The following is a 53,641-nucleotide window of genomic DNA, read 5'->3' on the forward strand; positions in this document are numbered from 1 at the left end:
GTCCAGCCGCCAGCCGCGCACGGCCAGCGCGGCGCCGGCGCAGGCGACGGCGGCGATCAGCAGCGCCGGGGCGATGCCGAAGCGCGCGCCCGCCCAGCCCCAGAGCACGGATCCCACCGTCAGCGCGCCGAAGAAGCACAGCTGGTAGATGCCGATCGCCCGCGCCCGCACCCAGGCCGGTGTCGCGAATTGCGCCGCGGCCTGCAGCGTGCTCGCCGCCCCGATCCAGCCGGCGCCGAACAGCAGCATGGCGAGCGCGGCCGGCGCCCAATGCCCGGAGACGCCAAGCAGCGCCAGCGCCGCGGCCGAGACCAGCGAGAAGACCGTCACCATCCCGCCCCGCGTCGGCAGCCGCACGCGCAGCGCCGGCAGGGCGAAGCCGGTCGCGACCGCGCCCACGCCCATCACGCCGAGCATGGTGCCGAAGGCTTCCGGCCCCAGCCCCAGCCCCTGCCGCACCACCAGCGGCAGCAGCCCCCAGATCGCGGCGGTGAAGAAGAAGAAGGTGCAGGCGCGCAGGATCGCCGCGCGCATCGCCGGGCTCGCCGCGACGAAGCGCAGGCCGGCGCGCATCGCGCCCAGGAAGTGCTCGGACGGCAGCGCGCTGCGCGGCGCTTCCCGCTTCCAGGCCAGCAGCGCGAGCAGCAGCACCAGGAAGCAGACCGCGTTCAGCGCGAAGGCGGCCTCGGTGCCCGCCAGCCCGATCGCGAAGCCGCCGATCGCCGGACCCACGGCGCGGGAGAGGTTGAAGCCGATCCCGTTCAGCGCGATGGCCTGGACCAGGTCCTCCCGCGGCACGAGTTCCGGCGTCGTCGCCGCCCAGGCGGGGAAGTTCAGCGCGTTGCCGATGCCGATCGCGAAGGTGAAGGCGAGCAGCCCCCAGGGCCCGAGCCAGCCCGCATAGGTCAGCACGGCCAGCAGCGCGGCCACGGTCAGCACCCAGGCCTGCGCGCCGATCAGGTAGGCGCGGCGGTCCACGATGTCGGCCAGCGCGCCGGACGGCAGGGCCAGCAGGAAGACCGGCAGCATCGAGGCCGCCTGCACCAGGCTGACCATCACCGGGGAGGGATCGAGCGAGGTCATCATCCACCCCGCCCCGGTGTTCTGCACCCACAGGCCGATATTGGCGGCGAGGTTGGCGAACCAGAGCAGGCGGAAGGCCGGGTGGCGGAACGGCGCGAAGGCGGCGGGCATCACCCGATCCTGGCAGGCTCCGCCGCGCCGGGGGAAGAAATCCGCGCGACACGCGACTCATGCAGCGCGAAGACCAGCGCGTAGGAGATGATCATCAGCAGGAACCAGGCGCCGAACTTGGTCAGCGGCACCGGCGCCCAGCCGCCGCGCTGGTGCGGATAGAGCCAGGCGCCGGCGAAGGTGCCGAGGTTCTCCGCGAACCAGATGAACAGCGCGACCAGCGCGAAGCCGAGCAGCAGCGGCATCCGCCGCCAGCGCCGCCAGCGCCGCCAGGGGCGGAAATGGACCCAGGTGCGGCCGAACAGCAGCGCCGTCGTCGCGAACAGCGCCCAGCGCAGGTCCCAGGTGAAATGATGCGCGAAGAAATTCGCGTAGATCGCCGCGGCCAGCAGCAGCAGCGCCCAGGCCGGCGGGTGGTGCGTGAAACGGAACTCGAACAGCCGCCACACGCGCGCGAGGTAGGAGCCGACGGCGGCATACATGAAGCCGGTGAACAGCGGCACGCCGCCGATCCGCGCCCAGGACGGTTCGGGATAGGTCCAGGAGCCCATCGCCGTCTTGAACACCTCCATCGCCGTGCCGACGGCATGGAACAGCAGGATGACGCGCGCTTCCTCCCAGGTCTCCATCCGCGTCGCGAGCAGCACGCCCTGCAGCGCGAGGCAGGCGACCAGCAGGAAGTCGTAGCGCGGCAGCCAGGCGTCGCGCGGGTAGAACAGGTGCGTCGCGACCAGCAGCGCGAGCAGCACGCCGCCGAACAGGCACGCCCAGCCCTGCTTCACCCCGAAGCGGAGGAATTCGTACACCCCCGCCGCGACCGGCCCGGCCTTGAGGGCACGCGCGCCGAGGCGTCGCTCGGCGGCGATGAAGCGGGCGATGGGCGGCCAGGCGCCCGCGGCGCTGGCGACGGGCGCGGTCATTCCGGGCGGAGCATGCCCGCCCGAATGCGGCGCCGCCGTGGCGGGTCAGTCCAGCGTCGTCGCGGGGCCGGACGGACGCGCGTTGCGGTTCCACACGTCGCGGATGCGCTCGCTGACCGTGACCGGGTCGGCCACGCCGCGCAGCACGTGCTGTTCCTCGGTGCGGCCTTCCATCGACTTCACCACCACGTCGCCGATGCCGATGATGCGCTGGTAGAGGCTCTGCTTCACCACCACGTCGCGCACGCGGAAGATCTCGATGTCGTCGCGCACCTTGGTCCAGAAGCCCTGGACGATGGTGATGCGCTCGTTCGTCAGCGTGATGCGCTGGCGGCCGAGGAACGGCAGGCCGAGCATGAGGACGGACAGGACCAGCCAGAGCGGCCCGTAGGAGCGCTTCGTCTCGCGCGCTTCGAGGATGATGGTCTCGGACATGCGGCCTTCCTTGCGTGCCCGGCTGGATTAGGGCCCCGGCCGCGCGCGGGCAACGGGGAAGCGGCGTGCCGCGCGCGACGGCGGCCGGAGCATCCGCGCATCCCAACAAGGCCATTGATGAAAGAAAAATCTTTCTTCCGCGCGCTCCTTGCAGCCCTAAAGAAAAAAACCTTCTCTCCGCCATCGAATGCGGCTCGGAGCACGCCATGACCCGGATCCATATCATCCACGAGAACGACGCCTGGATGCCCCCGCTGCGGGACGCCTTCGCGGCGATCGGGGCCGAGCACAGCGAATGGTTCCTCGACCGCGGCCTGCTCGACCTGACGCGCCCGCCGCCGGAGGGCGTGTTCTACAACCGCATGTCCGCCTCCTCCCACACCCGCGGGCACACCTTCGCGCCGGAATATGCGGGGGCGGTGATCGAATGGCTGGAACGGCACGGGCGGCTCGTGGTGAACGGGCGGCGCGCGATCCAGCTCGAACTGTCCAAGGTCGCGCAGTACGAGGCGCTGGCCGCCTTCGGCATCCCCACGCCGCCGACCGTCGCCGTGGTGGGGGAGGAGAACATCCCCGCCGCGGCCGAGCGCATCGGCTTCCCGCTCATCCTCAAGCACAACCGCGCGGGCAAGGGCCTGGGCGTGCAGCTGGTGCGCAGCGAGGCGGCGTTGAAGGAAGCGGTCGCGCGCATCCTGGCCGATGAGGACCCGCATGCCCGCCCGCGCGACGGCATCTGGCTGGTGCAGCGCTACATCGCCACGCCCGAGCCCTTCATCACCCGCGCGGAATTCGTCGGCGGGCGGTTCCTCTACGCCGTGCGCGTCGACACCTCCGAGGGCTTCGAGCTCTGCCCCGCCGATGCCTGCGCCATCCCCGAGGGCGCCGCCTGCCCCGCCGTGGCGCCGGGCGAGAAGTTCCGCATCATCGAGGGCTTCCAGCACGCGATGATCCCGCGCATGGAGCGCTTCCTGGTGGCCAACGGCGTCGGCGTGGGCGCCATCGAGTTCGCGACGGACGCGGAGGGCGGCATCCACGCCTACGACGTGAACACGAACACCAACTACAACGCGGAGGCCGAACGGCGGGCCGGCGTCTCGGCGCCGCTCGCGGTGGCGCGGCACCTCGCGGCGCTGCTGCCGCGGGCGGCGCGCGCCGCCTAGGCTAGGCGAGCAGCCATTCGGCCAGCGCCGCCGTCGCCGCCTCCGGCGTCTCCATCGTCGGCAGGTGCCCCGCGCCGGGGAAGTGCACCAGCCGCGCGCCGGGGATGCCGGCGGCGATCTCGGCGGCGAGGTCGGGCGGCGTCAGCGCGTCCTCCGCCCCCACGCCGACCAGCACCGGCACGCCGATGCCGGGCAGGTCGGGGCGCGAATCGGCGCGGTGCATGATCGCCTCCTGCTGGCGCAGGAAGGCCTCCTTCCCCACCCGGTCGGCCATCTCCATCACCTCCCCCGCGAGCGGGCCGTCGAGGCGGGAGGGGTGGATCAGCTGCGGCAGCAGGCGCGGCGTCACACCCCGGAACTGGCCCGAGCGCGAGAGGGAGATGAGGCCCCGGCGCCGGCGCGTCTGTTCCTCGGTATCCGGCCGGGCGGAGGTATCCAGGAAGGCGGCGCGCGTCACCCGTCCCGGCGCGCGGCGCAGGATCTCGAAGGCGACGTAGCCGCCCATGGACAGGCCGGCGACGGCGAAGGGCCCCTCCACCTCGGCGATGGCGCGGTCCGCCATCGCCCCGATCCGGTCGTCCCGCGTCAGGTCCGCGATCACGATGCGCGCCCGGTCGGCCAGCGCGGCAGCCTGGTCGCGCCACAGCCGCGCATCGCAGAGCAGGCCGGGAAGCAGGAGAAGGGTGGGCCGATCGGTCATGCGCGGGGCTGTAGCCGCCCACGGGCGGGTCGTCCATGCGCGGCACGCGGGCCGACAGGCGCGGAAATCCTTGATCTTCCCGGCGAAGCGGCGCATATGCGGGGCGCTCGTGGATTGGCGGGCCGGACCGCCGGCCCCGCATGCGCGCCCTGACGGGGCTCGGCCAGCCACCGCACCACCCGATGACGGCCCGCCTGGGCGGGCCCCTTGGAAAAGAGCGACTTTGAACGAAAACACCGTTGCGGCCGCCGAGGCGGCCGATGCCCCGGCGCAGCCGGCCCCTGCCCCCGAAGCGGCGATCGCCGCGCCCGGGCCAGACCTGTCGCCGCCGGCCGATGCGCCCGCGGCCGCCGCGCCGGCCGAGGAGGAACTCCGCGCCGAGGACGTGGCCCCCGACGACGACGCGGCACCCGGCGACGACGAGGACCTGCACGAATACACCGAGGAGGACGAGCCCGAGCCGGCGCGGACCACCTTCGCCGATATCGGCCTGTCCGAGGAACTGCTGCGCGCCGTCTCCGAATCCGGCTACGTCTACCCGACGCCGATCCAGGAAAAGGCGATCCCCTGGGTGATGATGGGCCGCGACGTGCTGGGCTGCGCCCAGACCGGCACGGGCAAGACCGCGTCCTTCGTGCTGCCGATGCTCGACATCCTCACCGGCTCGCGCGCCAAGGCGCGCATGCCGCGCAGCCTGATCCTCGAGCCGACGCGCGAGCTCGCGCTGCAGGTCGCCGAGAATTTCGAGAAGTACGGCAAGTACCTCAAGCTCAACCACGCCCTGCTGATCGGGGGCGAGAGCATGAACGACCAGCGCGACGTGCTCGAGAAGGGCGTGGACGTGCTGATCGCGACGCCGGGCCGGCTGCTCGACCTGTTCGACCGCGGCCGCATCCTGATGGCCGACTGCAAGCTGCTCGTGATCGACGAGGCGGACCGCATGCTGGACATGGGGTTCATCCCCGATGTCGAGCGCATCGTGTCCATGCTGCCGAAGATCCGCCAGACGCTGTTCTTCAGCGCCACCATGGCGCCGGAGATCCGCCGGCTGGCCGACGCCTTCCTGTCGAACCCGAAGGAGATCTCGGTCTCCGCCCCGGCCTCCGTCGCCACGACGATCGTCGCCGGCCTGGTCTATGTGCAGCCGCACGACAAGCGCGAGGCGCTGCGCCGGCTGATCCGGCAGGAGAATGTCGGCAACGCGCTGATCTTCTGCAACAAGAAGATCGAGGTCGACATCCTCTACAAGTCGCTGAAGAAGCATCGCTTCAGCGTCGGCGCGCTGCATGGCGACATGGACCAGTCGACCCGCTTCGCGACGCTGAACGCATTCAAGGCGGGCGAGCTGCAGCTGCTGGTGTGCAGCGACGTCGCCGCGCGCGGCATCGACATCGGCGGCCTGTCGCACGTCTTCAACTTCGACGTGCCCTTCCGCGACGAGGACTACGTCCACCGCATCGGCCGCACCGGCCGCGCGGGCCGCGAGGGCCATGCCTACACCATCGCGACCGCCGACGACGCGAAGAACGTCGCCGCGATCGAGAAGCTGACCGGCAAGCCCATCCCGCGCATGGCGGTGGAAGGCCTCGACATCGTGCCGGAGAGCGAGATCGAGGAAGCGCGCAACGCGCCCAAGGGCCGTGGCCGCGGCCGTTCCTCCTCCGCCCCCGCCCGGGGCCGTGGCGGCGAACGCCGCGACGGCGGCCGCCGCGACGGCGCGCCGCGGGAACGCGCGCCGCGCGAACGCGAGCCCGACGAGGCCCGCCCGCGCCGCGAGGCCGAGGATGCGCGCCCGCGCCGCGACCGCGACGACACTAGTTCGCGTCGCGACCGCGACGACGCCAGCCCGCGCCGCGAGCGCGAGGGCGCCGAGGAAGCCCGCCCACGCCGCGAGCGCAGCCGCGACCGCGACCGCGACGCGCGGATCGAGCGCGAGACCTCCGAACCCGCGCGCGAGACCGCCCGCGAGCCGCGCCGCGAGCGCGACGGCGGACGCGACCGCGACGCGCCGCGCGACCGCGACGCCGGGCGCGAACGCCGCTACCGGCAGGAAGACCTCGGCCCGGCCGTGAAGGGCTTCGGCGATGCCGTGCCGGCCTTCATGCTGATCCCGCTGCCGCGCCCGCGGCCCGAGAAGCCGGCCCCCGCGGAGGCCGCGCCCGCCGCGGCCCCCGAGACGGAAGCCGCCTGACCACCGGCCGGGCAGCGATGCCCGGCCTTCCCGATTGCCCGAGCGCCGGCGGCACCCCATCCTGCCGGCGAGACGCCGGAGGACACCGCCATGAACGTCGTCAGCAAGCCCGCCGCCAGCCGCGCGCAGTTCGTCTGGGAAGACCCGCTGCTGCTCGAGGATGCGCTCACGGAAGATGAGCGCATGATCCGCGATTCCGCGCGCGAGTTCTGCCAGGAAAAGCTGATGCCGCGGATCCTGATGGCGAACCGCAACGGCACCTTCGACCGCGAGATCATGAACGAGTTCGGGGCGATGGGCTTCCTCGGCGCCACGCTCGAAGGCTATGGCTGCGCGGGCGTCTCCTACGTCGCCTACGGGCTGATGGCGCGCGAGGTGGAGCGCGTCGATTCCGGCTACCGCTCCGCCTTCTCCGTGCAGTCCAGCCTCGTGATGTTCCCCATCCACGCCTACGGGTCCGAGGAACAGCGCCAGAAGTTCCTGCCCAAGCTGCGCACCGGCGAATGGGTCGGCTGCTTCGGCCTGACCGAGCCCGATGCCGGGTCCGACCCGTCCTCGATGCGGACGCGCGCGCGCAAGGTCGATGGCGGCTACATCCTCAGCGGCTCGAAGACCTGGATCACCAATTCGCCGATCGCCGACGTCGCCGTGGTCTGGGCCAAGGACGACGACGGCGTGCTGCGCGGCTTCATCCTCGAGCGCGGGATGAAGGGCCTCACCTTCCCCAAGATCGAGGGCAAGTTCTCGCTGCGCGCCTCCGTCACCGGCATGATCATGATGGAGGACGTCTTCGTGCCGGAGGAGAACCGGCTGCCGGGCGTGAAGTCGCTCGCGGGCCCCTTCTCCTGCCTCAACCGCGCGCGCTACGGCATCGCCTGGGGCGCGCTGGGCGCGGCCGAGTTCTGCTGGCACGCCGCGCGCGACTACACGCTGAACCGGATGATGTTCGGCAAGCCGCTCGCCGCGACGCAGCTGGTGCAGAAGAAGCTCGCCGACATGCAGACCGAGATCACGCTCGGCCTGCACGCGGTGCTGCGCGTGGGCCGGCTGATGGACGAGGGCCGCGCGGCGCCGGAGATGATCTCCCTGGTCAAGCGCAACAATTGCGGCAAGTCGCTCGACGTCGCCCGCGTCGCGCGCGACATGCACGGCGGCAACGGGATCGTGGACGAGTACCACGTGATCCGCCACGTCATGAACCTCGAGACGGTCAACACCTATGAAGGCACGCACGACGTGCACGCGCTGATCCTCGGCCGGGCGCAGACCGGGCTGAACGCCTTCGGCTGAACCGGGGGCGCGGACCGCGCCATGGACATCGTGATCGAACGCATGGGGGCCGGCGGCGACGGGATCGCCGCCGGCCCCATCTACGTGCCGCGCGCCCTGCCGGGCGAACGCGTGCGCGTGCACCCGGGGGCCAGGCGCGGCGACGGCCAGGCGGCCGCGCTGGAGGCGGTGCTCGAGCCAAGCCCCGACCGCGTCCCGCCCCCCTGCCCCCATTTCGACCAGGGCTGCGGCGGCTGCGCCGTGCAGCACTGGGCGCCCGCCGCCCAGGCCGGCTGGAAGCGCGCGCGGCTGGCCGAGGCGCTGTCCCGCGCCGGCTTCCCCGACGCGCCGGTCGCGCCGACCATCGCCACCGAGCCGGGCCATCGCCGCCGCGCCGACCTCGCGCTGCGGCGCACGCCGCGCGGCGCGATCGCCGGGCTGCATGTGGCGGGCAGCGCGGAGGTGCTCGACCTCGCGACCTGCGCCGTGCTCGACCCGCGCCTCGTTGCGCTGCTGCCGCCGCTGCGCACCATGCTCGCCAGCCTTTCGGCGCTGAAGCGCGAGGGATCGGCGGTGGTGAACCTGCTCGACACCGGGCCCGACCTGCTGCTGCGCACCGACGCGCCGCTGCAGGCCGGGGACCGCATGCTGCTCGCCCGCTTCGCCGAGCGCGAGGGCCTCGCGCGCATCGCCTGGGCGCGCGGGGCTGGCACGCCGGAGATCGCGGCCCAGCACGCCGCGCCCACCATCGCCCTGTCGGGCGTCGCCATAACCCCCCCGCCCGGCGCCTTCCTGCAGGCGAGCCCGCAGGGCGAGGCCGCTATCATCGCCGCCGTGCTCGCCGCGCTGCCGGCGAAGCTGAAGGGGCGCGGGCGGATCGCCGACCTGCATGCGGGGCTCGGCACGCTGTCCATCCCGCTCGCCGCGCGCGGGCGCGTCGCGGCCTTCGAATCCGATGCGGGCGCGGTCGCCGCGCTGGCCGCCGCGGCGGGACGCGCCGGCGTGCCGGTGACGGCGACGCGGCGGGACCTCGACCGCCAGCCGCTGGAGCCGTCGGAGCTGACCGGCTTTGCCGCGGTGGTGCTGGACCCGCCGCATGGCGGCGCGCCGGCGCAGGTGCCGCTGCTGGCGCGCAGCGCGGTGCCGCTCGTCGTGTATGTGTCGTGCAACCCGGCGGCGCTGTCGCGCGACGGGCGCGCCTTCGCGCAGGCCGGCTGGCGCGTCGCGGCGGCGACGCCGATCGACCAGTTCGTCCACTCCGCGCAGATGGAAGCGGTGGTCGCCTTCGCGCGGTGACGCGCCGCTACAGCGGCCGGCGCGCGAGGATCACTTCGCTGTGCGGCAGGCCGGGCAGGTCGGCCATCGCCACGGATGCGCGCCCGCCGGCCTCGATCCGCCAGGCGTGGTTCAGGCCAAGGCCTTCGAGCCAGGTCGCGAAGGCCGCGACATCGGCACGCGCGCGCATCATCGGCACCGACCATTCCATCACCAGCACTAGGTCGGGAGACCGGCGGATCAGCGCCTCCGCCCCGCGCAACGCCAGCGGTTCCGCGCCCTCGCAATCGAGGCGCATCAGCCGCGCCGGGCCGAAGCCCTCGCCCACCGCGTCGTCGATGCGCACGGTCTCGATCTCATGCCGCTGGGTGTAGCCGGGCCCGACGGCGGCGACCTCGAGATGCCCGCTGCCGGCATGGTCCGGATGGACCAGCAGCGCGACCTGCCCCGGCGCATCCGCCGCCGCCCTGGGATGGATGGTGACGCGGTCGTTGAAGCCGTTCAGCGCGACGGAGGCCGACAGCAGCGGCACCAGACGCGGGTTCGGCTCGAAGGCGTGCAGCCGGCCGGCGGCGCCGATCGCGGCCGACATCGCCAGGGTGTGGTAGCCGATATTCGCCCCCACCTCGACCACCGCGGCGCCGGGGGCGAGCAGCGCGAGCACCGCGTCCTCCACCACCCTTTCCCATTCCCCGCGCAGGGCGAGGTGCGGCGTCATGCCGATATCGGTCGCGTCGAGCATCAGCTGGTGGCCGCGATGGGTCAGCGTCACGGCGCGGCCATTGCCGAGATAGGCGTAGCTTTCGCGCCGGCCCGGCGCGGCGGGCGGCGGCGCGGACGACCCCGCGAGCCAGCCGCCGAGCCGCCGCAGGAAGGAAGGCACGCCGTCCATCAGCGCGGTTCCACCATGGACAGGTAGAGCGTCGCGACGCGCCGCGCCTCGATCAGCTCGGCCGCCGTGCAGGCCTTGGCGCGCGAATCCCCGTCGATGAAGCGCAGCGGCCAGCGCGCGCCGAGGGCGCCGAGCAGCGCCGCCGGTTCCTCCGTCCGCCCGGCGTCGAATTCCAGCAGGATCCGGATGCCCGGGTTGCGCACCGCCAGCGCCTCGCAGCCGGGGAGGAGGTCGATCGCGCGCGGCATGAAGCCGATGCGCAGCAGGTCCACCGGCCCGCCCGCCGCCTCGGGCAGCGACGCCGCCGGCGCGGTGAAGACCTGGCGGCCCTCCTCCTGCGCGAAATGGGATGCGAGGGGGCCATCGGCCGGGCCGGTCATCAGCGCCGGCAGCGTGACGCCGTCCCGCGCGCCGGCGCCCACGGCCAGGCGATGCGCGGCAAGGCGCCCGCCGAGCCCGTTCAGCGTGACGTTGCGCCCGAGCAGCCAGTGCAGCCAGGGATTGGGCTCGAGCGCGACGACGCGCCCTTCCGGCCCCACGAGTTCGGCCAGCAACAGGCTGTAGTAGCCGTAGATGGCGCCGACATCGCAGGCGGTCTCCCCGCGCGCGACGTTGCGGCAGAGGAATTCCGTCACCCAGTATTCCCAATAGCCGTCGAGCAGCAGGTGCGGCGCGATGCCGCCATCGGTCGCGTCCACGAACAGCTTGAAGCGGCCGAGCACGCGGCACAGCGCGCTGCCGTCCGGCAGCGGCACGGTCTGGGTGCGGTCGCGGATCAGCGCCTCGACCTGCCGGCGGTTGCCGGCGCGCAGCAATTCCTCGAGCGTCGCGATGTCGCGGCGGCCGACCTCGGCGTGCATCGCCTCGATCTCGGCGCGCAGGACGGCGAGTTCGCCGCGGATGCGGAAGAGTTCCTCCTGCACCGCGGCGGCCTGCTCGGCATCGTTGCGCCCGGTGCCGAGCAGCCAGCCGAGGAAGCGCGAGACGCCCCCGGGCCGGTCGGGCGCCCTCGTCGCGGGCAAGAGATGCGTCTCGTCCTTCGGCACGTATGGTCCCTGCCCGCACGGAAACGGTCGTATCGTTCCAGGAACATCATTCCCATCGGCGGGCGCAACTGGCAACCCGGGCCACACGGGGGGTTGATCCCGGCCGGTTTCCCCCCACCCTCTGCGTTAAGGAATTCCAAGGGACCCGCGCAATGACCGACCGCCGCACCGCCCTGGCCCTGGCCGGGGCCAGCCTCATTGCCGTGCCCGCGCTGCTGCGCGCCCGGCCCGCCCTGGCCCAGGCCGCCGAAGCGCCCGCCCAGGCGCCCGGCTTCTACCGCTTCCGCGTGGGCGGCTTCACCGTGACGACGGTGCATGACGGCTTCTTCGCCCGCCCGCTGGAAGGCTTCGTGCGCAACGCGCCGATCGCCGAGGTTCAGGAGGCGGCGCGGGCCGCCTTCCTGCCGACCGACCGCACCGTCATCCCCTTCACCATCACCTTCGTGCAGCGCGGCGACACGCTCGCGGTGTTCGACGCCGGCAACGGCGTGACGCCGGCCGGCGCCACGGCGGGCCGCATGATCGCGAACATGGCCGCCGCGGGCATCGATCCGGCGCGCGTGACGCATGTGATCCACAGCCACTTCCACGGCGACCACATCAACGGCCTGCTGAACGCGGAAGGCGGCGCCGCCTTCCCGAACGCCGCCGTGCACGTGCCCGCCACCGAATGGGCCTGGTGGACCGGGGACGGCAACCAGACGCGCACGCCGGAAGGCCAGCGCCCGACCTTCGCCAATGTCACACGCCGCTTCACGCCGTACCGCGAACGGGTGCAGCAGTTCCAGGCGGGGGCCGAGGTGCTGCCCGGCATCACCGCCGTCGCCGCCTACGGCCACACGCCGGGGCATACCGTCTTCCGCATCGCCGACGGGGCGGAGCAAATGATGTTCCTGGCCGACCTGACCAACCGGCCCGAGATCATGATGGCGCGGCCGGACTGGCAGATCGTGTTCGACATGGATGGCGACGCGGCCTCGGCCACGCGCCGCCGCGTGCTCGACATGGTCGCGACCGACCGCATACGCGTCACGGGCTACCACTACCCCTTCCCGGCGAACGGCTTCGTTGCCCGGAACGGCAACGGGTACCGCTTCGTGCCGGCGGACTGGTCCAGCGCCGTGTGACCTTGTCGCTTGAGTGACGCTTGGGCGGGGGATGTCCTGCCGCCCCACAGGACCCAGGGAGGCCATGAGATGAAGATGAACCGACGCGCCGTGCTCGGCGCCAGCACCCTTCTCGCCGCGACGCCGCTGCTGGCCGCGCGCGACGCCGCCGCCCAGGGCGCGCCGCCCGCGCCGTCCGGCCCGGCCTTCCACCGCTTCCAGGTGGGTGCGCTGCGCGTGACCGTCGTGACCGACGGGACGAATGTCCGCCAGGACGTGCGCCAGGGCCTGGTGGTCAACGCGAATGCCGAGCAGGTGTCAGGCGCGCTGCAGGCCGCCGGCATCCAGGGCGTCGCCATGCGCAACCCGTTCAACGTGACCTTCGTGGAAGGCCCGGGCGGCATCGTCGCGATCGATGTCGGCACCGGCGGCGCCGGCGGGCCGGAGACGGGCGCACTGCACGCGAACATGCGGGCGGCGGGTCTCGACCCCGCGCGCGTGACGCGCATCGTCCACACGCATTTCCACGGCGACCATATCGGCGGCCTGACCAATGCCGAGGGCGCGGCGGTCTATCCCAACGCGACGGTCGCGGTGCCGGAACGCGAATGGGCCTTCTGGATGGACGAAGGGGAAGCGTCGCGCGCGACCGAGGCGCGCCGCCCGGCCTTCGCGAATGCCCGCCGCCGCTTCGGGCCCTATGCCCAGAAGGTCGAGCGCTTCGCCGCCGACGCGCAGGTCGCCCCCGGCATCCGCGCGGTCGCGACCAACGGGCACAGCCCGGGGCACACCTCCTTCCTCATCCATGACGGCAACCAGCAGGCGCTGGTGATCGGGGATGCCATCACGACGCCGGCCTTCTTCATGGCGAACCCCGAATGGTACCCGGTGTTCGACATGGACCCGACCATGGCGGTGGACACGCGCAAGCGGCTGCTCGACCGCGCGGCGACGGAGCGGATGCAGGTGATCGGCTATCACTTCGACATGCCGGCGACCGGGCGCGTCGAGCGCGCCGGGACGGGCTACCGGCTGGTGCCGTCGAACGCGTGATGCGTGCGCGGCGGATCCTTCACACGTGGAAGGATTCGCCGCAGCCGCAACGGCCCTTCTCGTTGGGATTGGTGAAGGTGAAGCCGGCGGTCATCGCCTTCACCTCGTAGTCCATCACCGTGCCGATCAGGAACAGCGTGGCCTTGCGGTCGATCAGCACGGTCACGCCGCGGTCGGTGATGACCTCGTCCGACGGCGCGGCGGCATCGGTCCAGGACAGGTCGTAGGACAGGCCCGAACAGCCCTTCGTCTTGACCCCGATGCGCAGCAGCCGGCCGTGCTCGCCCTTGGCGTAGAGCGCGCGCAGGCGTTCGGCCGCGCCTTCGGTCAGCGACATCAGCGGCGGCAGCGCGCGGGCCTTGCGCGGGGCTTCGGTGGTGGTGCTCATCGGTGCCCCCTTCAGAACATGTTCAGGGCGAGGCGCGCATCCTCGCTCATGCGCGTCTGGTCCCAGGGCGGGTCCCAGACCACTTCGACGAGGACATCCGTCACGCCATCGACGCCGCGCACCGCGTCCTCCACCTGGCTCGGCAATTCCTGGGCCGAGGGGCAGGCGGGGGTGGTGAGCGTCATCTCGACCTTCACCTTGCCGTCATCCTCGATCTCGACCGCGTAGATCAGGCCGAGCTGGTAGATGTCGACCGGGATCTCCGGGTCGTAGACGGTGGAGATGGCGGCGATGACGGCATCCTCGCTCACCTTCGGCGCGGGGGGCTTCACCTCGCCCTCCGGCGTCCAGGCCGCGCGGGTCTCGGTCACGTCCTCACTCACTGCTCGCCTCCTTCGTCCCGTCGAGCGCGGCGTTGAGCGCGTGCCAGGCCAGCGTCGCGCACTTCACCCGGGATGGGAACTCATGCACGCCGGACAGCGGCGCGAGGCGTTCCATCTCGTCCGCCAGCGAAGCGTCGCAGTCCGGGCAGGCACCGGTCATGGCGAGCTCGCGGAAGGTCGCGCCGAGCGCCCTGGCATCGGCATCGCTCTTGCCCTTCACCACCTCGGTCATGATGGATGCCGAGGCGGTGGAGATGGCGCAGCCGCGCCCCTGGAAGGCGACATCGGCGATGGTGCCGTCCGGCGCGTGCTTCACGAACAATTCGATGCGGTCGCCGCACATCGGGTTGTCCCCGCGCGCGGTCGCGTCCGCATCCTCGAGCCGGCGGAAGTTCCGCGGCTTGCGGCCGTGGTCGAGGATCACTTCCTGGTAGAGGTCGCGGAGGTCGTCGAACAACCCGCTCATTTGAAGAACTCCCGCGCCTCGGTGAGCGCCTGCGCCAGCAGGTCCACCTCCTCCTTCGTCGTATAGAGGCCGAAGGAGGCGCGCGTGGTGCCGTTCTCCATCCCGAAGCGGGCGTGCAGCGGCTCGGCGCAGTGGCGGCCCGCGCGCACGCAGATCCCCGCGCGGTCGAGCAGCGTGGCGAGGTCGTGCGGATGCGCCGCATCCAGGGCGAAGGCGAAGACCCCGCCGCGATCCTGCGCACGGCCGAGCAGCGTCAGGCCCGGGACTTCGGCCAGCGCGCCCATGGCGTGGTCGACCAGGGCGCGCTCATGCGCCTCGATCGCGGCCATGCCGATGGCCGTCACGTAGTCGATCGCGGCGTGCAGGCCGACGGCTTCGATGATCGGCGGCGTGCCGGCCTCAAACTTCGCCGGCGGCGGCGCCCATTCGGACTTCTCGAAGGTGACGAGGCTGATCATGTCGCCGCCGCCGAGGAAGGGCGGCATGCGGTCCAGATGCTCGAGCCGCGCCCAGAGCACGCCGATGCCCGTGGGCCCGTACAGCTTGTGCCCGGTGAAGCAGTAGAAGTCGCAGCCGATCGCCTGCACGTCCACGCGCCGGTGCACCGCGGCCTGCGACCCGTCCAGCAGCACCTTCGCGCCATGCGCATGCGCCAGCGCCACGATGCGGTCCACCGGTGCCACGGTGCCGAGCACGTTCGACATATGCGCCATGGCGACCAGGCCGACCTTCCCGTCGGCGAGCTTCGCCTCCAGGTCGGCCATGTCGATCTCGCCCGCCTCGGTCACGCGGCAGACGCGCAGTTCGTTGCCGCGGTCGTCGCGCAGCATCTGCCAGGGGACGATGTTGGCGTGGTGCTCAAGCTCGCTGATCAGCACCGCCTGGCCGGGCTGCAGCACGCCGCGGCCCCAGCCATGGGCGACGAGGTTCATCGCCTCGGTGCTGTTCTTGGTGAACACGATCTCCCGCGCATCGGCCGCGTTCAGGAAGCGGGCAGTCGCCGCGCGCGCGGCCTCGTAGGAATCGGTCGCGAGTTCGCTCAGCCGATAGGCGCCGCGATGGACATTGGCGTAGGCCGTTTCCATGCAGCGGACCATGGCGTCGATCACCGCGCGCGGCTTCTGCGCGGATGCCCCGGAATCGAGGAAGACGAGGGGCCGACCCCGCGCCTGCGGCTGCGACAGGATCGGGAAATCCTGCCGGATGCGCTGGACGTCGAAGCCGGTTGCCGTCGTCCCGTCCATCACGCGGCTGCCCCCTGGCGTGCCCACCAGGCGTCGAGCGCGCGGGTCAGCGCGCCCTTCAGGGTCTCGTCCGTCACGGTCTCCACCGCCTCGTGCAGGAAGGCCTCGACCAGCATGGCCTTGGCCTGCGCCTCGGGGATGCCGCGGGAGCGGAGGTAGAACAGGCTGTCCGCGTCCAGCGCGCCGACCGTCGCGCCATGGCTGCACTTCACGTCGTCGGCGTAGATCTCGAGCTGCGGCTTGCTGTCGATCTCGGCCTCCTCGCTCAGCAGCAGCGCCTGGTTCATCTGGTAGCCGTCGGTGCGCTGGGCGACGCGATGGACATGGATGCGGCCCTGGAAGACGCCGCGCGACCGGCCGGCCAGCACCGTCTTGTAGGTCTGGCGGCTGGCGCAATCGGGTGCTGCGTGGTCGAGCGCCGTGGTCGTGTCCACATGCTGGCCCTCGCCGGCCATCTGCGCGCCGTTCATGTGGCAGGCGGCCTTGGGGCCGACCAGCGCCGCATGGATCTCGTTGCGCGTCAGCCGCGGGCCGGCGGCAACCGTGAAGTTGTCGTAGGTGCCCTCGGCCGCGATGCGGGCATAGATGGTCGAGAGGTGGAAGACCGTCGCCGCTTCCTGGAGCATGCGGCCATGGGTCAGGCTCGCGCCCTCAGCCACCTCGATCTCGAAGACCGGGTTGTGCAGGCAATGGCCGCCGCCGGCCGCGGTCTCGATCAGCGTCAGCCTTGCCCGCGCGCCGAGGCGGATCAGGTGCCGCGGATGGAAGGCGAAGGGCCGCCCCGGATCGACGGCGACGGAGACGAGTTCCAGCAGCCCGCCATCCACGCCTTCCGGCAGGTCGAGGAACAGCCCGTCCTCGAACAGCATGGTGTTGAGCGCGGCGAGCGGTTCGCTCTCCGGCTTGGCGAGCGCGCCGAGATGCGGCTCGGCCTCGGCGAGGTCGTTCGCCAGGCCGAGGGCGCGGAAGGGCAGCCCCTCGAGCGAGGAGAGGTCGGGCCGGAAGCGCCCATCGACGAAGACCGCGCGATGCGGCGCGAGCGGCGCGGGCAGGCGCACCGTGCCGTCCACGCTCGTCAGCGGCTCGGCGAAAGCGGCCTGCGCGACGGGGGCGAGGTCGGTGTACTTCCACTGCTCCACGCGGCGCGTGGGGAAGCCGCGCGCGGCGAAATGCACCGCCGCGTCGGCGCGCAGCTGGTTCAGCCAGGGCTTGCGCGCGCCGGGGAGGTGGTCCTTGAGCCCTTCGTAGCGCGCGAGGAAGCCGGCCGCGCCGGTCTGCGCCGCCGTCATGCCGCGGCCTGGACGGCGCCGTAGCCCTGCGCCTCCAGCTCCTTCGCGAGTTCCGGCCCGCCGGACTTCACGATGCGCCCGCCCATCAGCACATGCACGCGGTCCGGCACGATGTAGTCGAGCAGCCGCTGGTAGTGCGTGATCACCAGCGCCGAGAAGTCGGGCCCGCGCATCGCGTTCACGCCGTCGGCCACGATCTTCAGCGCATCGATGTCGAGGCCGGAATCGGTCTCGTCCAGGATGGCGAGGCCCGGCTTGAGCAGCGCCATCTGCAGGATCTCGTTGCGCTTCTTCTCGCCGCCCGAGAAGCCGACATTCACGCCGCGCTTGAGCATCTCGTCGGACATGGACAGCGCCTTCATCCGCTCACGCGCGAGCTTGAGGAACTGCATCGCGTCGAGCTCGGCTTCCCCCCGCGCCTTGCGCTGCGCGTTGAGCGCGGTGCGCAGGAAGGTGGCGTTGCCCACGCCGGGCAGCTCGACCGGGTACTGGAAGGCGAGGAAGAGCCCGGCCGCCGCGCGCTCCTCGGGTTCCATGGCCAGGATGTCGTGGCCGTTGAAGCTGGCAGTGCCACCCGTGACCTCGTAGCCGTCGCGCCCCGACAGGACGTAGGACAGAGTGCTCTTGCCCGAGCCGTTCGGGCCCATGATGGCGTGCACCTCGCCCTTCGGCACCTCGAGGTCGATCCCCTTGAGGATCGCCTTGCCATCGATTTCGGCGGTCAGCCCTTCGATCTTGAGCATGGTCAGCCAACACTTCCTTCGAGAGAAATCTGCAACAACTTCTGCGCTTCCACCGCGAATTCCATCGGCAGCTCCTTCAGCACCTCGCGGCAGAAGCCGTTGACGATGAGCCCGACCGCTTCCTCCTGCGTCAGCCCGCGCTGGCGGCAGTAGAACAGCTGGTCCTCGGCGATGCGGCTCGTCGTCGCCTCGTGCTCGACCTTGGCGGAGACGCAGCGGTTCTCGATGTAGGGCACGGTGTGCGCGCCGCAGAGGTCGCCGATCAGCAGGCTGTCGCACTGGGTGAAGTTGCGCGCGCCATGCGCCTTCGCGCCGATCCGCACCAGGCCGCGATAGGTGTTCTGGCCGTGCCCGGCGCTGATGCCCTTCGAGACGATGGTCGATCGCGTGCGCGGGCCGATGTGGAACATCTTCGTGCCGGTATCGGCCTGCTGGTAGTTGTTGGTGATGGCGACGGAGTAGAACTCGCCCACCGAATCCTCGCCCTGCAGGATGCAGGAGGGATACTTCCAGGTGATGGCCGACCCCGTCTCCACCTGCGTCCAGCTGATCTTGCTGCGGGCCCCGCGGCAGGCGCCGCGCTTGGTGACGAAGTTGTAGATGCCGCCCTTGCCCTCGGCGTCGCCGGGGTACCAGTTCTGCACCGTGGAATACTTGATGGTCGCGTCGTCGAGCGCGACGAGTTCGACCACCGCGGCGTGCAGCTGGTTCTCGTCGCGCATCGGCGCGGTGCAGCCTTCGAGGTAGGAGACGTGCGAGCCTTCGTCGGCGACGATCAGCGTCCGCTCGAACTGCCCGGTGCTCTTCGCGTTGATGCGGAAATAGGTGGACAGCTCCATCGGGCAGCGCACGCCCTTGGGGATGTAGACGAAGCTGCCATCGGTGAAGACCGCGCTGTTCAGCGCGGCAAAGAAATTGTCGCCCTGCGGCACCACCGTGCCGAGATACTTGCGCACCAGCTCGGGATGCGTCTGCACCGCCTCGCTGATCGAGCAGAAGATGATGCCCTCCTTGCCCAGCCTCTCCTTGTAGGAGGTGGCGACGGAGACGCTGTCGAACACCGCGTCGACCGCGATCGGCATGCGCCCTTCGGCGGGGACGGACCCCGCGCCCTCGACGCCGGCAAGGATCTCCTGCTCGCGCAGCGGGATGCCGAGCTTGGCGTAGGTCTTGAGCAGCTCGGGATCGACCTCGTCCAGCGACTTCGGCCCGACCTTCTGCTTCGGCGCGGCGTAGTAGTAGCTGTCCTGGTAGTCGATCGGCGCGTACTTCACCGCGGCCCAGCGCGGCTCCTCCATCGTCTTCCAGGCGGCGAAGGCGCGCAGGCGCCATTCGAGCAGCCATTCGGGCTCGTTCTTCTTCGCGCTGATGAAGCGGACGATGTCCTCGTTCAGCCCCTTGGGGGCGAACTCCATCTCGATGTCCGTCTCGAAGCCCCACTTGTAGCCGGACTCGGTGGCCTGCTGGACGGTCTCGATGGTTTCGGTGACGGCAGGCATCTTCTTTACTCCGCGGCGGCGGCCTCGGGGTGCGGCACGATGGCCGGCACGCGCGCGAGGTCGGCGATGGAAATGCCGGACAGGGCCCGGCGGATGGCGTCGTTCACGGGGTCCCAGCGGCCACGCACGGGACAGGTGGCTTCCGCGTCGCAGAAGCCGGCCGCGTTGTCCACGCAGGCCGTCAGCGCGATGGGGCCGTCTATCGCGGTGATGACATCGGTCAATGGCATCGCCGCGAGCGGCCGGGTCAGGCGATAGCCGCCCGAAGCACCACGACGGCCCTCGACCAGCCCCGCATGGGACAGGATTTTCAGCACCTTCGACACCGTGGGCTCGCCGAGGCCGGTGGCGGCGGCAAGGCCGGGCGCCGTCAGCACCCCGCCTTCCTCGGCCTCCTCCAGCCTGGTGAGCACCACCACGGCGTAGTCGGTCAGCTTGGACAGCCGCAGCAAATCCGCCTGCCTCCGGCAATCAGGACCCGATTGGTCCGGATTGCAGATGCGCCCGCCCCCGGCCGCTGTCAAGGCGCCTGGACCGGCCCTTCGTGCGCGGCCATCCTGCGCACGCTCCAGGAAAGGGAAAGCGCGTATGCCGACGATCAGGACCGATGACGGCGTGGACCTGCACTATGAGGAAGCCGGCAGCGGCATCCCCATGGTCTTCGTGCACGAATTCGCCGGCGACCATCGTTCCTGGGAACCGCAGATGCGGTTCTTCTCCCGCCGCTATCGCTGCATCGCCTATGCCGCGCGCGGCTATCCGCCTTCCGCCGTGCCGTCCGACCCCAAGGCCTATTCGCAGGACCGCGCGACGGACGACATCGCCGCGGTGATCAAGGGGCTGGAGCTGGGCAAGGCGCATGTCGTCGGGCTTTCCATGGGTGCCTTCGCGACGCTGCATCTGGGGCTGCGCCATCCCGCCCTCGCCCGCAGCCTGACCGCGGCCGGCGTCGGCTATGGCGCCGCGCCGGGCAAGCGCGAGCAGTTCCGCGCCGAGGTGGAGGCGACCGCGACGCGCATCCGCGCCGAGGGGATGGAGACGATGGGCGCCGTCTATGCCCGCGGCCCGACGCGCCTGGTGTTCGAGGAGAAGGACCCGCGCGGCTACGCCGAGTTCCGCGCGCAGCTGATGGAACATTCCGCCGAGGGTTCGGCGAACACCATGATGGGCGTGCAGCGCGAACGCCCCGCGCTGGGCGACCTGGAAGCGCAGTTCCGCCAGCTGACGCTGCCCACCTTCGTCATCGCCGGCGACGAGGACGACCCCACGCTCGAGCCCTCGATGTTCCTCAAGCGCACCATCCCGACCAGCGCGCTGCTGGTGATGCCGAAATGCGGGCACACCATGAACCTCGAGGATCCGGACGCCTTCAACCGCGCGGTGCTGGACTTCGTCACCCAGGTGGATGCCGGCGCGTGGCGCACCCGCATCCCCGAAAGCCTCACCGGCGCGATCATCGCGGCCAAGGGCAGCTAGAAGCCCAGCTTCATGCCCTCGTGGCTCGCCTTGAAGCCGAGCGATTCGTAGAAGCGCAGCGCGTCGGGGCGCGCCTTGTCCGTCGTCAGCTGGACAAGGCCGCAGCCCCGCGCGCGGCATTCCGCGATCGCCCATTCGAACATGCGGCGGCCGAGCCCCGCGCCGCGATGGCTCGCCGCGATTCGCACGCTCTCGATCTGCCCGCGCCACATGCCCAGCCGCGACAAGCCCGGGATGAAGGAGAGCTGCAGGCAGCCGACGATGCGCCCTTCCTCCTCCACCACCGCGAGCAGCTGGTTCGGATCGGCCTCGATCGCCGCGAAGGCGGCGTCATAGGCGGGATCGCCCGGCTTCTCCCGCCCCGCGCCGAGCACGTCGTCGGCCAGCAGCGCGACGATGGCGCCGAGGTCGGCGGCGGTCGCGCGGCGCATCATCGGGCGTAGAGATCCGCCCGCGTCAGCGGCAGGCCGGAGGCACCCCGCGCGCGCTTCGTCGCCAGCGTCTGGAAGATGCCGACCGTGCCGCGCTCGAAGGCCAGCGCGCAGCCGGCCATGTAGGTGATCCAGATGTCGGTCTTGGCCGCGCCGACTTCCTTCACGGCGGCGTCGCGGTTGGCGAACAGCCGTTCCGTCCAGGCGCGGCAGGTGCGGGCATAGTGCTCGCGCAGCGCCTCGACGTCGTGGATCTCGAAGCCGTTGCGCTCCAGCGCGTCATGCTCGGCGCCGAGGTGGTCCAGCTCGCCGCCGGGGAAGATGTAGCGCGTCAGCGCCTCGAATTCCGGGCGCTTCTTGCGGAAGGTCTTCTCGTCCCGCTTCATCGGCCGCGCGATGGCATGGTGCAGGTAGGCGCCGCGCGGGCGCAGCAATTCGCGGATGCGCGCGAAATAGCCCTCCCGGTTGTCGAGGCCGACCGCCTCGTACATGCCGACGCTCGCGACCTTGTCGAAGGGCTCGGCCTTGAGCGTGCGGAAATCGGTCAGCTCGATGGTGACGCGGTCCTCGAGGCCGAGGCGCTTCACCTTCTCGACGGCGAAGGCGTACTGCTCCTCGGCCAGCGTCACGCCATGCGCCTTCACGCCGTAGTTGCGCGCGGCGTGGCAGACCAGCCCGCCCCAGCCGCAGCCGATGTCGAGAAAGCGTTCCCCCGGCTGCAGCCGCAGCTTGCGGCAGACGAGGTCGAGCTTGGCGACCTGCGCTTCCTCGAGCGTCGTCTCCGGCGTCGGGTAGTAGGCGCAGGTGTAGACCATCTCCGGGCAGAGAAAGAGCGCGTAGAAGGCGTTCGACAAATCGTAGTGGAAGTGCATCAGCGCCTTGTCGTCGCGCCCTTCCCCATACTTCGCGGCGTCGCCGGGGCCGGAGAAGGCATGCGAACCCTGCGTCTTGCCCGCACCGAAGGCGAAGGGCAGCAACGCGCGCGCCAGTTCCATCTTGTCGAGCCGCTTGAGCAGCCCGCGCCGGCCATTCTCGGCCCGCGCGGCGAGGTCGAGCAGCGTGCCGCCCTCGATCGCGACGTCGCCGGCGGCCATGGCCTCGATCAGCGTGGTCAGGCGCGGGCGGCGCACCAGCCGCGTGAGCGCGGCCGGGTCGCGGATGGCGACCGCGACATCGCCGCGCGGCGCGGGGCCGAGCGGCACTTCCGACCCATCCCAGAGGCGGAGCGTGAGGTCCGCCTTCAGGTGCTGCGCGACATGCGCCGCGAGGCGGCGGACACGTTCGGCGCCCTTGTCCGCCGCCATCGCGGTCAGATCCGCACGCGGTCCGGCGCGACCCAGCGCAGCGGCTCGGCCCAGACGACGTCGGCGGTCGTCACCGGCCGGTCGAGCCGGTTCATCCCGCGCAGCTGGTCGATGGCGAGCTGGATGTTGCCGACGCTGTCGGGCGTCAGGTTCATCTTGTACTCGACCTTGGTCATCAGCTCGGCCATCAGGCCGCGATCCTGGCGGAGGAAGCGGGCCACCTGCTGCGCCGCCTGGTCGCGGTTCGCGGCGATGAACTCCTGCGCCTGGATCAGCGAGCGCATCAGTCGCTCCGTCGTCGGGCGGTTCTGCTCGGCCCAGGCCTTGTTCATGTAGACGAAGTTGCGGACGATCTGGATCTGCTCGTTGTTGACCAGGATATGGGTGTTGGGAATGGCGCGCTGGGCGCGGGTCGGCCAGGGCTCCCACACCGCGAAGGCGTCGATGTTGCCGCGCTCCAGCGCGGCGACCATCTCGGGCGCTTCCACGTTCACGATGGTATAGTCGGCCGGGTTCAGGTTCAGCTTGGCGACGACCGACAGCCAGAAAGTCTCGCTGCCCGTGCCGCGCGCGACGCCGACGCGCTTGCCCTTCAGCTCGTCCATGGTGCGGATGTTGCGGCCGAGCACGCTGATCCAGCGCAGCAGCGCCGTGCCCTCGGCCACCGCCACCACGTTCGGGTCGCGCACATGCGCCGACACGCCGGCCTGCTCGGCGCCATAGGCGGAATTGATCTGGTTGCCGATCAGGAAGGCGATCATGGCCGAGCCCGAGGGGCCGGTGTTGACCGTCACGTCCAGCCCGTTGCGCTCGAAGAAGCCGCCTTCCTTGGCGACGTAGTAGGGCGCGAAGGACGGATCGACGCCCGTCGCGATGGTCACGCGCGTGGGCGACTGGCCGGCGGCCGGCAGCACATAGGCGCCGGCCGCGGCGGCGGGCAGCGCGAGGATGGAACGACGATTCATCTTGGTGGTCTCCCTGGGTTCAGACCGTTGCATTGAAGCGGCCCGCGAAGGCGCGGATGAGGAAGCGGAAGGTCCGGTCGGTCGCGAAGCCGAGCAGCCCGAGGGCCACCAGCGCCACGAAGATGTCCTCGATCTGCATGAACAGCCGCGCATCCCACAGCATCTTGCCCAAGCCGTCGTTCGACGCGACGAGTTCCGCCGCGACGATGGTGACGAAGGCGTTGGACATCGCAAGCCGCATGCCGGTCAGGATGTAGGGCACCGTCGCCGGCAGGGCGACGAGCCGGAACACCTGCAGCCGCGTCGCACCCAGGCATTGCGCCGCGCGGATCTTGTCGCGGCCCACCGCGCCCACGCCCGCCGCCGTGCTGATGATGACGACGAAGACGGTGGTGTAGGCGATGAGGAAGACCTTGCTCTCCTCCCCGATCCCGAACCAGATCACCGCGACGGTGATCATCGCGACCGCGGGGATGAAGCGGAAGAATTCCGTCCAGGGTTCCAGCATCCAGCGCACCGGCTTGAAGGAGCCGATGGCGAGGCCGACGGGAATCCCGATCGCCGATCCCAGCAGGAAGCCCTGCCCGATGCGGCGGAGGGAGGCGACGATCTGCTCCTGCAGGATGCCGTCCTCGATCAGCACCCAGGCGCGTTCCAGCACCGGCCCGGGCGGCGGGAACAGGGTGGAGCGCACCAGCGTCGTCGCCGCCAGGTGCCAGACCAGGAACAGCAGCCCGAAGCCGGCGATGTAGCCCGCGACGGTGACGAGGCGTTCAGTGCGCACCGTGGATCTCGTCGTGAATGAGGGCGTGCACGTCGCGGAACACCGACATGAAGGCGTCGGAGGTGCGTTCGCGCGGGAAGGGCAGGTCCACCGGGATCACCGCCTTCAGCGTCCCGCCCGGTCCGCGCTTCATCACGCCGACGCGGGTCGCGAGCGCGCAGGCTTCCTCGATGTCGTGGGTGATGAACAGCACCGTCTTGCGCGTCTCGGCCCAGATGCGGCTGAGCTCGCCCTGCAGCACGGCGCGCGTCATGGCGTCCAGCGCGCCGAAGGGCTCGTCCATCAGCAGGATGCGCGGGTCGTTGGCCAGCGCGCGCGCGATCTGGATGCGCTGCTTCATCCCGCCCGAGAGTTCCGAAGGGTGCTTCGCCCCCTGCCCGGTCAGCCCGACCATCTTCAGGTAGTGCTCGGCCTTCGCGCGGCGCTCGGCCCGGCCCATGCCGCGCAGGCGCAGCCCGAAGCCGATGTTGTCGAGCGCGGTCAGCCAGTCATAGAGGCTGTCATGGCCCTGGAAGACGACGCCGCGGTCGGCGCCGGGCCGGTCCACCGGGCGGCCGTCGAGCAGGATGCGCCCGGCCGTCGGCTGCTCGAACCCCGCGACCATGTTGAGAACGGTCGTCTTGCCGCAGCCCGAGGTGCCGAGCAGGCAGAAGAACTCGCCTTCTGCGAGGTCCAGGCTGAAGTCGCGCACCGCCTCCCACGCCCCCGTGCGGCCGCGATAGGTCTTCCCCACGCCCTCCAGCGTCACCAGCGCCACGTTGAAGCCTCGTTCGTTCCCGTGAGGTTCATTAGGCGCGCCGCCGCGGGCGGGCAACCCGGCTTCACGGCCCGCGGAGCCGGGTCTAGAACCCTTCCAGGCTTAAAACCGAGGAGGGAACGCCGCATGCCGAACATGCTCGAGGGTAAGGTCGCCATCGTCACGGGGGCCGGCAACGGCATCGGGCGCGAGATCGCCATCATGATGGCCGGCCAGGGTGCCAAGGTCATCATCAACGATGTCGGCGCCTCCGTCTCCGGCGAGGGCCAGGACGCCACGCCGGCGCAGCAGACCAAGGCGATCATCGCGCAGAACGGCGGCGTGTCCGAGATCTCCTCCGACAGCGTCGCGACCTGGGCCAGCGCGCAGAAGATCGTGCAGGCGGCGATGGACCATTTCGGCCGCATCGACATCGTCGTGAACAATGCCGGCATCCTGCGCGACCAGATCTTCCACCGCATGACGCCGGAGGAATGGGACTCGGTCATCGCCGTCCACCTCTCGGGGTCCTTCTACGTCTCCCGCGCCGCGGCGACGCATTTCCGCGCCCAGCAGTCGGGCGCCTTCGTACATATGTCCTCGACTTCCGGCCTGATCGGCAATTTCGGCCAGGCGAACTACTCGGCGGCCAAGATCGGCATCGTCGGCCTGTCGAAGTCCATCGCGCTCGACATGGCGCGCTTCAACGTGCGCTCGAACTGCATCGCGCCCTTCGCCTGGAGCCGCATGACCGGCACCATCCCGGCGGAAACGCCCGAGCAGAAGCGCCGCGTCGAGCGCATCATGCAGATGACGCCGGACAAGAACGCGCCGCTCGCGGTCTTCCTCGCCTCCGACGCGGCGAAGGACGTGACGGGGCAGATCTTCTCCCCCCGCATGAATGAGCTGTTCGTCTATTCCCAGATCCGGCCGATCAAGTCGGTGCACCGCCAGGAAGGCTGGACGCCGGAAGCGATCGCCGAATACGCGCTGCCGTCGCTCGCGCAGGGCTTCTCGAAGCTCGAGCGGTCCGGCGACGTCTTCTGCTGGGATCCGATCTGAGTCCCGGCATGCGGCGGATGCTCGTCCTGGCGTTCTGCGCCATCTCGGCATCCGCCGCCGCCGCCGCGCCGCGCCAGGTGCTGGACGCCGTCCAGCGCCTGCCGCCCGCGGCGTCGCTCGACCCCGCGCTGCGGGCCGCACCCTGCGCCTTCGCCCCCGTCGCGCGGCACCTCGACCCGCTGCCCGCCAACATCGCCTGGGCGCAGCCGCGCGCGGCGGTGCTGTTCGCGGACCTGCCCGGCCTGGCCGCCGGCCAGCGCGCCGCGGTCATACGCCCGACGCGCGAACTGATGGCCCGCGCCGCGACGCGCGCCCGCATCGCGGAAGGCGGCATCACGCTGCACGCCATCGACCTTTCCCCCCTGCCGGCCGATGCGGCAGCACCGGCCTTCCTCGCCATCCACATCGCCCCGCCCGCCGCGCCGCCCGAAGGCTGCGTCGCGGCGGGCCCACGCTGATCCGGACCGCACAGCCATGACCGCGCTCGCTTCCGCCCTGCTCAACCCGCGCCGCATCGCCCTGGTCGGCGCCTCGGCGGATGCGACGCGCCTGACGGCGCGCGCGCAGGTCTATCTGCGCAAGCACGGCTTCGACGGGGACCTGTACCCGGTCAACCCGCGCGCCGAGACGGTGCTCGGCGAGAAATCCTACGCGACCATCGCCGACATCCCCGGCCCGGTCGACCTCGCCTACCTGCTGCTCGGCACCGAGCATGTGGAAGGCGTCATCGCCGATGTCGCGGCGAAGGGCATCCCGCTCGCCGCCATCCTCGCCGATGGCTTCGCGGAGGCCGGCGACGAAGGTCGCGCGCGGCAGGAACGCCTGCTGGCGACCGCGCGCGCGGCGGGCGTGCGCATCCTCGGGCCGAACTCGATGGGGCTGATCAACCTCAACGCCCGCACGGCGTGCTCGGTGAACGCTGCGCTGGAAGCCGAAAGCCTGCCCGCCGGGCGGCTCGCCCTCGTCTCCCAGTCGGGCTCGATGCTGGGCGCGATCATGGCGCGCGGGGCGGCGCGCGGGCTCGGCTTCTCCCACCTCATCAGCACGGGCAACGAGGCCGATCTGTCGGCGAGCGAGATCGCCGGCCTGCTGGTGGACGACCCGCAGACGGATGCGATCCTGCTGTTCCTGGAAGCGATCCGCCGCGCGGACCTGCTGGCGGAGGCCGCGCGCCGCGCGCATGACGCGGGCAAGCCGATCATCGCCTTCAAGCTCGGCCGGTCCTCCTTCGGCGCGGAGCTCGCCAACAGCCATACCGGCGCGCTGGCCGGGTCCGACGCGGCCGCGGACGCCTTCTTCCGCGCCAACGGCATCGCGCGCGTGACGATGATCGAGGCGCTGCTCGAAGCCCCCGCTTTGTTCATCGGGCGGCGCCCGATCGCGGCCCCCAAGCGCGCGGTCTCCGTCATGACCACCACCGGCGGCGGCGGGGCCATGGCCGTCGACGCGCTGGGCGTGGCCGGCATCGAGACGCGCGCACCCGACCCCGTCGCGGTCGAGGGGCTGAAGGCCGCCGGCCTGCCGCACCATGGGCGGATGATCGACGTGACGCTGGCGGGCACGCGGGCGGACAAGGTGCAGTCCGCGCTCGCCGCGCTGGCGGCCGACCCGCATACCGACCTGGCGCTGTCGGTCATCGGCTCCTCCGCCCAGTTCCGGCCGCATGACGCGGTGGCGGGCATCCTGGGCGCAGCGAGGGCCGGGCTGGCCAAGCCCATCGCCGCCTTCCTCGTGCCGCAGGCGGACCTGTCGCTGCGCATGCTGGGCGAAGCGGGCATCCCCGCCTTCCGCACGCCGGAATCCTGCGCCGACGTGATCCGCGCCTTCCTCGACTGGCGGGCGCCGCGCGCGCAGCCCAGCGCCGCGGCCGTCGCCCATGCGCTGCCCGCGCGGCCGGACGAGGCCGATGCGCGACATCTGTTCGGCGCGCTGGGCCTCGCGACCCCCTTCGCGGTGATGGCGACGCCGGATGCCGTGCCGGACGGGCTCGCCTATCCGGTGGCGCTGAAGATCCTGTCGCCGGATCTCGCGCACAAGACGGAGGTCGGCGGCGTCGCGCTGAACATCGCGGATGCCGCCGCGCTGCGGCGCGCGGCCACCGAGATGCTGGCCCGCGTGCGCGCCAAGGCGCCGGGGGCAACCATCACCGGCTTCCTCGCCCAGCCCATGGCGAAGGGGCTGGCCGAGGCGATCCTCGGCTTCCGGCGGGACCCCGAAAGCGGCCCCGTCGTGCTGGTCGGCGCCGGCGGCGTCATGGCGGAACTGCACCGCGACACGGCGCTGCGCTGCGCGCCGGTCGGGCTCGAGGAAGCGCACGCCATGATCGAGGAGGTGAAGGGGCTGAAGCCGCTCGCCGGCTGGCGCGGGCTGCCGAAGGGCGACCTCGACGCGCTGGCGCGGGCGATCGTCGCCGTCTCCCGCCTCGCCGCCGTGGCGGAGGTCGCGGAAGCCGAGATCAACCCGCTGATCGTCCATGCCGAGGGCCAGGGCGTGACGGTGGCCGATGCCTGGGTGGTGCGTGGCTGAGGCGCGTGCCACGCTGCCGCCCATGAGCCCCGCCGACCTGATCCGCGCCCGCTACGGGTCGCTTCCCTTCGAGCCGCCGGCCGAGCTGCCGCCCGCCCTCGCCGCGCTGCTCGACCGGCGCGTCACGCGCCGCTACCGCGCCGAGGACGTGCCGGACCCGCTGCTCGACACGGTGCTGGCCGCGGCGCAATCCGCGCCCTCGAAATCCGACCTCCAGCAATACTCGATCATCGTCACGCGCGACGCGGCGAAGATCGGCAAGGTCGCCGACTGGATCGGCACCATGCCCTGGATCAAGGACGCGCCGGTGCTGCTGCTGTTCTGCGGCGACATGCGGCGCGGGCAGATGGCCTGCGCGCGGCACGGGCGGGCGCATGCGAACAACAACATGGACACCTTCCTGAACACGGCGGTGGACGCCGCACTCGCCATGGGCATGGCCATCGCGGCGGCGGATGCGGCGGGGCTCGGCACCTGCCCGATCTCCTACGTGCGCAGCCATATCGAGAAGGTCGGGCCGCTCTTCGGCCTGCCGGAGGGCGTCTATCCGGTCGCGGGGCTAACGCTCGGCTGGCCGGCTTCGCGCAACGAGATCACGCCGCGCCTGCCGCCTTCCGTCGTGGTGCACCGGGAACGATACGACGACGCGGCGCTGCCCGCGGCACTCGACGCCTATGACGCGCTGCGCCCGCGCCAGAAGCCGCGCTATCCGGAGGTGCACGGCCCCGCGCCGGAAGGCTGCACCTGGTCGGAGAACGGCGCGCGGCAGCTTTCCGTGCCGGAACGCTTCGGCTTCCGCGCCTGGCTGCGCCTGCGGGGCTTCGCGCTTGACTGACGCGGCGGCCGACAATCCAGGTGGGGCGGATGCGGAAGGCCATGCGCGCCGCACCGTCCGCCCGCGCGACGCGGCGAGCCTGATCCTCTGGCGCCAGGGGCCCTCGGGGCCGGAGGTGCTGATGGGACGGCGCCACGCCAAGCACCGCTTCATGCCGGACGTGATGGTCTTCCCCGGCGGGCGCGTCGATCCCGACGACCACCGCCAGCCGGCCATCCGCGAACTGCCCCCGGCCACGCGGCGGATGCTGGAACGCCGCGCGCCGGCGGGCCGCGCGCGCGCCATCGGCATCGCCGCCGCGCGCGAATTGTTCGAGGAGACGGGCCTGGTGCTCGGCGAACGGCGCGGCGACGGCGTCGCGGCCGATCTCGGCGCCCTGCACTACATCTGCCGCGCCGTGACGCCCGGTGGGCGGCCGATCCGCTTCAACGCCCGCTTCCTCGCCGCGCCGGCGGAAGCCGTGCATGGCGAGATCGCCGGGTCGGGGGAACTCGAGGACCTCGACTGGTACACGCCCGAGGCGGCGCATCGGCGCCACGTCGCGGACATCACGGGCAAGGTGCTGGTGGAATTCCTCGGCTGGCTGGAGATGACGCCGCGGGCGCGGTCGTCGCGGCCGCTGATCGTCTTCCGCGGCATGGACAACCGGCACGAGGAACGATGACCCGCCGCCGTGACCGGGCCGCAGGGAGCGCGCGAGCGGCGCCCTGACCTTCGAGGGCGCCTGTGCGCTGATCGGCCCGGGCCGGCGCTTCCGGTCGGTCGGCCTCCGCCTCGCCTACTCGCCCCGACCGGAATGCAGGGCGTCGGGACCCTGGCGCCGCGGTTCCAGCATCATCAGCCCCACCAGCATCAGCGCCCCGCCGCCGAGCGCCAGGAGCGCGGCATAGGCGAGCGGCATGCGCCCCGGCGCGGTGGCGTCGCCGAGCAAAAGCAGGATGAGCAGCAGGGTGCCGGCGAGGCCGGTGGTGATCAGCGTGATGGGGATGACAGGCATGGTGGCGCCTCCGTTCATCCAGCAGTTGAACAGCACGCGGAGGCGCCAGCGGGACGCTCCAGCGGCGGTTTTGTGGCGGTGCCTGCATGGACAGCAGGGCAGCCATCTGGAAATGTTGCAGCCGCACACATGACCAGGAGGTTTCCACCATGCGCAGGCTGATCGCCGCCGCCCTCGTTTCCGCCGCCATGGCGGGGCCAGCCCTGGCCCAGGGCCAGCCGCCGCTGCGCTGCGCGGTGGACGGAACCTTCGCCCCGCACGCCTTCCCGAACCTCCAGGGCGGCGTCCAGGGCTTCCAGATCGACCTGTTCCGGGAAGTCGCGCGCCGCATGGGCCGCGAGATCGTGATCGACAGCGCCGCCTTCTCGGGACTCATTCCGGCGCTGAACGCCGGGCGCTACGACTTCCTCTGCGCGCCGACGACCGTGACGCGCGAGCGCGCCGAGGCGCTGCTGTTCACCGAGGGCTACATCTGGACCGAGCTGCAGTTCGGCATCCGCCGCGGCACGGCGCCGATCCGGTCCGAGGAGGACCTGCGCGGCAAGACGATCAGCGTGAACAAGGGCACGCCCTACGAGCAGTGGGTGAACAACAACCGGGAACGGCTGAACCTGACGCTGCTCGCCTTCGACAGCCAGGCGGACGCGGCGCAGGCCGTGATCCAGGGGCGCGCCTACGCGAACCTGTCGGGCAACACGGTCGTGCGCTTCTCGGCCTCCCGCAATCCGCAATACGTGGCTGACTTCGTGCTGCCCGGGTCGCGCCTGCACTGGGGCACGCCCTTCCGTCGCGACTCGGGCGCGATGCGCAACCAGGTCGAGGACATCCTGACCTGCATGAAGCGCGACGGCTTCATCGCCCGCATCTCCGAGCGCTGGTTCGGCGACCGCCCCGGCCCCGACCAGGCGGAGAACATCGAGTTCCCCGGCTATGGCCCGCCGGACATGCCGGGCTACGACCCGACGCCGCAGAACCCGCGCTGCGGCTGATGACAGGATCCGGGCGCGCGCCGATCGTCGAGGCGCGCGCGATCCACAAGCATTTCGGCCACCTTCACGTGCTGAAGGGGGTCGACCTGGCGGTGGCCGAGAAGGAACTGGTGTTCCTGATCGGCCCCTCGGGCTCCGGCAAATCCACGCTGCTGCGCTGCCTGAACCGGCTGGAGGACCCGTCCTCCGGCTCGGTCGTGGTGGACGGCATCGACATGCTCGACCCGCGCACGGACATCAACAAGGCGCGCCAGCGCATCGGCATGGTGTTCCAGTCCTTCAACCTCTATCCGCACATGACCGCGCTGGGGAACGTCGCGCTCGCGCTGCGCAAGGTGCAGGGGATGGGGCGGGCGGAGGCCGAGGCGAAGGCGCGCGCGGCGCTCGACCGCGTGCACCTCGCCGACCGCGCCGATCACTACCCGCTGCAGCTTTCGGGCGGGCAGCAGCAGCGCGTGGCCATCGCGCGCGCCATCGCGCTCGAACCCCGCGTCATGCTGTTCGACGAGCCGACCAGCGCGCTCGACCCGGAACTGGTGGGCGGCGTGCTCGCCGTGATGCGGGAGCTGCGGGAGGACGGCATGACCATGGTCGTGGTCAGCCACGAGATGGGCTTCGCCAAGGCCGCCGCCGACCGCGTCGTGTTCATGTCCGACGGCGCGATCATCGAGGAAGGCATCCCGTCGGAGATCTTCACCAACCCCAGCCATGAACGGACGCGCGCCTTCATCTCCCAGATCGAGCGGCATTGAGGCATGACCGGCTGGGAGCGGTTCACCGACAGTTTCTTCAATGCGCGCGTCATGGCGCAGTACCTGCCGAAGATCGTCGAGGGCTTCTTCCTGACGGTGGAGCTCGCGGCGCTGATCATCGTGGCGGGGCTGGCGCTCGGGCTGCTGCTGGCGCTGGTGCGCGCCTTCGGCATCAGGCCGCTCAACTGGCTGATCATCTTCCTGGTGGACCTGTTCCGCGCCCTGCCGCCGCTGGTCATCATCGTGCTGCTGTTCTTCGGGCTGCCGAATGCGGGCGTCGAACTCTCCGGCTTCGTCGCATCCTGGCTCGCGCTGACGCTCGTGCTGATGGCGTTCTCGGAGGAGATCTTCTGGGCCGGCATCACCTCCGTGCCCAAGGGGCAGTGGGAGGCGGCGCGCTCGACCGGGCTCGGCTTCGTGCAGACGCTGGGCTGGGTGGTACTGCCGCAGGCGCTGCGCATCACCATCCCGCCGCTGACCAACCGCACCATCGCGATCACCAAGGGGACGGCGCTCGCTTCCGTAGTGGCGGTGCCGGACATCCTGGGTGCCGCGAATGCCGGCGTGTCCTTCTCCTTCAACCCGTCGCCGCTGACGCTCGGCGCGATCGCCTACCTGGTGCTGTTCTTCCCTGTCGTCGTGCTCGGCCGGTGGATCGAGACGCGCTTCGCGTGGAAGAGGTAGCGAGCGATGGACCTGTTCCTCGAGACCTTCTTCAGCTGGCAGATCATCAGCGAGGCCTGGCCCATCCTGTGGCAGGGGCTGCAGGCGACGCTGATGCTCTCGGTGCTCGTCGTGCCGCTCGGCGTGGCGGGCGGCATCATCCTCGCCACCCTGTCCACCGTGCGGAACCCCTGGGTGAAGTGGCCGCTGCGCGCCTGGGTGGACACCTTCCGCGCGCTGCCGCCGCTGGTGCTGCTGGTGTTCATCTTCGCCGGGCTGCCCTTCATCGGGCTGGATGTCGGCGCCTGGGGCGCGGTCGCGATCGGCTTCTTCCTGAACACCGGTGCCTATTACGGGGAGATCCTGCGCGCGGGCATCGAGAGCGTGCCGCGCGGGCAGATCGAGGCGGCGCGCTCCACGGGCCTGACGCGCGGGCAGACCATGGCGCATGTCGTGCTGCCGCAGGCGGTGCGGAACGTGCTGCCGGACCTGATCTCGAACACGCTGGAAGTGGTGAAGCTGACCTCCATCGCCTCCGTCGTCGCGCTGCCCGAATTGCTGTTCCAGGCGCGCCAGGCGCAGAGCGTGACCTACAACGCGACGCCGATCATGGCCGCGGCGGTGGCGTATTTCATCCTGCTGTGGCCGCTGGTGCGGCTGCTGTCGCGGCTGGAGAACCGGCAACTGGCCGGGCGCCGGTGAGGGCGGGGGGAGAAGGGAACTTCTCCCCCCGAACCGGGCGCCCATCGGCGTTGCTCCGCAACGTCGATGGGACCCGGACCCCCCTCAACCTTCTTTGTGACCAAAGAACGGAGGGGGTTCGGGGGAGGTTCCCCTCCCCCGACCTTCGTCAGGCCACCGCATACACGTCGTAGGTCGGCCCGCTCGGCGGCCGCTGGCCCACGCCCACCGCGACGATCTTGTTCATCCAGGCCAGCTCCGCCGCCCCCGTCTCGAACCGCACGGCGGTACGGAAATAGTATTCGGACGGATCGACCGCCTGCCCGCCATTGAGCCGCGCCAGGACCTCCGGCGTGCCCGTGCGGATGCCCGTGTAGTGCATGTAGACGATGCCGCCGCCCTCGGCCTTCAGTGTCAGGCGCACATCCATGTGCGCCGTGCCGTCGGCATCGACGCGCAGCCAGTCGGCCGCGGTGCCGGGCAGCACCTCCCCCTTGAAGCGCGGCCCCTCGGCCGTGCCGCCGGTGACGGGCACGATGCGCAGCTCCCCGTTGCGCGTCGCGCCCACGGATTGCGGCGCGCCGACGGACAGCACCACGCGGAACAGGAACTCGGTCTTGAGCGGCAGCGGCGTCATGGCGTTCTCCCCTGGATGACGAGGCGGGGAGGATGCCGCGACGTCAGCGTTGCCGCCAGGGCAGCCCGTCCGCCTTCCAGCCGGCGACGGTGCCGCGATGGCCCTCGCCGTCCACCGGGCCTTCGAAGCCGTCCGCCACGTTGAAGGCGTGCGGGAAGCCCGCCGCCTGCGCCGCCTGGCCCGCGGCGAGGGAGCGCGCACCGGATCGGCAGATGAAGTAGATCCGGTGCAGCGGCGTCAGCCCCGCCTTGTGCAGGTGGTCCGCGAAATGGGAGTTCATCTGCATCGTCGGGTAGAGCTGCCAGGGGATAAGGACCGGCTGCTTGCCCAGGCTCGCCAGGTCCGGGATGCCGACGAAGTTCCACTCGGCGTCGGTGCGCACGTCGACAAGGGCGGCCTGCGGGTCGTCGCGCAGCGCGGCCCAGGTCTCCTCGGGGCTGATGTCCGGCACGCCTGCCACGGTCGACTCCTCGTATTGATCGGGAGGATACATGGTGCAGCGCGGGATCGAGGACAACAACGGTGCTGGCGGCGCCGGCACGGGGCGCCTACATGATGCGCTGACGCGTGACGGAATCCCTCACTCCATGGCTTCGCCCGCACCGGCATCGCAGGAAGATCGCGCCGCCGCCACCCGCCAGAGGATCCTGGAAGTGGCGGAAGGGCTGTTCCGCGCCATCGGCTACCAGAAGACGGCGGTCGCCGACATCGCGCGCGAGCTCGGCATGTCGCCGGCCAATGTCTATCGCTTCTTCCCGTCCAAAAGCGCGATCAACGAGGCGATCACGGCGCGGCTGCTGGAAGGCGTGACCGGCGACCTCGAGACCATCGCGGCCGGCCCCGGCGCGGCGGCGGACCGGCTGCGCGCCATGCTGCGCATGCTGCACGCGCGACACCTGGCGCTGTTCTTCGACCAGAAGCGCATGCACGACATGGTCTCGGCCGCGATGAGCGAGCATTGGGGCGTGATCGCGACCTTCATCGCGCGCATCGAGTCCGCCCTCGCCCGCGTGCTGGAAGATGGCGCGCGGCGCGGCGAGTTCGCACCCGTGGATCCGGCTGAGGGCGCGCGGATGCTCAAGCAGGCGACGCTGTGCTGGACGCATCCCGTGCTGATCGCGGACGCGATGGACAAGCGGCAGGTCGAGGAAGCGCAGATGGCCGGCGAGCTGGACGGGATGCTCGACCTGCTGGTCCGGGGGCTGAGACCTGATTCCTGATCACTGACGATTATTGACTTTCGTCATTCCATATGCGATCTCCCGGCGCAGACCAGGAGACCCGCCATGCGTGCCGCCCTGCCCGCCCTCGCCGCCCTCGCCTTCCTCCCCGCCTGCCGCGACAGCGGCCCCCAGGCCGCAGCACCCGAGCCGCCCCGGCCCGTCCAGGTGGCGGACATCCGCTTCGCCCCGGCCGAGCAGCCCCGCGCCTTCGCGGGCGTGATCCGCGCGCGGCGGGAAGCGGACATCGCCTTCCGCGCCGGCGGGCGCATCGCCGTCCGGCTGGTGGATGTCGGCGCCGCCGTGGTCGCGGGGCAGGAACTCGCGCGGCTCGACCCGGCCGACATCGCGCTTGCCATGCGCGCCGCCGAGGCCGACCTCGCCGCGGCCGAGGCCGAGATGCGCCGCGCGCAGGCCGATGCCGACCGCTCCCGCCGGCTGCTCGCCGCGGGGCATGTCGCGGCCGCCTTCGACGACCAGCGCCAGGCCACCGCGCGCAGCGCGGAGGAACGGACCGCCTCCGCCCGCGCCTCGCTGGCGCTGGCGCGCAACCGGCTGGAACACACCATCCTGCGCGCGCCGACCGATGGCGTGATCACCGCGCTGCTCGCCGAATCGGGGCAGGTGGTGGCGGAAGGCCAGGCGGTGCTGCGCATGGCCGACCCGGCCGAGCGCGAATTGCTGGTGCAGGTGCCCGAAGGCGCCCTGCCCGGCCTGCTCTCCGCGACCGCCGAGGCGGTACTCTGGGCGCGGCCAGGCCAGCCGGTCGCGGCACGGCTGCGGGAAGTCGCGCCCCAGGCCGACCCGATGCTGCGCACCTATGCCGCGCGCTTCGCCCTGCCCGCCGCGCCGGACTGGGCCGCGCTCGGCATGACGGGGACCATCCGGCTGCGCGCGGAAAGCGCGCCGGTCGCGCTGCTGCCGGCCTCCGCGCTGCACGATCGCGGCCAGGGTCCGATGGTGTGGAAGGTGGAAGGCGCGCGGCTTGTCGCCGTGCCGGTGGAGGTCGCGCAGCTCGGCGCGACGCAGGTCGCGCTGCGCGGTGCGCTGGCGGAAGGCGACAAGGTCGTCGCCCTCGGCCCGCAGCTGCTCGATCCCGGCACGCCGGTGCGCATCGTGCAGACGCGCGCCCTCGCGACCCTGCGCTGAGGCGCCGCCGCCATGGGCTTCAACCTCTCCGACTGGGGCGTGCGCAACGGCGCGCTGACGCTGTTCCTCATCCTGATGCTCGGCGCGGCCGGCGCCATGGCCTATCTGCGCCTCGGCCGCGCGGAGGATCCGGGCTTCACCATCAAGGTCATGGTCGTCACCGCGCAATGGCCCGGTGCCACGGCCGACGAGATGCAGCGCCACGTCGCCGACCCGATCGAGAGCCGGCTGCAGGACCTGGCCTTTCTCGACCGGGTGGAAACCTTCACCCGCCCCGGCCAGGCGGTGATGACCGTGGTGCTGCGGGACACGACGCCGCCAGCCCAGGTGCAGGCGCTGTGGTACCAGGTGCGCAAGAAGGTGGGCGACATGCGCCACACCCTGCCCGGCGGCGTGCAGGGCCCCTTCTTCGACGACGAGTATTCCGACGTCTGGTCCGCGATCTACGCCGTGACGGGCGCGGACAACGCGGAACTGGTGCGCCAGGCGGAACGCATCCGCGCGCGCCTGCTGCGCGTGCCCGGCGTGGACAAGGTGCGCATCTTCGGCGAGCAGCCCCAGCGCATCCATGTCGAGGTCGCGCATGCGCGCCTCGCATCGCTCGGCCTGCAGCCGCAGGCGATCCTGGATGCGCTCGCGCGCCACAACCCCGTCGCACCCGCGGGCGTGGTGGAAGGGGATGCGACGCGGCTGCACCTACGCGTCGGCGGCGGCTTCGACGGGCTGGCCGCGATCCGCGACGTGCCGGTCGCGGCGCAGGGCCGCTCCCTGCGGCTGGGCGACATCGCGGAGGTGACGCGCGGCTTCGCCGACCCGCCTTCCAGCGGGATCCGTCAGGGCGGCCAGGATTCGGTGCTGCTCGCGGTGGGCAAGCAGCCCGGCGTGAACGTGGTGACGCTCGGCGCCGACCTCGCCCGCGCCATGGAGGCCGAGCGCCGCGTCATCCCGACCGGCATCGCGGTGACGCAGATCGTCGACCAGGCCGGCGTGGTGCAGGAGAGCGTCTCGGAGTTCCTGCTGAAATTCGCCGCCGCGCTCGGCGTGGTGATGCTCGTCTCCTTCCTCTCGCTCGGGCTGCGGGCAGGGGTGATCGTCGCGCTGTCGGTGCCGCTGACGCTCGCCATCGTCTTCATCGTCATGCTGGCGACGGGGATGGAGCTGGAACGCGTCACGCTCGGCGCGCTGATCCTCTCCCTCGGCCTGCTGGTGGACGATGCGATCATCGCCATCGAGGCGATGGTGGTGAAGCTCGAGGAAGGCTGGACGCGCGCCAAGGCCGCGACCTTCGCCTGGACATCCACGGCCGGGCCGATGCTGTCCGGCACGCTGGTGACCGTCGCGGGCTTCCTGCCGGTCGGCTTCGCGCGCTCGACCGCCGGCGAATATGCCGGCGGCATCTTCTGGGTGGTGGGCTTCGCGCTCATCGCGTCCTGGTTCGTCGCGGTGCTGTTCACGCCCTGGCTCGGGGTGAAGCTGCTGCCCACGCCCAGGCGCGGCGGGCACGGGCATGGCTATGACGGGCCGGGCTACCGCGCCTTCCGCCGCGTCGTCGGCTGGTGCGTGGACCACCGCTTCATCGTCATCGGCGCGACGCTGGTCGTGCTGGTCGCGGGCTTCGCGGCGATGGGCATGGTGCGCAAGCAGTTCTTCCCCACCTCCGCGCGGCTCGAACTGCTGGTCGACGTCACGCTGCGCCAGGGCGCCGGGCATGGTGCCACGCTCGCCGCCGCGCGGCGGATCGAGCAGGCGCTGGAAGGCGACGCCGATGCGCGGCTCGTCACCACCTATGTCGGCCAGGGCAGCCCGCGCTTCTTCCTCGCGCTCAATCCCGACCTGCCGAACGAGGCCTTCGCCAAGCTCGTGGTCCAGGCGCGCGACGTCCCAGCGCGCGAAAGGCTGCGCGAGCGGCTGATGGCGCTGGTGGACCAGGGCCTGGTGCCGGAGGCGCGGGTGCGCGTCTCCCGCCTCGATTTCGGCCCGCCGGTCGGCCACCCCGTGCAGTTCCGCGTGCATGGGGACGACCCGGCCGCGCTGCGCGCGGCGGCGGAGGAGGTGATGGCGGTGATGCGCGCCACCCCCGGCACGCGCGACGTCTCCATGGCCTGGGGCGAACGCGCGCCGACGCTGCGGCTCGAACTCGACCGCGCGCGCGTCGCCGAACTCGGCCTCTCGCCGCAGCAGGTCGCCTCCTCCCTGCAATTGCTGCTCAGCGGCGTGACGGCGACGCAGCATCGCGAGGGCAACCGCCTGGTCGACGTCGTGCTGCGCGCCCCGGCCGCCGAGCGGCTGACCATGGACACGCTCGCCGATGTCTCGCTCGGCACGCCGGCGGGGCCGGTGCCGCTCTCCCAGGTCGCGCGGCTGGTGCCGGAGGCGGAGGAGCCGATCCTGTTCCGCCGCAACCGCGAAGCCTACCTGACCGTGCGCGCGGACATCGCGCCGGGCCTGCAGGCGCCGGATGTCAGCGGGGCGGTCGCCGCGCGGCTCGGCCCCGTCATCGAGCGCCTGCCCGTCGGCCTGCGCATCGAAGCGGGCGGCGCGGCCGAGGAATCCGGCAAGGCCAATGCGGCGCTGTTCGCGATGTTCCCGCTGATGGTCGCGGCGATGCTGCTGCTGCTGATGGCCCAGCTGCGGCATTTCGGGCGGACGGCGCTGGTCTTCGTCACCGCCCCGCTCGGCATACCGGGCGCGGCCTTCGCGCTGCTGGCGATGGATTCGGCCTTCGGCTTCGTCGCGCTGCTCGGCGTCATCGCCCTGGCGGGGATGGTGATGCGCAACACGCAGATCCTGGTCGACCAGGTGCGGCAGGACCTGGAGGCCGGGGTGGCGCTGCGCGCGGCCATCATCGAGAGCACGGTGCGCCGCGCGCGCCCGGTGCTGCTGACGGCGCTCGCCGCCGTGCTCGCCTTCGTGCCGCTGACGCTCTCGGTGTTCTGGGGGCCGATGGCGATCGCGATGATCGGCGGGCTCTCGCTCGCGACCTTCGCCACGCTGCTGGTGGTGCCGGCGCTCTACGCGCTCGCCCTGCCCTGGCGGCGGGCGCGGGCGCTGCCGGCGGGCGCGGCGCTGGCGCCGGCCGAATAGCGTCCCATCTGGCTAGGATGGCCGCCCCCCGCATCCCGGTCCTCGCGGCCGCCTCCTTCGCCACGGCGACGCAATCCTTCGTCTTCGCCGGGCTGCTGGCGGAGATGGCCGCCGACCTGTCCGTTCCGGTCGCGACGGCGGGGCAGCTCGCCACCGTCTATGCGCTCGCCTTCGCCATCGCCGCCCCGCCCGTCGCCGCCCTGCTAGCGGGGCGGGAGAGGCGCGGGGTGATGGTGCTCGCCCTTCTGGTGCTCGCGGCACTCAACCTCGCCATCGTCGCGGTCGCGGCCTTTCCCGCGCTGCTCGCGCTGCGCGTCGCGGCGGGCGTCGCGGCGGCGGCGGTGATTCCGGCGGCGAGCGCGGCGGCCGTGGCGCTCGCCCCACCGGAAAAGCGCGGTCGCGCGCTGGCGCTGGTGGTGGGCGGCACGACGGCGGCCTTCCTGCTTGGCATCCCGGCCGGATCGGTGGTGGGGGATGCCTTCGGCTGGCGCGGCTGCTTCGCCTTCGCCGCCATCATCGCGGTTGCCGCCGCCATCGCGATCCGCGTCTACGTCCCGCGCGTGGCGGGCGATGCGGGCGGTGCCGCGGGCGGCATCGCGGCGCTGCGCATCCCGGGCGTGGTGCCGGCGCTGCTGCTGAACGTCGCGGCCTTCACGGCGGTGTTTTCCATCGCCGCCTATATCGGGCCGGTGACGAACGCGGTCTCCGGCCTTTCGGGCAGCGGCGTCGCGGCGGTGCAGGCGCTGGTGGGCATCGCGTCGCTGGCCGGGTTGCCGATCGGCGCGCGGCTGGCCGATCGCGGTTCGCGTGCCGCGGCGCTGCTGCCCGCCGGCGTGCTGGCGGCGAACCTGCTGCAGGCGGCGCTGCTTGCGGGGTTGCTGGCGGGCAGCGGATTCGCCCTGCCCTTGCAGGCGCTGGCGGTGCTGGCCTCGGCGGGGTGTCTTTTCGCGCTCGGCCCGGCGGTCGGCGCGCGGCTCGCCACGCTGGCGCCGGAAGCGCGCGGCTTCGTCATGGCGTGCAACGCCTCGGCCATCTTCCTGGGCCAGGCGGGGGGTGCCGCGGCGGGCGGGCTCGGCATCGCGGTGTTCGGCATGCCCGGCGCGGGGCTGGCCGGCGCGGCCTTCGCGGTGCCCGCCTTCCTCCTCGCGCGCCGCTGCTTCGCCCCCCGCTGACGGGGCGGGGATTTCGTGTAGCCTCCCGCGACCGGAACGTCGGCGCCCGCATCCCAGGGGCGGAAGGATCGACGCAGGGAGGAACATGATGCTTGGCCTGATGCAGGACTGGCCGCTGCTGATGCACACGGTCATCGACCATGCCGCGATCCAGCACCCGCGGCGCGACGTGGTGACGCGGTCGGTGGAAGGCCCCTTCCACCGCACGGACTACGCCACGATCCGCGGTCGCGCGCTGAAGGTGGCGCAGCGGCTGGCGAAGGACGGCATCCGGCCGGGGGACCGCGTGGCCACGCTCGCCTGGAACACATGGCGGCACATGGAGGCCTGGTACGGCATCACCGGCGCCGGCGCCGTCTACCACACGGTCAATCCGCGGCTGTTCCAGGACCAGATCGCCTGGATCATGAACCACGCCGGCAGCCGCATCTTGATGCTGGACCTGACCTTCGTGCCGCTGGTTCAGTCGCTGGCCGACAGGCTTCCGGCGGTCGAGCGCTTCGTCATCCTGACCGACGCCGCGCACATGCCGCAGACCAGCCTGCGCAACGCCGTGGCCTATGAGGACTGGATCGCCGAGGTCGATGGCGACTTCGCGTGGATGCGCGTGGATGAACAGGCCGCGGCGGGCATCTGCTATACCTCCGGCACCACGGGCGACCCCAAGGGAGTCGTCTATTCGCACCGGTCCAACGTGATCCACGCCATGGTGTGCAACCAGGTGGACGCCTTCGGCCTGGCGGCGGGCGACCGCGTCATGCCGGTCGTGCCGATGTTCCACGCCAACGGATGGTCCCTGCCGCTCTGCGCGCCGATGGTGGGTGCGGCGATGGTCATGCCGGGGGCGAAGCTCGACGGCGCCTCGGTGCACGAGGTGATCGAGCGCGAGCGCGTCACCTTCTCCGCCGCCGTGCCGACCGTCTGGATGATGCTGCTGCAGCACCTGGAGGCGACGGGCGCGCGCGTCGATTCCATGCAGCGCGTCGCGATCGGCGGGTCCGCCTGCCCGCCCGCCATCACCCGCGCCTACCAGGAAAAGTACGGCGTGCGCGTGATCCATGCCTGGGGCATGACGGAACTCTCCCCCGTCGGAACGCTGTTCGCGGTGAAGCCGGAGGTCGCGGGGCTGACGGGCGAGGCGATGCTCTCCCTGCAGGCCAAGCAGGGCACGCCGCCCTATTCGGTCGAGATGAAGATCACCGACGATGCCGGGCGCGAACTGCCCTGGGACGGGATGACTTTCGGCCGGCTCAAGGTGCGCGGCCCCGCCGTCGCGCGGCGCTACTTCCGGCGGGAGGAGGAGGAGATCCTCGACGAGTCCGGCTTCTTCGACACCGGCGACGTCGCGACCATGGACGAGCACGGCTACATGGAGATCACCGACCGGTCCAAGGACGTGATCAAGTCGGGCGGGGAGTGGATTTCCTCCATCGCGCTCGAGAACGCGGCGGTCGGCTATCCGGGGGTCGCGGAGGCCGCCGTCGTCGCGATGGCCGACCCCAAATGGGACGAGCGGCCGCTGCTGATCCTGGTGATGAAGCCGGGCGTGCTCTCCCCCTCGCTGGCCGAGATGCGGGAGTTCCTCGCGGACAAGGTCGCGAAATGGTGGCTGCCCGACGACCTGGTGGTGCTGGACGAGATCCCGCACACGGCGACGGGCAAGATCCTCAAGACGAAACTGCGGGAGATGTTCAAGGACCATCGCCCGCCGGGGTGATGGTCCGCCTGACGCTCAGGTGACCAGCGACCAGAACATCCGGATGCTGGTGGCGAAGAGGAAGACGGCGAAGGCGCGCTTCAGCCACAGCGGCGGGATGGTGTGCGCCAGGTGCACCCCCCAGGGCGTGGCCAGGATCGAGGCCGGCGCGATCAGCGCGACCCCCAGCAGGTTCACGTAGCCCAGGGAAAAGGGCGGCGTCAGCGGATCGTTCCAGCCGCCCCAGACGAAGCCGATGGTCGCCGGGATCGAGATGATCAGCCCGAAGGCCGAGGCGGTCGCGACCGCCTGGCGGATCGGGTAGCCGAACATCGACAGCAAGGGCACGCCGAGCGTCCCGCCGCCGATGCCCATCATGGCGCTGACCGACCCGATGCCGATGCCGAGCGCCTGGCGCGGCGGCCCGTCCGGCACGCTGTCGGTGATTTTGAAGTCGACCCCGGTGAAGCCCATGTTGAGCGCCACCAGCAGCGCCACCATGGCGAAGACCGCGGTCAGCCCTTCCCCGCGCACATGCACGGCGAGGAAGGTGCCGAGCAGCACGCCCGCCAGCATCGCCGGCCAGATGGACCGCAGCAGCGCCATGTCCATCGCGCCCTTCGCATGATGCTTGCGCGCCGACTGGATCGAGGTGGGGATGATGGTGGCGAGCGAGGTCGCGACCGCGACCTTCATCTGGATGCTCTCGGGAATGCCGAAGAAGGGAAACACGTTGAACAGCAGCGGCACGATGACGATGCCGCCGCCGACGCCGAGCAGCCCCGCCAGCGTGCCCGAGACGAGCCCCGTCGCCGCCATGGCGGCGGCGAGCGCGATCAGCCAGGTCGTGTCGTTCAGATGTTCCATCGGCATTCCGGTCCGGGATGGGCGCCACGAAGGGGGCGTGGCATACACAAGCCTCACCGACGCGTCACCCCGCCTTGCCCTTCATCCTCGATCCCTGGTTCTACATACTGGCCATTCCGGCGGTGCTCATCACGGGCATCAGCAAGGGCGGCTTCGCCTCGGGCGCGGGCAACCTGCTCGTGCCGCTGATGGCCCTGACGGTGCCGGCGCCCGTCGCGGCGGGGATCGCGCTGCCGCTGCTGTGCGCGATGGATGTCTCCGGGCTGCGCGCCTGGTGGGGCAAGTGGGACAAGCGGGAGATGCGCGTGCTGGTGCCCGGCGCGCTGGCCGGCATCCTGGTGGGCGCGCTCGCCTTCAGCATGTTCTCCGACCGCGCCATCAAGGGGATGGTCGGCATCACGACGCTGCTGTTCCTCGCGCGCACGCTTTGGCTCGCGCGGCGCGGGCAGGCGCCGGCGGCCGCGCCGCACAACCCCGTCAAGGCGGTGATCTGCGCGGCGGGGTCGGGCTTCACCAGCACCATCGCGCATGCGGGGTCGCCGCCGCTCGCGATCTACCTCTATCCGCGCCGGCTCGACCGCCAGGTGATGGCGGCGACGACGGTCGTCTTCTTCGGCGTGGTGAACTACGTGAAGCTCGTGCCCTACTGGTTCCTGGGCAATCTCTCGCTGGGCAACCTCGCGACGAGCCTCGTGCTGCTGCCGCTCGCGCCGGCGGGCGTGTATCTGGGCATCTGGATGCAGAAGCACGTGTCGGATGCGCTGTTCTACCGGCTGCTCTACGGACTGCTGCTGGTCACGGGCGTGAAGCTGACCTGGGACGGGGTGATGGGATGAGCGAGGCGCGGATGCTCGGCGTGCTGGGCGGCATGGGGCCGCTCGCCGGTGCGACCTTCATGCAGCGGCTGACGCTGCTGACACCCGCGACGCGGGACCAGGACCACATCCCGGCCATCCTCTGGTCCGACCCGCGCGTGCCGGATCGCACCGCGGCGCGGCTTTCGGGCGGCGAGGACCCGCTGCCCTGGCTGCTGCGCGGCCTGCGCGGCCTGGAAGCGGCCGGCTGCGGCGCCGTCGCCATCCCCTGCAACACCGCCCATGGCTGGTTCGCGGCGATGCAGGACGCGACGCGCCTGCCCATCCTGCACATCGTCGAGGCCGCGGCGGACGAGCTGCGCCGGCTTGGCGCGCATGACGGCCGGATCGGGCTGCTCGCCACCAAGGGCACGCTCGCCATGCGGCTCTACCAGGAACGGCTCGAAGGGCGCGGCTACGAGGTCCTGGTGCCGGAGACGGAGGAGATGGACCGCGTCGTCATGCCGGCGATCGACGAGGTGAAGGCGAACCGCGTCGCGGAGGCCTACGCCCCGCTCGCCGAGGCCGCGACGCGCCTCGTCGCGCGCGGCGCGCGGGCCGTGGTGCTGGGCTGCACGGAGATCCCGCTCGGCATCTCCGCGGGCCCCGCCCTGCCCTTCCCCGTGGCGGACACTATCGACGCGCTGGCGCGCGCCGCGATCGGCTGGGCGAAGCCTGCGGGGTAGCGTTCAGGCATCGTCCGGCGCCTCGAGCGCGGCGAGCCCGTCGCGCAGCCGGTCGAGCAGCCGGAACAGCAGTACGCATTCCTCGGTGGTGAAGTCGGCCAGCGCCGCGTCGTAGTAGCGGCGGATGGCGCCCAGCATCTCGCCCCATTGGCGTTCGCCCCGCGGCGTCAGGCGCACATGGCGCAGGCGGCCGTCCTCTCCCGCCGTGCGGATGCGCTCCACCAGGCCCGCTTCCTCCAGCCGGTCGAGCACGGCGGTCAGGTTCTGGCGGCTGACCATCAGGAAGGCGATCAGGTCCTTCACCGTCATGCCCCGCCCGCGCGCCGCGGGGCGGGACAGCGCGCCCAGCACGGCCCATTGCTGCGTGGTCGCGCCGAAGCCGCCGACCGCGCGCGTGCCGGTTTTGTGCATCAGGTTGGACGCCTGGTAGAGCCGCAGGAACAGGCGGTTGGCCACGTCGAACCGCGCCTCGGCGCCGGGCGCGCCCGGGCGTTCCATCAATGCATTGCCAGTTTCCATGGAATGCATCATAGTATTGTCATATCAACAAGACCAGCGGGGAAACGCCATGCGCGGGCTGCGCGACAGGACCGTCATCGTCACCGGCGGCGCCGGCGGCATCGGCAGCGCCACCTGCCGGCGCTTCGCGGCCGAGGGCGCGCGCGTCGCGATCTTCGACATCGACGCGGCCGCCGCCGGGCGGCTGGCGGACGCCATCGCCGCGGAAGGCGGCACCGCCCGACCCTTCGCCTGCGACATCACCGACCATGCCGCCGTGCGCGCCGCCGTCGCGGCGGCCGAGGAGGCGCTCGGGCCCGTCGGCGTGCTCGTGAACAATGCCGGCTGGGACGTCTTCCGCCTGTTCGCCGACAGCACGCCGGAGGAATGGCGGCGGCTGATCGAGGTGAACCTGATCGGCGCGCTCAACATGCATCATGCCGTGCTGCCGGGCATGGTCGCGCGCCGCGCGGGGCGGATCGTCAACATCGCCTCCGACGCGGCGCGCGTCGGCTCCTCGGGGGAGGCGGTCTACGCCGCCTGCAAGGCGGGGCTGCTCGGCTTCTCCAAGACGCTCGCGCGCGAACATGCCCGCCAGGGCATCACGGTGAACGTGGTCTGCCCCGGGCCGACCGCGACCACGCTGTTCGAGGGCTACAAGCAGGGCGCGGGCAATCCCGAGAAGCTCGAGGAAGCCTTCCGCCGCGCCGTGCCCATGGGCCGCATCGGCGCGCCGGAGGACCTGCCCGGCGCGATCCTGTTCTTCGCCTCCGACGACGCCGCCTATGTCACCGGCCAGGTGCTCAGCGTCTCCGGCGGCCTGACCATGGCGGGATGAGGGAGCGGCCCATGACCATGCCTTGCGCCGAGGCTGGCGGCGTCGCGCCCGCCGCCATCGACCGCCCGCAGGCGAGGAAGCCCCGCCGGTGACGACGGCGCTCAGCCCCGAGCAGCGGGAGATCGCCGAGGCCGCGCGCCGCTTCGCCCGCGAGCGCATCGCGCCCGGCTACATGGCGCGGGAGAAGGCCGGCCGCGTCGAGCGCGAGCTGGTGGCCGAGATGGGCGCGCTCGGCCTGATCGGCGCCGACCTGCCCGAGGCGCTCGGCGGGCTCGGCGCGCCCTCCGTCACCGCGGGCCTCGCCATCGAGGCGATCGCCCATGCCGACATCAACGTCGCCTACATCCCGCTGCTCGCCTCGCTCAACGGGCAGATCCTCGCCCGCCATGCGTCGCCGGACCTCGCGCGCGCATGGATCCCGCGCATCGTGGCCGGTCAGGCGCTGGTCGCGATCGGCCTGACCGAGCCGCGCGGCGGGTCGGACGCGGCGAACCTGCAGCTGCAGGCCCGGCGCGACGGCGGGGACTACGTGCTGCACGGGGAGAAGACCTCGATCAGCATGGCCGACCAGGCCGATGCGGCCATCATCTTCGCGCGCACCGGCGCGGCGGATGCGGGGGCGCGCGGCGTCTCGGCCTTCCTCGTGCCGATGGACGCGAAGGGGGTGGCGACGACGCGCTTCGACGACCTCGGCAGCCGGGCGATCGGCCGCGGCTCCATCTTCCTCGACGAGGTGCGAATCTCCGCGGCGAACCGGCTGGCCGAGGAAGGGATGGGCTTCGTGCAGGTGATGCAGGGCTTCGACTATTCGCGCGCGCTGATCGGGCTGCAATGCTGCGCGACGGCGCAGGCCTCGCTCGACGAATCCTGGGCCTATGTGCGCGAACGGGAGGCCTTCGGCGCGCCCATCGCGCAGTACCAGGGCGTGAGCTTCCCGCTGGCCGAGGGCGAGGGGCTGGTCGCGGCCGTGCGGCAGCTTTGCTACCACACGCTGCGGCTGCGCGACGAAGGCGCGCCGCACACGGCCGAGGCCGCGATGTGCAAGTGGCTCGGGCCCAAGACGGCGCGCGACGTGATCCACCAATGCCTGCTGACGCACGGGCACTATGGCTGGTCGAAGGACCTGCCGCACCAGCAGCGGCTGCGGGACGTGATGGGGCTCGAGATCGGCGACGGCACGGCGCAGATCATGAAGCTAATCGTCGCGCGCGAAAGGGCGGGGCGCGACGCGGTGCAATACGCCAGGCGCGGCTAGGTCGCGCCGGCGCCGGTTTCAGTCGCAGCCGCAGCCGTCGGTCGGCCCCGCCTCGGCGCGGACGATGTGGTGGTCGATCCATTCGGCGACGAGGCGACGGGCCTCGTTCACCGAGGATTCCGGGTGGTGGATGCGGTACAGCGCGGTGCAGGCGCCGAAGGCGCTGAAATCCCCGGCACCCTGCTCGCGCAATTCGCGATAGGCCGTGACCACGGCTCGCTCGCAGCGGCGCGCGATGTGGCTGAAATCACGGCCCATGCCGACAACCTCCGGAAGGCTAGTTGCGAATCACTCGCAACGCCCGGCTAGGGTAGCGACGATTCAACCGCCGCTCAAGTGACAGGCCGTTCAGCCGCGGGCGACCGCCTCGGCGATCGCGCGGCCCACATCGACCGTCCCCGCCTGCCCGCCCATGTCCCGCGTGCGCGGGCCGCCCTCGGCGAGCAGCTTCTCGATGGTCGCGACGATGCAGTCCGCGGCGGCCTTTTCCCCCAGATGCTCCAGCATCATCGCCCCCGACCAGATCTGCCCGATCGGGTTGGCGATCCACTTGCCGGCGATGTCGGGCGCGCTGCCGTGCACCGGCTCGAACATCGAGGGGAAGGTCTTCTCGGGGTTGATGTTGGCGGACGCCGCGATGCCGATGGACCCCGCAACCGCCGGGCCCAGGTCCGACAGGATGTCCCCGAACAGGTTCGAGCCCACCACCACGTCGAACCAGTCCGGATGCTGCACGAAATGGGCGCAGAGGATGTCGATGTGGAACTGGTCCGTCGTCACCTGCGGGTAGTGCTTCGCCATCTCGGCGAAGCGCTCGTCCCAATAGGGCATGGTGAAGGTGATGCCGTTCGACTTGGTGGCGCTCGTCACCTTCTTGCGCTTGCGCGTCATGGCGAGCTCGAAGGCGTACTTGATCACGCGGTCGCAGCCGATGCGCGTCATCACCGTCTGCTGGGAGACGAATTCGCGGTCCGTCCCCGGGAACATCCGCCCGCCGATGGACGAATACTCGCCCTCGGTGTTCTCCCGCACCACGTAGAAGTCGATGTCCTCGGGGCCGCGGTTGGCGAGCGGGGACTTCGACCCGGGCAGCAGCTTGCACGGCCGCAGGTTCACATACTGGTCGAACTGCCGGCGGATCGGGATCAGCAGGCCCCAGAGCGAGACATGGTCCGGCACGCCCGGCCAGCCCACCGCGCCGAGGAAGATCGAGTCGCTGTCGCGCAGCCGGTCCATCCCATCATCGGGCATCATCTTGCCGGTCTGGGCGTAGGTCTCGCAGGACCAGTCGTAATGCGTCAGGTCGAGTTCGAAGCCGAAGCGGCGGGCGGCGGCGTCCAGCACGCGCAGCCCCTCGGGCGTCGTCTCCTTGCCGATCCCGTCGCCGGGAATGACGGCGATGCGGTGCTTGCGCGCGGCCATGGCGGTTTCCTTCGAGTCCCTCTTGGGCCGGAGGGTGGCCGCGCGGGCCGCCGCGCACAACCCCGGCCGGCATGTGAACTGGATCAGTGCGGGGCAGCGGCGCCCGGGGCAGGATCGAGATGCCTGCCACCCTCCGCATGACGGGGAGCCACGCCATGACCTTCCGCCTGCTGGCCGCCGCCTGCCTCGGCCTCGCCCTGATCGGCTGCAGCGAGGACTTCACCGAGACCCAGCCCGCCGCGCATGACGGCAGCCGCACGCTGAGCCGCGCGGAACTGCGCTGGTGCATGTTCAACGACGTGCGCATCGAGGCCGCGCGGCCCGACATGCGCGCGGCCAAGCAGGGCCAGGTGCAGGCCTTCAACGCCGCCGTGACGGACTGGAATTCCGGCTGCCGCCGCTACCGCTACAGCCGGTCCGACCGCGACGCGGTGCAGCGTCAGGTCGATGCCCGCCGCGCCACGCTGGAAGCCGAGGGCAGGGCCCGCTTCGCCATCCAGGAAGCGAGCGCCCCCGCCCCCGCCCCGGCTCAGGGCGGCAGGTAGGTCCAGACCATCACCGCGCCGGCCCAGCGCCCGTCCCGCCCGGCGCGGCAGGGCGCGACGGCATGGCCCCAGCTGCCGTAGCGCGTCTCGACCTCGCCCGAGACGTCGAAGCGGTGCAGCAGCGGCGACTGCACCAGCGGCCCGCCGGGGCGCTCGGCCGATTCCGCCATGCGGCTCAGCCAGAGCCAGGCGATGGAGATGCGCGACGGCGCATCGGCCGGCGTGCCCCAGGGGCGCGACACCTCCACCCGCACGAAGGGCGTGACGACGCGCCGGTGCTCCACGCCGCCCGCATCGTGGCCGGCGACATAGACGGTGCTGAGCTGCGCGGTGGAGTTCAGCTCCCCATTCGCGTCGAGCCGCATGACGTGGTCGTAGAAGGTGCGCATGCCGGCGACGAGGTCGATCGGCGGCGCGGTGGCGAGCGAGAGCGCGCGCGACTGCGCGGCGAGCCGCCCGGCGCGGTCGGTGCATTCGGCGACGGTCGCGCCTTCGACCGCGACCGCCGTGATGTCGATGACGTCGGGCGAGCCCTGCGCCGCCGCCGCCGCCGGAACGGCGAGGAGCAGCGCGGCGAGCCGGCGCCTCATGCCCCCGCCCTCATGCGACCGGGGTTGAGGATGCCGGCGGGGTCGAGCGCCGCCTTCACGCGCCGCCCGATGGCCGCGAGCGGAGCCGGTTCGTCGGGCAGCACGGCGACGGACAGGCGCAGCGCCTCCGGCGCGCGGAACAGGGTGCAGGTGCCGCCGGCGGCGGCAGCGGCGGCGGCGATGGCGCCATGCGCGGCCTCGCTCGCCGGCCCGGCGAGCCAGGCGAGCCCGCCACCCCAGTCGAGAAAGCCCCGCCCGCCCAGCGCATCCGCCGCGGCCAGCATCGCCGGCCCGGCGGAAGGACGCACCGAGACGCGCCAGATGGCCTCGCCCGGCTGCGCGGCGAGCGGCGCGGCGTCGCGGATCTCCCGCCACAGCGCCCGCGTGGCGTCCGCATCGAGCACCGCGACGTCGCCATGCGGCGCGAGGTCCTCGGCGAGCCGTGCGGACCGGTAGGTGACGGAGGGCGCGAAATCCTCGAGCCGCAGGCAGGCCGCGAAGCCGCCCGCCGCGTCCGGCACCAGCGCGGCGCCGGAGACGCCGAAGGGGCTGCCGAGCCCGGCAGAGAGCACGCGCACGCCCGCCGCGGCGTCGGGCACATGCACGCGCAGCGTGGCACTCGTCTCGCCCGCCGGCAGGACCTTCAGCGTGATCTCGGTGAGCACGCCGAGCGTGCCATGCGCGCCCGAGAGCAGCTTGCACAGGTCGAGACCCGTGACGTTCTTGAGCACGCGCCCGCCCGAGCGCAGCACCTCCCCCTGCCCGTTCACGAAGCGGATGCCGAGCACGTGGTCACGCATCGATCCCCAGGTGATGCGGCGCGGGCCCGAGAGGTTCGTCGCGACGATGCCGCCGAGCGTGGCCGGCGCGTCGGTGCCGAAGATCGCGCGCGTGTCGGGCGGCTCGGCGATCAGTTGCTGGCCCTTTTCCGCAAGCGCGGCCTCGATCTCAGGGATCGGCGTGCCGGCGCGGGCGGACAGCACCAGCTCCGCCGGGCTGTAGAGCGTGATGCCGGAGAGGTTGCGCAGCGAGAGCGTGCGCGCGGCCTGCACCGGGCGCAGCAGGCCGCGCTTGGTGCCATTGCCCTCGATGGCGAGCGGTTCGCGCGCGGCATGCGCCGCGGCGACGGCGGCGGCGACCGCGGCCTCGTCGGCCGGGGCGAGCGTCGCGCTCATGCCAGGGATCGCGGATCGTGACCGATCCGCGCGCCTGGCTCGCCGCACGCGCGGCGGGCGCCATTCGGCGCCTCGGCCGGCCGCAGGGTCCGATGCATGGGCTGTCGCATCATTCGGCAGCCAGCGGCACGGGCGCGCCCTCCAGCGGGAAGACCTTGGACGGGTTCAGCAGCCATTGCGGGTCGAAGGCGGTCTTGATGGCGCGCTGCTGGTCCAGCTCCCGCGCCGTGAACTGCACCGTCATCAGGTCGCGCTTCTCGACGCCGACGCCATGCTCGCCGGTCAGGCAGCCGCCGACCTCGACGCAGAGCCGCAGGATGTCGGCGCCGAAGGCCTCCGCCTTGCGGAAGGATTCCGGGTCGTTCGCGTCGAACATGATGAGCGGATGGAGGTTGCCGTCGCCGGCATGGAACACGTTGGCGACGCCAAGGCCGTACTGCGTGCTCATCTCCCCGATGCGCTTCAGCACGAAGGGCAGCTCACTGGTCGGGATGGTCCCGTCCATGCAGAGATAGTCGGGGCTGATGCGCCCGACCGCGCCGAAGGCGCCCTTGCGGCCCTTCCAGATCGCGAGCGACTGCTCGGCGCTCTCCGCGACCTTCAGGCTGATCGGGTCGAAGCGCTCGCAGATCGCCTTGATCCGGTTCAGCAGGTCGTCCTGCTCGGCGACGGAACCTTCCACCTCGATGATCAGCATCGCCTCGGCATCCAGCGGATAGCCGGCATGGGCGAAGGCCTCGCAGGCATGGATGCAGGGCTTGTCCATGAACTCGAGTGCGACGGGGATGATCCCCGATCCGATGATGGCATCGACCGCGGCCCCTGCGATCTCGGTGCCCTTGAAGGCGGCGAGCATGGCGCGCGCGCCTTCCGGCCCGCGCAGGATGCGCACCGTCACCTCGGTCACCAGGCCCAGCTGGCCCTCGCTGCCGGTGATCAGGCCCAGCCAGTCGAAACCCGCGGCGTCGAGATGCGCGCCGCCGATGTCGATGACCTCGCCCTCGATCGTGACGAACTTCACGCCCAGCAGGTTGTTCGCGGTGACGCCGTATTTCAGGCAATGCGCGCCGCCGGAATTCATCATGACGTTGCCGCCGATCATGCAGGCCAGCTGGCTCGACGGATCGGGCGCGTAGAAGAAGCCGTCGCCTTCGACGGCCTTGGTGATGCCGATGTTCGTGACACCGGCCTCCACCACGGCGAAGCGGTCCTCGAGGTCGATCTCAAGGATGCGGTTCATGCGCATCAGGCCGATCACGACGGCATCCGCCAGCGGCAGCGCGCCGCCGGACAGCGAGGTGCCGGCGCCGCGCGGGACCACGCGCACGCCATTCGCGTTGCACCAGCGCAGCACGGCGGCCACTTCCTCGGTCGTGCGCGGCAGCACCACGGCGAGCGGCACCTGGCGATAGGCGGCCAGGCCGTCGGTCTCATAGGGCTTGAGGCGCGTCGCATCGCCGATCACGCCATCTCCGGGCACGATGCGGCGAAGGGCTTCGAGGATCTCCTCCCGGCGGGCGAGGATCTCGGGCTTGGGGGCAGGCAGCGCGATCACGGGCGGCGTTCCTCTCGACCGGCGGAAGATGCGCATCGCGAGGCGGGCCGGCAAGCATTGCATCCCCGGCGGCGACGCGCTCAGACTCCGGAACGAGGCCGGCACGGCGCCAGCCCGCGGAGAGACCACACCATGCGACGCCTGATCCTTGCGGCGACCCTCGCGCTTGCCCTGCCGGCCGGCGCATCGGCCCAGCAGGCCGGAACCTACGCCGTGGCGGGCCAGACGCCCGACGGCCAGCGCTACGAAGGCACCGCCACGCTGCGGCAGACCGGCACCAACACCTGGACCATCACCTGGAACGTGTCGGGCGACACGTCGCGCGGCGTGGGCCTGCTGATCCCCGAAGGACCGCTGATGGTGATCGGCTACGTCGCCGGGCGGGACATCGGCGCCGCGGCCTATGCCGTCGAAGCCGATGGCAGCCTGGCCGGCACCTGGACCCAGGGCGACCGCGGCGGCGTGGGCACCGAGATCCTGCGCCCGCAGGGCGGAGGCGGCGGCGCACCCCGGAAATAGAAAGGGGGGCCGAAGCCCCCCAACCCGCTGCGGCTTGCGCCGGGCCTCAGCCCTGGCGCGCCTTCAGGCGGGGGTTCTTCTTGTTGATCACGTAGACGCGGCCGCGGCGACGCACCACCACGCAGTTCTTGTCCCGGGTCTTCGCGGTCTTCAGGGAATTGCGGATCTTCATGGCTTACCTCGTGGAGGCGCGCTTCTAGGGGGGCGGTTCGCGCAAGTCAACCACCGGGCGGGTTTCGGACAAATGCGCGGAGGGCGTCGAAGGGAAAGGCCAGGGGAAGGGAACTTCCCCCGGGGCCCGGCACGGTGGGCGTGCGGGTTTCGGACAAATCGTGCGGAGGGCACTCGCGCGACAGGCCGGGGGAAGGGAACTTCCCCCGGACCCCCAACCTTCTTTGTCAGATGGGGACCGGCGCGGAGAGGGG

57 protein-coding genes (1 of these 57 cut by a window edge) are annotated in these 53,641 nt (G+C 71.6%); 27 read left to right on the forward strand and 30 right to left on the reverse strand.

Annotation, left to right across the window (positions count from 1 at the left end):
• The 3 genes in view from J5Y09_RS13660 to J5Y09_RS13670 are tightly spaced (at most 45 nt apart) and all read right to left on the reverse strand, a layout consistent with a single transcriptional unit that may run on beyond the window.
• Positions 1-1,194, reverse strand: the 5' portion of a protein-coding gene (locus J5Y09_RS13660; RefSeq protein ID WP_209352356.1) for an MFS transporter. 393 nt of this gene lie to the left of the window's left edge; the window shows 1,194 of its 1,587 coding nt (coding positions 1-1,194); the start codon lies at positions 1,192-1,194; its stop codon lies beyond the left edge, outside the window.
• Positions 1,194-2,114 (reverse strand): DUF817 domain-containing protein, encoded by a 921-nt coding sequence (locus J5Y09_RS13665; RefSeq protein ID WP_209352357.1) that lies wholly within the window; start codon positions 2,112-2,114, stop codon positions 1,194-1,196. The genes J5Y09_RS13660 and J5Y09_RS13665 overlap by 1 nt, the downstream gene beginning before the upstream one ends.
• A 45-nt stretch (positions 2,115-2,159) precedes the next feature.
• Positions 2,160-2,549, reverse strand: coding sequence for a PH domain-containing protein (locus J5Y09_RS13670; protein WP_209352358.1), 390 nt, complete (start codon positions 2,547-2,549; stop codon positions 2,160-2,162).
• A gap of 206 nt (positions 2,550-2,755) precedes the next feature.
• Here J5Y09_RS13670 and J5Y09_RS13675 point away from each other — a divergent pair, with 206 nt between their 5' ends.
• Positions 2,756-3,709 (forward strand): ATP-grasp domain-containing protein, encoded by a 954-nt coding sequence (locus J5Y09_RS13675; RefSeq protein ID WP_209352359.1) that lies wholly within the window; start codon positions 2,756-2,758, stop codon positions 3,707-3,709.
• A gap of 1 nt (position 3,710) precedes the next feature.
• On the opposite strand, the gene J5Y09_RS13680 is transcribed toward J5Y09_RS13675, so the two are convergent.
• Positions 3,711-4,409 (reverse strand): alpha/beta fold hydrolase, encoded by a 699-nt coding sequence (locus tag J5Y09_RS13680; RefSeq protein WP_209352360.1) that lies wholly within the window; start codon positions 4,407-4,409, stop codon positions 3,711-3,713.
• On the opposite strand from J5Y09_RS13680, the gene J5Y09_RS13685 reads away from it, so the two are divergent.
• From J5Y09_RS13685 to J5Y09_RS13695, 3 genes are all read left to right on the forward strand, one after another.
• Positions 4,408-6,600 (forward strand): DEAD/DEAH box helicase, encoded by a 2,193-nt coding sequence (locus tag J5Y09_RS13685; protein WP_209352419.1) that lies wholly within the window; start codon positions 4,408-4,410, stop codon positions 6,598-6,600. The genes J5Y09_RS13680 and J5Y09_RS13685 overlap by 2 nt on opposite strands.
• A gap of 90 nt (positions 6,601-6,690) precedes the next feature.
• Positions 6,691-7,890, forward strand: coding sequence for an acyl-CoA dehydrogenase (locus J5Y09_RS13690; protein WP_209352361.1), 1,200 nt, complete (start codon positions 6,691-6,693; stop codon positions 7,888-7,890).
• Between the two features lie 21 nt (positions 7,891-7,911).
• Positions 7,912-9,165 carry a class I SAM-dependent RNA methyltransferase gene (locus tag J5Y09_RS13695; protein WP_209352362.1) on the forward strand — a complete coding sequence of 418 codons (1,254 nt, stop codon included), beginning with the start codon at positions 7,912-7,914 and terminating at the stop codon, positions 9,163-9,165.
• 7 nt (positions 9,166-9,172) lie between these two features.
• Here J5Y09_RS13695 and J5Y09_RS13700 read toward each other — a convergent pair whose 3' ends face one another.
• Positions 9,173-10,036 carry an FkbM family methyltransferase gene (locus J5Y09_RS13700; protein ID WP_209352363.1) on the reverse strand — a complete coding sequence of 288 codons (864 nt, stop codon included), beginning with the start codon at positions 10,034-10,036 and terminating at the stop codon, positions 9,173-9,175.
• Positions 10,036-11,058 carry an FkbM family methyltransferase gene (locus tag J5Y09_RS13705; RefSeq protein ID WP_209352364.1) on the reverse strand — a complete coding sequence of 341 codons (1,023 nt, stop codon included), beginning with the start codon at positions 11,056-11,058 and terminating at the stop codon, positions 10,036-10,038. Before J5Y09_RS13705 ends, J5Y09_RS13700 begins: the two co-directional genes overlap by 1 nt.
• A gap of 176 nt (positions 11,059-11,234) precedes the next feature.
• Between J5Y09_RS13705 and J5Y09_RS13710 the strand changes: the two genes are divergently transcribed.
• Together J5Y09_RS13710 and J5Y09_RS13715 are read left to right on the forward strand one after the other, a co-directional pair.
• Positions 11,235-12,209 (forward strand): MBL fold metallo-hydrolase, encoded by a 975-nt coding sequence (locus J5Y09_RS13710; RefSeq protein WP_209352365.1) that lies wholly within the window; start codon positions 11,235-11,237, stop codon positions 12,207-12,209.
• A gap of 75 nt (positions 12,210-12,284) precedes the next feature.
• The gene (locus J5Y09_RS13715; RefSeq protein ID WP_245217107.1) at positions 12,285-13,241 is read left to right on the forward strand and encodes an MBL fold metallo-hydrolase; all 957 of its coding nucleotides are present in this window, start codon (positions 12,285-12,287) and stop codon (positions 13,239-13,241) included.
• Positions 13,242-13,260: 19 nt separating this feature from the next.
• Here J5Y09_RS13715 and J5Y09_RS13720 read toward each other — a convergent pair whose 3' ends face one another.
• Genes J5Y09_RS13720 through J5Y09_RS13755 form a run of 8 tightly spaced genes read right to left on the reverse strand, consistent with a single transcriptional unit; the run spans position 13,261 to position 19,705 of the window.
• The gene (locus tag J5Y09_RS13720) at positions 13,261-13,629 is read right to left on the reverse strand and encodes a HesB/IscA family protein (RefSeq protein WP_209352367.1); all 369 of its coding nucleotides are present in this window, start codon (positions 13,627-13,629) and stop codon (positions 13,261-13,263) included.
• An 11-nt stretch (positions 13,630-13,640) separates the two neighbouring features.
• Complete coding sequence (locus tag J5Y09_RS13725) at positions 13,641-14,012, reverse strand: SUF system Fe-S cluster assembly protein (protein WP_209352368.1); 372 nt, start codon at positions 14,010-14,012, stop codon at positions 13,641-13,643.
• Positions 14,005-14,478: a Fe-S cluster assembly sulfur transfer protein SufU gene (sufU, locus tag J5Y09_RS13730; protein WP_432761238.1), complete on the reverse strand. Its 474-nt coding sequence runs from the start codon at positions 14,476-14,478 to the stop codon at positions 14,005-14,007. Before sufU ends, J5Y09_RS13725 begins: the two co-directional genes overlap by 8 nt.
• Complete coding sequence (locus J5Y09_RS13735; RefSeq protein ID WP_209352369.1) at positions 14,475-15,722, reverse strand: aminotransferase class V-fold PLP-dependent enzyme; 1,248 nt, start codon at positions 15,720-15,722, stop codon at positions 14,475-14,477. The genes sufU and J5Y09_RS13735 overlap by 4 nt, the downstream gene beginning before the upstream one ends.
• Positions 15,722-17,011 carry a Fe-S cluster assembly protein SufD gene (gene sufD, locus J5Y09_RS13740; protein ID WP_209352370.1) on the reverse strand — a complete coding sequence of 430 codons (1,290 nt, stop codon included), beginning with the start codon at positions 17,009-17,011 and terminating at the stop codon, positions 15,722-15,724. The genes J5Y09_RS13735 and sufD overlap by 1 nt, the downstream gene beginning before the upstream one ends.
• Positions 17,008-17,754 carry a Fe-S cluster assembly ATPase SufC gene (gene sufC, locus J5Y09_RS13745; RefSeq protein WP_209352371.1) on the reverse strand — a complete coding sequence of 249 codons (747 nt, stop codon included), beginning with the start codon at positions 17,752-17,754 and terminating at the stop codon, positions 17,008-17,010. Before sufC ends, sufD begins: the two co-directional genes overlap by 4 nt.
• A gap of 2 nt (positions 17,755-17,756) precedes the next feature.
• Positions 17,757-19,253, reverse strand: a complete 1,497-nt coding sequence (gene sufB / locus J5Y09_RS13750; protein ID WP_209352372.1) for a Fe-S cluster assembly protein SufB — start codon at positions 19,251-19,253, stop codon at positions 17,757-17,759.
• 5 nt (positions 19,254-19,258) lie between these two features.
• Complete coding sequence (locus tag J5Y09_RS13755; RefSeq protein WP_209352373.1) at positions 19,259-19,705, reverse strand: SUF system Fe-S cluster assembly regulator; 447 nt, start codon at positions 19,703-19,705, stop codon at positions 19,259-19,261.
• A 136-nt stretch (positions 19,706-19,841) separates the two neighbouring features.
• On the opposite strand from J5Y09_RS13755, the gene J5Y09_RS13760 reads away from it, so the two are divergent.
• The gene (locus J5Y09_RS13760; protein ID WP_209352374.1) at positions 19,842-20,729 is read left to right on the forward strand and encodes an alpha/beta fold hydrolase; all 888 of its coding nucleotides are present in this window, start codon (positions 19,842-19,844) and stop codon (positions 20,727-20,729) included.
• On the opposite strand, the gene J5Y09_RS13765 is transcribed toward J5Y09_RS13760, so the two are convergent.
• Genes J5Y09_RS13765 through J5Y09_RS13785 form a run of 5 tightly spaced genes read right to left on the reverse strand, consistent with a single transcriptional unit; the run spans position 20,726 to position 24,970 of the window.
• Positions 20,726-21,163 (reverse strand): GNAT family N-acetyltransferase, encoded by a 438-nt coding sequence (locus J5Y09_RS13765; RefSeq protein WP_209352375.1) that lies wholly within the window; start codon positions 21,161-21,163, stop codon positions 20,726-20,728. The genes J5Y09_RS13760 and J5Y09_RS13765 overlap by 4 nt on opposite strands.
• A complete protein-coding gene (locus tag J5Y09_RS13770) occupies positions 21,160-22,464 on the reverse strand; it encodes an SAM-dependent methyltransferase (protein WP_209352376.1) in 1,305 nt (434 codons plus the stop codon). Before J5Y09_RS13770 ends, J5Y09_RS13765 begins: the two co-directional genes overlap by 4 nt.
• A gap of 5 nt (positions 22,465-22,469) precedes the next feature.
• Positions 22,470-23,429, reverse strand: coding sequence for an ABC transporter substrate-binding protein (locus J5Y09_RS13775; RefSeq protein WP_209352377.1), 960 nt, complete (start codon positions 23,427-23,429; stop codon positions 22,470-22,472).
• Between the two features lie 19 nt (positions 23,430-23,448).
• Entirely contained in the window at positions 23,449-24,213 is a 765-nt protein-coding gene (locus J5Y09_RS24375) for an ABC transporter permease (RefSeq protein WP_209352378.1), read from the reverse strand.
• Positions 24,203-24,970 carry an ABC transporter ATP-binding protein gene (locus J5Y09_RS13785; RefSeq protein WP_209352379.1) on the reverse strand — a complete coding sequence of 256 codons (768 nt, stop codon included), beginning with the start codon at positions 24,968-24,970 and terminating at the stop codon, positions 24,203-24,205. Before J5Y09_RS13785 ends, J5Y09_RS24375 begins: the two co-directional genes overlap by 11 nt.
• 126 nt (positions 24,971-25,096) lie before the next feature.
• Here J5Y09_RS13785 and J5Y09_RS13790 point away from each other — a divergent pair, with 126 nt between their 5' ends.
• Genes J5Y09_RS13790 through J5Y09_RS13810 form a run of 5 tightly spaced genes read left to right on the forward strand, consistent with a single transcriptional unit; the run spans position 25,097 to position 30,036 of the window.
• On the forward strand, positions 25,097-26,011 hold the full coding sequence (locus J5Y09_RS13790; RefSeq protein WP_245217108.1) for an SDR family NAD(P)-dependent oxidoreductase: 915 nt from the start codon (positions 25,097-25,099) through the stop codon (positions 26,009-26,011).
• A gap of 17 nt (positions 26,012-26,028) precedes the next feature.
• Positions 26,029-26,469 (forward strand): hypothetical protein, encoded by a 441-nt coding sequence (locus J5Y09_RS13795; RefSeq protein ID WP_209352380.1) that lies wholly within the window; start codon positions 26,029-26,031, stop codon positions 26,467-26,469.
• Between the two features lie 16 nt (positions 26,470-26,485).
• Positions 26,486-28,537: an acetate--CoA ligase family protein gene (locus tag J5Y09_RS13800; protein WP_209352381.1), complete on the forward strand. Its 2,052-nt coding sequence runs from the start codon at positions 26,486-26,488 to the stop codon at positions 28,535-28,537.
• A gap of 22 nt (positions 28,538-28,559) precedes the next feature.
• A complete protein-coding gene (locus J5Y09_RS13805) occupies positions 28,560-29,372 on the forward strand; it encodes a nitroreductase family protein (protein ID WP_209352382.1) in 813 nt (270 codons plus the stop codon).
• Positions 29,365-30,036: an NUDIX hydrolase gene (locus tag J5Y09_RS13810; RefSeq protein ID WP_245217109.1), complete on the forward strand. Its 672-nt coding sequence runs from the start codon at positions 29,365-29,367 to the stop codon at positions 30,034-30,036. Before J5Y09_RS13805 ends, J5Y09_RS13810 begins: the two co-directional genes overlap by 8 nt.
• A gap of 114 nt (positions 30,037-30,150) precedes the next feature.
• Here J5Y09_RS13810 and J5Y09_RS13815 read toward each other — a convergent pair whose 3' ends face one another.
• Positions 30,151-30,369 carry a hypothetical protein gene (locus J5Y09_RS13815; protein WP_209352383.1) on the reverse strand — a complete coding sequence of 73 codons (219 nt, stop codon included), beginning with the start codon at positions 30,367-30,369 and terminating at the stop codon, positions 30,151-30,153.
• A gap of 149 nt (positions 30,370-30,518) precedes the next feature.
• Here J5Y09_RS13815 and J5Y09_RS13820 point away from each other — a divergent pair, with 149 nt between their 5' ends.
• From J5Y09_RS13820 to J5Y09_RS13835, 4 genes are read left to right on the forward strand one after another with little or no spacing between them, the layout of a single operon-like run.
• The gene (locus tag J5Y09_RS13820) at positions 30,519-31,358 is read left to right on the forward strand and encodes a transporter substrate-binding domain-containing protein (protein WP_209352384.1); all 840 of its coding nucleotides are present in this window, start codon (positions 30,519-30,521) and stop codon (positions 31,356-31,358) included.
• Positions 31,358-32,110 carry an amino acid ABC transporter ATP-binding protein gene (locus tag J5Y09_RS13825; protein WP_209352385.1) on the forward strand — a complete coding sequence of 251 codons (753 nt, stop codon included), beginning with the start codon at positions 31,358-31,360 and terminating at the stop codon, positions 32,108-32,110. The genes J5Y09_RS13820 and J5Y09_RS13825 overlap by 1 nt, the downstream gene beginning before the upstream one ends.
• Before the next feature lie 3 nt (positions 32,111-32,113).
• Complete coding sequence (locus tag J5Y09_RS13830) at positions 32,114-32,794, forward strand: amino acid ABC transporter permease (RefSeq protein ID WP_209352386.1); 681 nt, start codon at positions 32,114-32,116, stop codon at positions 32,792-32,794.
• 6 nt (positions 32,795-32,800) lie between these two features.
• Positions 32,801-33,475 (forward strand): amino acid ABC transporter permease, encoded by a 675-nt coding sequence (locus J5Y09_RS13835; RefSeq protein WP_209352387.1) that lies wholly within the window; start codon positions 32,801-32,803, stop codon positions 33,473-33,475.
• Between the two features lie 148 nt (positions 33,476-33,623).
• Here J5Y09_RS13835 and J5Y09_RS13840 read toward each other — a convergent pair whose 3' ends face one another.
• Both J5Y09_RS13840 and J5Y09_RS13845 read right to left on the reverse strand, forming a co-directional pair.
• A complete protein-coding gene (locus J5Y09_RS13840) occupies positions 33,624-34,091 on the reverse strand; it encodes a DUF3237 domain-containing protein (protein ID WP_209352388.1) in 468 nt (155 codons plus the stop codon).
• Positions 34,092-34,134: 43 nt separating this feature from the next.
• A complete protein-coding gene (locus J5Y09_RS13845; RefSeq protein ID WP_342451475.1) occupies positions 34,135-34,551 on the reverse strand; it encodes a rhodanese-like domain-containing protein in 417 nt (138 codons plus the stop codon).
• Between the two features lie 127 nt (positions 34,552-34,678).
• Between J5Y09_RS13845 and J5Y09_RS13850 the strand changes: the two genes are divergently transcribed.
• From J5Y09_RS13850 to J5Y09_RS13870, 5 genes are all read left to right on the forward strand, one after another.
• Positions 34,679-35,311, forward strand: a complete 633-nt coding sequence (locus tag J5Y09_RS13850) for a TetR/AcrR family transcriptional regulator (RefSeq protein ID WP_209352390.1) — start codon at positions 34,679-34,681, stop codon at positions 35,309-35,311.
• 66 nt (positions 35,312-35,377) lie between these two features.
• Positions 35,378-36,460: an efflux RND transporter periplasmic adaptor subunit gene (locus J5Y09_RS13855; protein ID WP_209352391.1), complete on the forward strand. Its 1,083-nt coding sequence runs from the start codon at positions 35,378-35,380 to the stop codon at positions 36,458-36,460.
• Between the two features lie 12 nt (positions 36,461-36,472).
• Positions 36,473-39,544: an efflux RND transporter permease subunit gene (locus tag J5Y09_RS13860; protein ID WP_209352392.1), complete on the forward strand. Its 3,072-nt coding sequence runs from the start codon at positions 36,473-36,475 to the stop codon at positions 39,542-39,544.
• A 17-nt stretch (positions 39,545-39,561) separates the two neighbouring features.
• Positions 39,562-40,716 carry an MFS transporter gene (locus J5Y09_RS13865; protein ID WP_209352393.1) on the forward strand — a complete coding sequence of 385 codons (1,155 nt, stop codon included), beginning with the start codon at positions 39,562-39,564 and terminating at the stop codon, positions 40,714-40,716.
• Between the two features lie 85 nt (positions 40,717-40,801).
• Positions 40,802-42,433 (forward strand): long-chain-fatty-acid--CoA ligase, encoded by a 1,632-nt coding sequence (locus J5Y09_RS13870; RefSeq protein ID WP_245217110.1) that lies wholly within the window; start codon positions 40,802-40,804, stop codon positions 42,431-42,433.
• Positions 42,434-42,448: 15 nt separating this feature from the next.
• On the opposite strand, the gene J5Y09_RS13875 is transcribed toward J5Y09_RS13870, so the two are convergent.
• On the reverse strand, positions 42,449-43,279 hold the full coding sequence (locus J5Y09_RS13875; RefSeq protein ID WP_209352394.1) for a sulfite exporter TauE/SafE family protein: 831 nt from the start codon (positions 43,277-43,279) through the stop codon (positions 42,449-42,451).
• A 74-nt stretch (positions 43,280-43,353) separates the two neighbouring features.
• On the opposite strand from J5Y09_RS13875, the gene J5Y09_RS13880 reads away from it, so the two are divergent.
• Positions 43,354-44,115 (forward strand): sulfite exporter TauE/SafE family protein, encoded by a 762-nt coding sequence (locus J5Y09_RS13880; RefSeq protein ID WP_209352395.1) that lies wholly within the window; start codon positions 43,354-43,356, stop codon positions 44,113-44,115.
• Positions 44,112-44,819: a cysteate racemase gene (gene cuyB, locus J5Y09_RS13885; protein ID WP_209352396.1), complete on the forward strand. Its 708-nt coding sequence runs from the start codon at positions 44,112-44,114 to the stop codon at positions 44,817-44,819. Before J5Y09_RS13880 ends, cuyB begins: the two co-directional genes overlap by 4 nt.
• A gap of 3 nt (positions 44,820-44,822) precedes the next feature.
• Here the strand turns inward: cuyB and J5Y09_RS13890 are convergent, their stop codons facing one another.
• Entirely contained in the window at positions 44,823-45,338 is a 516-nt protein-coding gene (locus J5Y09_RS13890; protein ID WP_209352397.1) for a MarR family transcriptional regulator, read from the reverse strand.
• Positions 45,339-45,387: 49 nt separating this feature from the next.
• On the opposite strand from J5Y09_RS13890, the gene fabG reads away from it, so the two are divergent.
• Both fabG and aliB read left to right on the forward strand, forming a co-directional pair.
• Positions 45,388-46,155, forward strand: a complete 768-nt coding sequence (gene fabG / locus J5Y09_RS13895) for a 3-oxoacyl-ACP reductase FabG (protein ID WP_209352398.1) — start codon at positions 45,388-45,390, stop codon at positions 46,153-46,155.
• Positions 46,156-46,243: 88 nt separating this feature from the next.
• Complete coding sequence (aliB, locus tag J5Y09_RS13900; RefSeq protein ID WP_209352399.1) at positions 46,244-47,410, forward strand: cyclohexanecarboxyl-CoA dehydrogenase; 1,167 nt, start codon at positions 46,244-46,246, stop codon at positions 47,408-47,410.
• Positions 47,411-47,428: 18 nt separating this feature from the next.
• Here the strand turns inward: aliB and J5Y09_RS13905 are convergent, their stop codons facing one another.
• Both J5Y09_RS13905 and J5Y09_RS13910 read right to left on the reverse strand, forming a co-directional pair.
• Complete coding sequence (locus J5Y09_RS13905) at positions 47,429-47,668, reverse strand: hypothetical protein (RefSeq protein WP_209352400.1); 240 nt, start codon at positions 47,666-47,668, stop codon at positions 47,429-47,431.
• Positions 47,669-47,758: 90 nt separating this feature from the next.
• Entirely contained in the window at positions 47,759-48,832 is a 1,074-nt protein-coding gene (locus J5Y09_RS13910) for a tartrate dehydrogenase (RefSeq protein WP_209352401.1), read from the reverse strand.
• 119 nt (positions 48,833-48,951) lie between these two features.
• Between J5Y09_RS13910 and J5Y09_RS13915 the strand changes: the two genes are divergently transcribed.
• Positions 48,952-49,377 (forward strand): hypothetical protein, encoded by a 426-nt coding sequence (locus J5Y09_RS13915; RefSeq protein WP_209352402.1) that lies wholly within the window; start codon positions 48,952-48,954, stop codon positions 49,375-49,377.
• Here J5Y09_RS13915 and J5Y09_RS13920 read toward each other — a convergent pair.
• The 3 genes from J5Y09_RS13920 to J5Y09_RS13930 form a co-directional block, all read right to left on the reverse strand.
• Positions 49,362-49,967, reverse strand: coding sequence for a hypothetical protein (locus J5Y09_RS13920; RefSeq protein WP_209352403.1), 606 nt, complete (start codon positions 49,965-49,967; stop codon positions 49,362-49,364). The two genes, J5Y09_RS13915 and J5Y09_RS13920, sit on opposite strands and share 16 nt — an antisense overlap.
• The gene (glcE, locus tag J5Y09_RS13925) at positions 49,964-51,142 is read right to left on the reverse strand and encodes a glycolate oxidase subunit GlcE (protein ID WP_209352404.1); all 1,179 of its coding nucleotides are present in this window, start codon (positions 51,140-51,142) and stop codon (positions 49,964-49,966) included. The genes J5Y09_RS13920 and glcE overlap by 4 nt, the downstream gene beginning before the upstream one ends.
• A 109-nt stretch (positions 51,143-51,251) precedes the next feature.
• Positions 51,252-52,697 carry an FAD-linked oxidase C-terminal domain-containing protein gene (locus J5Y09_RS13930; protein ID WP_209352405.1) on the reverse strand — a complete coding sequence of 482 codons (1,446 nt, stop codon included), beginning with the start codon at positions 52,695-52,697 and terminating at the stop codon, positions 51,252-51,254.
• A 132-nt stretch (positions 52,698-52,829) separates the two neighbouring features.
• Here J5Y09_RS13930 and J5Y09_RS13935 point away from each other — a divergent pair, with 132 nt between their 5' ends.
• Positions 52,830-53,216 carry a hypothetical protein gene (locus J5Y09_RS13935; RefSeq protein ID WP_209352406.1) on the forward strand — a complete coding sequence of 129 codons (387 nt, stop codon included), beginning with the start codon at positions 52,830-52,832 and terminating at the stop codon, positions 53,214-53,216.
• 46 nt (positions 53,217-53,262) lie between these two features.
• On the opposite strand, the gene ykgO is transcribed toward J5Y09_RS13935, so the two are convergent.
• Entirely contained in the window at positions 53,263-53,388 is a 126-nt protein-coding gene (gene ykgO, locus J5Y09_RS13940) for a type B 50S ribosomal protein L36 (protein WP_188966940.1), read from the reverse strand.
• Between the last annotated feature and the right edge of the window lie 253 nt (positions 53,389-53,641).

It is taken from the genome of Roseomonas nitratireducens, from assembly GCF_017813355.1.
Classification (GTDB): Bacteria; Pseudomonadota; Alphaproteobacteria; order Acetobacterales; family Acetobacteraceae; genus Neoroseomonas; species Neoroseomonas nitratireducens.

Excerpts from the sequence above, each read along its gene's own strand:
- J5Y09_RS13665 (WP_209352357.1), bottom strand. The coding sequence starts at position 2,114 with ATGACCGCGCCCGTCGCCAGCGCCGCGGGCGCCTGGCCGCCCATCGCC.
- J5Y09_RS13670 (WP_209352358.1), bottom strand. The coding sequence starts at position 2,549 with ATGTCCGAGACCATCATCCTCGAAGCGCGCGAGACGAAGCGCTCCTAC.
- J5Y09_RS13675 (WP_209352359.1), top strand. The coding sequence starts at position 2,756 with ATGACCCGGATCCATATCATCCACGAGAACGACGCCTGGATGCCCCCG.
- J5Y09_RS13685 (WP_209352419.1), top strand. The coding sequence starts at position 4,408 with ATGCGCGGGGCTGTAGCCGCCCACGGGCGGGTCGTCCATGCGCGGCAC.
- J5Y09_RS13680 (WP_209352360.1), bottom strand. The coding sequence starts at position 4,409 with ATGACCGATCGGCCCACCCTTCTCCTGCTTCCCGGCCTGCTCTGCGAT.
- J5Y09_RS13690 (WP_209352361.1), top strand. The coding sequence starts at position 6,691 with ATGAACGTCGTCAGCAAGCCCGCCGCCAGCCGCGCGCAGTTCGTCTGG.
- J5Y09_RS13695 (WP_209352362.1), top strand. The coding sequence starts at position 7,912 with ATGGACATCGTGATCGAACGCATGGGGGCCGGCGGCGACGGGATCGCC.
- J5Y09_RS13700 (WP_209352363.1), bottom strand. The coding sequence starts at position 10,036 with ATGGACGGCGTGCCTTCCTTCCTGCGGCGGCTCGGCGGCTGGCTCGCG.
- J5Y09_RS13710 (WP_209352365.1), top strand. The coding sequence starts at position 11,235 with ATGACCGACCGCCGCACCGCCCTGGCCCTGGCCGGGGCCAGCCTCATT.
- J5Y09_RS13715 (WP_245217107.1), top strand. The coding sequence starts at position 12,285 with ATGAACCGACGCGCCGTGCTCGGCGCCAGCACCCTTCTCGCCGCGACG.
- J5Y09_RS13720 (WP_209352367.1), bottom strand. The coding sequence starts at position 13,629 with ATGAGCACCACCACCGAAGCCCCGCGCAAGGCCCGCGCGCTGCCGCCG.
- sufU (WP_432761238.1), bottom strand. The coding sequence starts at position 14,478 with ATGAGCGGGTTGTTCGACGACCTCCGCGACCTCTACCAGGAAGTGATC.
- J5Y09_RS13735 (WP_209352369.1), bottom strand. The coding sequence starts at position 15,722 with ATGGACGGGACGACGGCAACCGGCTTCGACGTCCAGCGCATCCGGCAG.
- sufD (WP_209352370.1), bottom strand. The coding sequence starts at position 17,011 with ATGACGGCGGCGCAGACCGGCGCGGCCGGCTTCCTCGCGCGCTACGAA.
- sufC (WP_209352371.1), bottom strand. The coding sequence starts at position 17,754 with ATGCTCAAGATCGAAGGGCTGACCGCCGAAATCGATGGCAAGGCGATC.
- sufB (WP_209352372.1), bottom strand. The coding sequence starts at position 19,253 with ATGCCTGCCGTCACCGAAACCATCGAGACCGTCCAGCAGGCCACCGAG.
- J5Y09_RS13760 (WP_209352374.1), top strand. The coding sequence starts at position 19,842 with ATGCCGACGATCAGGACCGATGACGGCGTGGACCTGCACTATGAGGAA.
- J5Y09_RS13765 (WP_209352375.1), bottom strand. The coding sequence starts at position 21,163 with ATGATGCGCCGCGCGACCGCCGCCGACCTCGGCGCCATCGTCGCGCTG.
- J5Y09_RS13770 (WP_209352376.1), bottom strand. The coding sequence starts at position 22,464 with ATGGCGGCGGACAAGGGCGCCGAACGTGTCCGCCGCCTCGCGGCGCAT.
- J5Y09_RS13775 (WP_209352377.1), bottom strand. The coding sequence starts at position 23,429 with ATGAATCGTCGTTCCATCCTCGCGCTGCCCGCCGCCGCGGCCGGCGCC.
- J5Y09_RS13790 (WP_245217108.1), top strand. The coding sequence starts at position 25,097 with ATGCCGAACATGCTCGAGGGTAAGGTCGCCATCGTCACGGGGGCCGGC.
- J5Y09_RS13795 (WP_209352380.1), top strand. The coding sequence starts at position 26,029 with ATGCTCGTCCTGGCGTTCTGCGCCATCTCGGCATCCGCCGCCGCCGCC.
- J5Y09_RS13800 (WP_209352381.1), top strand. The coding sequence starts at position 26,486 with ATGACCGCGCTCGCTTCCGCCCTGCTCAACCCGCGCCGCATCGCCCTG.
- J5Y09_RS13805 (WP_209352382.1), top strand. The coding sequence starts at position 28,560 with ATGAGCCCCGCCGACCTGATCCGCGCCCGCTACGGGTCGCTTCCCTTC.
- J5Y09_RS13815 (WP_209352383.1), bottom strand. The coding sequence starts at position 30,369 with ATGCCTGTCATCCCCATCACGCTGATCACCACCGGCCTCGCCGGCACC.
- J5Y09_RS13820 (WP_209352384.1), top strand. The coding sequence starts at position 30,519 with ATGCGCAGGCTGATCGCCGCCGCCCTCGTTTCCGCCGCCATGGCGGGG.
- J5Y09_RS13825 (WP_209352385.1), top strand. The coding sequence starts at position 31,358 with ATGACAGGATCCGGGCGCGCGCCGATCGTCGAGGCGCGCGCGATCCAC.
- J5Y09_RS13830 (WP_209352386.1), top strand. The coding sequence starts at position 32,114 with ATGACCGGCTGGGAGCGGTTCACCGACAGTTTCTTCAATGCGCGCGTC.
- J5Y09_RS13835 (WP_209352387.1), top strand. The coding sequence starts at position 32,801 with ATGGACCTGTTCCTCGAGACCTTCTTCAGCTGGCAGATCATCAGCGAG.
- J5Y09_RS13840 (WP_209352388.1), bottom strand. The coding sequence starts at position 34,091 with ATGACGCCGCTGCCGCTCAAGACCGAGTTCCTGTTCCGCGTGGTGCTG.
- J5Y09_RS13850 (WP_209352390.1), top strand. The coding sequence starts at position 34,679 with ATGGCTTCGCCCGCACCGGCATCGCAGGAAGATCGCGCCGCCGCCACC.
- J5Y09_RS13855 (WP_209352391.1), top strand. The coding sequence starts at position 35,378 with ATGCGTGCCGCCCTGCCCGCCCTCGCCGCCCTCGCCTTCCTCCCCGCC.
- J5Y09_RS13860 (WP_209352392.1), top strand. The coding sequence starts at position 36,473 with ATGGGCTTCAACCTCTCCGACTGGGGCGTGCGCAACGGCGCGCTGACG.
- J5Y09_RS13865 (WP_209352393.1), top strand. The coding sequence starts at position 39,562 with ATGGCCGCCCCCCGCATCCCGGTCCTCGCGGCCGCCTCCTTCGCCACG.
- J5Y09_RS13870 (WP_245217110.1), top strand. The coding sequence starts at position 40,802 with ATGATGCTTGGCCTGATGCAGGACTGGCCGCTGCTGATGCACACGGTC.
- J5Y09_RS13875 (WP_209352394.1), bottom strand. The coding sequence starts at position 43,279 with ATGGAACATCTGAACGACACGACCTGGCTGATCGCGCTCGCCGCCGCC.
- cuyB (WP_209352396.1), top strand. The coding sequence starts at position 44,112 with ATGAGCGAGGCGCGGATGCTCGGCGTGCTGGGCGGCATGGGGCCGCTC.
- J5Y09_RS13890 (WP_209352397.1), bottom strand. The coding sequence starts at position 45,338 with ATGGAAACTGGCAATGCATTGATGGAACGCCCGGGCGCGCCCGGCGCC.
- fabG (WP_209352398.1), top strand. The coding sequence starts at position 45,388 with ATGCGCGGGCTGCGCGACAGGACCGTCATCGTCACCGGCGGCGCCGGC.
- J5Y09_RS13905 (WP_209352400.1), bottom strand. The coding sequence starts at position 47,668 with ATGGGCCGTGATTTCAGCCACATCGCGCGCCGCTGCGAGCGAGCCGTG.
- J5Y09_RS13910 (WP_209352401.1), bottom strand. The coding sequence starts at position 48,832 with ATGGCCGCGCGCAAGCACCGCATCGCCGTCATTCCCGGCGACGGGATC.
- J5Y09_RS13915 (WP_209352402.1), top strand. The coding sequence starts at position 48,952 with ATGCCTGCCACCCTCCGCATGACGGGGAGCCACGCCATGACCTTCCGC.
- J5Y09_RS13920 (WP_209352403.1), bottom strand. The coding sequence starts at position 49,967 with ATGAGGCGCCGGCTCGCCGCGCTGCTCCTCGCCGTTCCGGCGGCGGCG.
- glcE (WP_209352404.1), bottom strand. The coding sequence starts at position 51,142 with ATGAGCGCGACGCTCGCCCCGGCCGACGAGGCCGCGGTCGCCGCCGCC.
- J5Y09_RS13935 (WP_209352406.1), top strand. The coding sequence starts at position 52,830 with ATGCGACGCCTGATCCTTGCGGCGACCCTCGCGCTTGCCCTGCCGGCC.
- ykgO (WP_188966940.1), bottom strand. The coding sequence starts at position 53,388 with ATGAAGATCCGCAATTCCCTGAAGACCGCGAAGACCCGGGACAAGAAC.